The following is a 49648-nucleotide window of genomic DNA, read 5'->3' on the forward strand; positions in this document are numbered from 1 at the left end:
GCCTCACCCAGCGCCTGCGTCGCGTGATCGACGAAGGCATCGGCTACGGCCTCGCGCTCGAAGGTATCACCGCAGCCGAAGTAGCGCGCATGGCAGCAGCGCAAAACGCTGCCTGAATCCACTGACTTGTTAATTCCTCAATTCCTTTATTCCTCTCGACGGAGAACACTCATGTCACTTCAAGACAAACTCGACGCATTCCGGGCCGACTTCAAAGCAGGCAAGCCACCGTTCAACGCGCCCCCGGAAATTCATCCGGTGATGGAGCGCGCCACGGCAGCGCTGATTGCGAGCGGTCAGGCGGGCCGCGCGATCAAGGCGGGCGACCGCGCGCCGCATTTCAACCTGAAAGATCAGAACGGCAACGACGTGTCTTCCGCAGCGTTGCTGGTGAAGGGCCCGCTGGTCGTGACGTTCTATCGCGGCGTCTGGTGCCCGTATTGCAATATCGAGTTGCAGGCGATCAACGAAGTGCTGCCGGAGATTCAGGCCTACGGCGCGAACGTCGTGGCGATCTCGCCGCAGACGCCGGTCAATAGCCGCAAGTCCGTACGCACCAACGAACTCGGCTTCCCGGTGCTGAGCGACGTGAACGGTCAGACGGGCGCTGACTTTGGATTGCGCTTCGCGTTGCCCGACTATCTGGTCGAGTTGTACAAGAACCTGAAGAACGATTTGCCGGCGTTTAACAACGACCCAAGCTGGACTTTGCCGATGCCCGCGCGCTACGTCATCGGACAGGATGGCATCGTGCTGTATTCCGAAGTCAACCCGGACTACACGCGTCGTCCCGACCCGTCGGACATGTTCCCGGTTCTGGAAAAAGCGACGGCCAGCGCCTGAGCCTTATCGCTCAACGCTCAACGCGCCGCGCCGGAGAACCCGGCGCGGCTTTTCGATTTCTTCTGGTTCGTAAAGGACATTTGATGACACAGCGTACATTTCTCGTAACCGGCGCGACCCAGGGCATTGGCCTCGCGTTGACAGAACGGCTGATTGCCGACGGACACCATGTGGTGGGTCTCGCGCGCGAAGCACGCGATTTTCCGGGCGAACTGGTCCGCGTCGATCTGGCCGACCATGCCGCAACGGGTGCGGTGCTCGATGATCTGGTGCGTCGTCACGCGTTCGACGGCGTGGTGAACAATGTCGCGCTGGTCAGACCTCAGCGTCTGGGTGAAGTCGTGCTCAACGATCTCGACGACGTCCTCGCGCTGAATCTTCACCCTGCCGTGCAGACCGTTCAGGCGCTGCTTCCCGGTATGCGGGCGCGCGGCTGGGGACGCGTCGTGAACATCTCCAGCCTGACGATTCTCGGCATGACGCAGCGCACGGCCTATGCCGCGGCGAAAGCAGCGCTGGTGAGTTTTGCCCGTTCGTGGGCACTGGAACTGGCTGACACGGGCATTACGGTGAATGCCGTCGCGCCAGGTCCGACAGAGACCGTGCTGTTTCGGGCGAACAATCCGCCGGGGAGCGAGGGCGAGAAGCGGTATCTGGCCTCAGTGCCCATGGGTCGCTTCGGCAAGCCTCATGAAATTGCCGCGGCGATCGAATTTCTGCTTTCTGACGCGGCCGCTTTCATGACCGGTCAAACGCTGTACGTCGACGGCGGAGCATCAATCGGCAAGCTCGCTTTCTGAGGACGTGCCGCCCGGGCTACTGCCAGCGGAACCAAGTATCTCTTCCACGAACGCGACGAAGGCCCGCGCCTTCGCGCTCACCAGGCGCCCGGCCGGGAAGACTGCCCACAGGTCAATCGACGGCAACTCCCAGTCGGTCAGTACCGACCGAACCGTGCCGTCGGCGAGTTCCGGAGAAAACATCCATTCCGATGCGATCGCAAGGCCCAGGTCGCCGAGTACCGTCGTACGCATCCCTTCAGCAGCGCTCACGCTGACGCGCCCGGAGACGACCACGGCCACCTCCTTGCCGTGCTGGCTAAATGCCCACGACTCACCACCGCCGCGCAACGAATACACGATCACCTGATGCTGACTGAGGTCCGCAGGCGTCTTCGGCACGCCGGCTTCGGCGAGATACGCGGGCGTGCCGACAACCAGCCGGCGGCTTTGTGCAATGCGGCGTGCGGTCATGGCCGAATCGTCGAGCGATCCCATGCGCAACGCGACATCCACGCCTTTTTCAAGCAAGTCGATGGTGCGATCGTCCAGCACGATATCGATCTGCAGGTTAGGGTGCCGGTCGAGAAAGATCTTGAGCGCGGGGAGGATGTGCAGGCGCGCGAATGTCACCGCGGCACTGATGCGAAGCACGCCGGACAGCCCGGTAGACGCGTCGCGCGCGACATGCTCGGCAAGGTCGACTTCTTCGATTGCGCGCCGCGCGTGCTCGTAGAACCGCTGACCTGCATCGGTTGGCGTGAGGCCGCGTGTCGAGCGCAGCAGGAGTCGCACGCCAAGCCGCTCTTCGAGTTGTGCAATCGACTTCGAGACGGCCGGTTGCCCAAGTTTGAGTCGCTTTGCGGCTGCCGAGAACGAGCCCGCCTCCACTACGCTGACGTATGTTTCCATTGCTGCCATCCGGTCCATGCCGCTGCTTCTCCCTGAAGGACTGTGAAGTCCGTATCGTCGCTGAGATGTTTTCAGCCGGAAGTCTATCGCGTCACAACCCGGTCGGTGGAATTGCCGGTGTCGAGGCGAGAGGTCGAGAGTCATCAGGTCATTCCTCGCGGGAATAGTGCTTATCACTCCGGCCGGACTTCACCGGATGTCGAATGCCACGCAAAGTTCGTCTCACGTCAAGCCGACATCTCTGTTGAAGGATTACACGCCATGTATCACGTTTATGCATTCGCTACGCCCAATTCCGTTAAGGTGCCGATCGCACTCGAAGAACTCGGAATCGACTACACGCTGCATGCTGTCAACGTTCGAAAGGGCGAGCAGAAGAGCGATGCATTTCTCGCACTGAATGCCAACGGGAAGGTGCCGGTACTGACCACCGACGACCGCGATTTCACGCTGACCGAGTCTGCGGCCATCCTTGTCTATCTCGCCGAGAAGCACGGCAAGCTACTCTCGCAAGACCCGGTGCGCCGGGCGCGCACGTTTGAACAACTGTTCGTACATGCTTCAGGGTTGAGCCCGGCCTTCGGACAGGCGGGCTACTTTCTGAAATTCGCACCGGAGGTTATGCCGCACGCCATCGAGCGCTTTTCCGGCGAGGCGAACCGTCAATTGAAACTGCTCGACGCGATCCTTGCCGGGCAGCCGTTCGTCGCGGGCGACGAATATTCAATCGCGGATATCGCGCACTTCGGATGGATATGGAGACGCGCCTTTCCGAACCTGACGCTGGATGACACGCCCCATGTGCGACGCTGGTACGACGCGATGCTTGCGCGCCCGGCAACGGGAAGGGCCATCGAGAAACTCGAACTGCTTGCGAAAGAGAACGGTTGAGCGGATTTGAGCACGCTCGATCAAGCCTGTCCTTGGTGACGCAATCGTCAAGGTTGCGCCTGAGCCTTTCGACGGCCGGCTCCTTATCGTCGAGCCCAGCGAAAAACAGCAGCTTGCCCGCGGCGGCCGCAAACGCTGCCGCCTCAGTGCGCGCGTCAGCGGCCTTTCGCAGCGGCCCGCCGACGGAGCCGTTCCTCGCGCCGAAAGAGGGCGTGGGCCGGTCTGCTACGATCACTGCGCTACAATTGCGTGTGTAAGTATGCCTGGCGTATCGGCCATGGCATTTCACTGCTCAGCAGTCAGTTCGCCGACGCGAAGCCCAGTCAGGCAGCACGGCCTTTTCCGATCAACGACTGGCGCTTTCGGTCAGAAAGGAATATACGCGATGGTTAATCAGGTGATTTTCCGCGGAGCGCCGTCGCAGGTCTGCAACCTTCCCGCGCTCCTGAAGGGGGGCGTCGTCATGGCGCTGATTGGCTGTGTGCATCTCCTGGCGACGAACGCTTTCCCGTTTCAGTGGAATCTGCTGCTTGCACAAGCCGGCGCCGTTTTGATCGGAATCGGTTTGCCCTTCGTCAAGACAGCGTTCACCCGAATCGACATCGATACCACCCGAATTACCTGGACGCAGGGCATCCTGCATCGCCGTGCATCGACTCTCGATCTTTCCCGAATTCAATGCATCACCTTGATCCACCCATGGTGGCAACGCCTGTTCGGCACCGGCACGATCATCCTGACGACCACCGATGCCGTTCATCCCGTGAGGCGTTTGCCGGCGATCAGCAACGCGGATCAGCTGTGCCAGAGGCTCGACGAGGCGATGCATCAGGAACGCCGCATTCCCGCATAGATGAATGATCTGCACGCACCGGCTGCAGTCGGACCCACAACGGACCGTCGAGTCCGCCCGAAGTAGACGTTTGCGCCGCCGGCCAATCTCACGCCGCTATTTCCACTTCAATGCACTCGCTGCCAACTTTATCCAGGGCGTTGAGCAGCCCCGCGCGTAGTGCGTGCAACGCGTTGCTTTTGTCGTCAAGTTCTTTGAGCTTGGTCTGTAGACATGCAATCTTCTGCGCGGTATCAAAACTCGGGCTATCCCACACACCGATGACATCGCGAATTTCCGCCAGTGTGAAGCCCAGCGCCTTGGCATGGCCGACTAGACGAATCCGCTGCAACGAGAGTGCGGAATAGCGTTTGTAGGTATTCGTCGCGTGAGGTTGCGTTGGCTTGTCCAGCAGTCCCATTCTCTCGTAGTAGCGAACCGTGTCGCGAGAAACGCCTGCCTGCTTGCATAGTTCGCCAATGCGCATGCTGCCTCCATCCGAAGTCGTGAACCCACATTAGGACTTGACCGTTGCCTATAGTCAACGGTTTACAGTCCTATCCGTCTTCCACTCCCCCAGCAAGCCATGACTAGCCGCTATGATTTTCGCGGGAAGACCGCACTCATCACCGGCGCATCGTCCGGTATCGGACGCGCGTTCGCATTCGCCCTCGCCAGAGAAGGCGCCAAACTCCTGCTGGTGGCACGTTCACACGACACCCTGAGCGAACTCACAGCGGAATTACGACGCGACTATGCTTGCGACGCAGATTTTCTGACCGCCGACTTGAGTACTTCCGGTGCCGTAGACGCAATCGCCGCCTACCTCAATGCGTCAGGGAAGGTCGTCGATGTACTGGTCAACAACGCAGGTTTTGCGGCGTATGGGCGCTTCGAAGAAGTCCCGCTGTCGCGTCAACGCGATGAAGTTCTGGTGAACTGCATGGCACCGGTCGCGCTGACGCACCTCGTCTTGCCAGGGATGCTGAAGAAATCCGATGGTGTCATCCTCAACGTTGCATCGACGGCAGCGCTTCAGCCCGATCCCTACATGGCCGTCTACGGCGCGACGAAGGCGTTTCTGCTTTCGTTTTCCGAGGCCGTTTGGGCCGAGAACCGGCATCGAGGGGTCCGGGTAATCGCAGTGTGTCCGGGTGCGACGCAAACCGGGTTCTTTGATGTCGTCGGCGCTCAGGAGGCCGCTGTCGGGTCGCCGATGCCGATTGCGACAGTCATCCGGGATGCATTTTGGGCGTTGGATCGCAACAGGAGTCACCGGGTTGTGGGGATGAAAAACCGGCTCCTTGCCAATTTGCCGAGGCTATTGAGCCGTCAAGGCGCTGCGCGACTCGTCGAAAAAATCCTCAGGCCGCGGCAAGGTAAGGAGCTTGCGACAGGACATGCAATCGGCCAGGTTCCTCCCAGGTGAGCGACCGATAAAGCCGCGCTTTCGGCAAGTTGTTTTCTCAACGATTAATGCCGATTTCAGCGGCAGCGCCGAATGTCTCGAAGAGCGCGATGGTCGATTGAGTCTGGATAGGTACCGACCCGGCTTGGCATTCGATGCGAGTAGGCGTCCGCGAAAACATCCCATAAGACAGCGGCGCCGATTCCTTTCTTCTGGTGCTCCGGCAGAATGTAAAGGTGGTCGAGGAGCCCGTAGTTGTCCTCCGGCCGGATCAGGATAAAGCCTGCCTGAACACCATCGACCTCTATCAATCGACACAGCGCAGGGCCGAACGACGCGAGGAAGCGCTGCCAGCTGCTCACCGTCGATCTGTCCGGCGGGCCAGATGAATTCCGCCCAACATGCAGCGGACCGAGCCCCCGGCCATTTCAATCGTCGGAACGCGCAATGGCAGGAGACTGGCAGATCGTTTGCGACCGGAACCACGACGATTTCGCGTACGGTAGCCAGGCTGTCGCAAAGCAGGGGATGTCGTTTGGTTTGCATGAGTATGTGGTCTGTTTCAGGATTCGTCGCGGGCGCCGGACGCATGTCGGAGAACCGGAGACGAACGGCATTAAATTACACGCGTCGTATCGAACCTGGCTCACCGCAGCTATATCATTCTGCTCATATTTCGATGTGAGTTGTGAGTGAAATGCGATGCCGCAGCGCATGGATCCGGTCGAAAATTGCTGACGACTCAGCGGAGGCCGCTGTGTCCGTCGGGATGCGCAAATGGGGCATTCGAAACGGGCTAAGGTAGAGGGATGGACAAGAAGACGGGACTCGACAAGATCGATCAGAAGATACTCGAGATATTGCAAGTGGAAGGGCGCATTTCATATCAGAAGCTATCCGAGCAAGTGAACCTGACACCGCGTCCGTGTCAGGAGCGCGTGCGTCGGCTGGAAGCAATCGGGGTGATAGCCGGCGACAAGGCGGTGATCAAACCCCCGCAGGCGGAGCGGTCGATCATCGTACTGGCGCAGATCGCGTTGACGGACCATGCGCGCTCGCAAGCGCCGTTCGAAGCTGAAATGCGCAGCAATGAATCGGTGCTCGATTGCTGGTTGGTCAGTGGCACGTTTGATTTCCTGGTTCGGCTTGCTTGCCGCGATCTGGAAGAGTATCGGGAGCTCGCGAACGCGTGGTTGGTTAGCAACCGTTTCAAGATCGAGAAAATTGTGACGACGACCGAACTTCAGGTAATCAAACGTAGCGGGTGAGTGTGTTGCGGCTGTCGGTCCCGCTACGCTAATCCTGCTGTAACTGCTAGCGCGTCCGATTGCGACGGATCATCGCGGCGACGATATATCCGGCAATTCGCGGATTCTCCTTGATTCGCCGAGTGCTGTAGCCATACCAGTCATGACCGTAGGGCACATAGACCCTCACGTTAAATCCTTGCGCAAGCAAAGCGTCACGCAGCGGCTCGCACACACCCAGCAACATCTGGAACTCGAAGCGTGAGCTGTCGATTCGCTCGCTTTGCAGCCAATCGGAAAGCCGATCGATCAATTGGGCATCGTGCGTTGCAATGCCTGCGAACGACCCCGCCTGCAGTGAGCTCGAAACGTGCCGAATGAAGTGCGAATTGATCGCGGCCCGATCTCGTGATGCACCGTTGACGAGATGCTCGTTTGCCTCAGCATAAATTCCCTTGCAAATGCGCACGCGACTCTTGCGCGCCTGCGGTGAAACGATATCGTCGTTCGTGCGCGTCAAATATGCTTGCAATGCGATTCCGACTGGGTAGCCGTCGGCTTCGAGCTTCAGGAACGCGTCGAGCGTTTTCTGGGTGCAACGTGTGTCGCTCCCACCGGCGCGACACACGATGCGAAGTCGCCCATGCCCGTTGCGTTACGACCTGAGTGAAGGCCGGACGCTGATCGACATGGCAGGTCGTGCTTCCCGGCCTTGAACGGCAAGGCATCCGGGAATTGTTCCGACACGCAGCGGGTTGCGCGCATCTCAGGAACGCCTGTGTGCGGTGGCCGACATTTGCCTGATGGTTGTTGCACACCAGTCTCAGATGCTCACTATTCTTCAGGATGATCCCGTGACTTGCGGCCCAGGCCATAAGGGCTAGCCGGACCGGCCGCCAATACGCGGCGCTGCGACGAAACACACAGACGTCGGAATGGAGTGCGCGATGAATCGGACTGTCCGGGTCTTAGTGGGAGTATTCGTTGCGATGGCGTTCGGCGCCTGCGGTGGACCAAACGTCACCGAGGGGTCTTCCGGCGCGGTGAGCATCAGCCCTGAACCGACGGGGCCGCAGACGGAACTGTCGTCAGGCGTGACGAACCTCGGCGCTGAGTCGAAAGGATTGTCGACGCAGCAATCCGCTGAGCCGCAGTTGGCGCCGCCGCCACCGCCGGATTTCGACGCGCATCAGGCGCCGGAGGGCGCAGCACCCGTGCAGGAGGCCGCAACCTTTCAGGGGGCGGGCCAGACAGCCCGTCTCGTCACCAACGATTCCACTGGCATCTCGCCCGGCGCTGATCTGTTCGGCGGACAGTCGGACCTCGAGCTACTAAGTCCGGGTGCAGGTCCAGCCCCTCACGCTGTTGTCCCTCAACCCGAGCGTGCCAAGGGCAATGGCCGGTACGCGGTGATGCGGGTCTTTTTCGGCACGGACCGGAAAGTGGCAACGAAAAAGAACGGGTCGCCGGACGTTGAAAGCAGCGAGAGTGGTCCGATGTCGTTTGGCAGCGTCGATGTGAGCATTCCACGTAATCATGTCGTTGGCACGATCGAATCGCCGTCTGTGTTACGGATGGAGTTCCACCGCGATCCTGAGCGACATGTGTCGATATTGAAGGTCGCCGTCACGCCATACGACCAGTTCCGTGACGAGTTGCGCACCAAGGCGCTCAATGCAGCTACGCCGAGTGTGCTGCTGTTCATCCACGGCTACAACGTCAGCTTCGAGGACGCCGCGTTGCGGACTGCCCAGATGGCCTATGACCTCGACTTTGCCGGTGCGCCAGTGTTCTTTTCCTGGCCATCGCGCGGTACGCTCGCTGGCTATTTTGCCGATGAGCAGGCGATCGAGCGTGCCCAGCCAGACATCGAAAAATTTGTCGGGCAGGTCCTTGCAGCGTCGCCGGGTGCCTATCTGTATGTGATCGCCCACAGCATGGGCAACCGCGGTATGACGCGTGCGCTGATGAACTTTGCCCACAATCATCCCGATCAGGCGAGCCGGCTAAGGGAAATCGTGCTCGCGGCGCCGGACATCGACACGGACGTTTTCATGCACCAGATCGCCCCCGGTCTGGTTTCGATCGGCGCGCCGGTGACGCTGTACGCGTCGTCAAACGACCGGGCGCTCACTCTCTCGCGCCTTTTTCATGGGGGCGGGCCCCGTGCGGGGGACTCCGGTGAAAACCTGGTGCTGCTGAAAGGAATAGAGACGATCGATGTCACGAATGTCGACACGGATCTGACCGGCCATTCGTATGTGGGCGATCGCAGAACGATCCTATCGGACCTTTACTACATCATCCAGTCAGATGCCCGGGCAGCCAAACGCTTCGGCCTGAAAGACCAGACGCGCAACGGCAGTGTGTACTGGGTCTTTAACCGTTGATGCGAGAAAGGATCTTATCGATGGGGTCTACGGGCGTCGTGCTTCACGAATCCTGTCATTACCTGCATCCATGCAGGACGAGATGAAAGCTGGCGCGCAGTCGCCCGGCCGTGGAGGCCTGCCTGGCGCCGCAATACTGCCCGACGTGAAAAATCGAGCTTTTTAGTTCGAGACTGGAAGATACTTGCATCGTGTGTTCGCTTCTCAAGACAAGAGCGTGAGCCGCACGCTAATGGAGCTGCGCCTTGAACGATGCGCGACCTGGCTGCTTGACCCGCGATATGCGCACAAGTCGATTGAACAGGTTGCTGCCGCGTGTGGGTTCAAAAGCGCGTCGCATTTCAGCAGAATGTTTCGTGAGCGGCATGGGTTGTCACCGCGCGAATACAAAGTCCAAAGTAGCCATACGAGTGATGGAGAGAACGCGCGGCGATAGGTGAATCTGCTCGAGTGACATGGTGGCTATCGACGGCATCAAGTTCAACATGCGATGACGTAATTTTTCGTTAGATTTCAGACATGATTCGCCCCCGTTTGTTGTCCTCAATTCGCGCTTAAAAGCGCCGATAAATCAGACGAATGGGCATTGCATCTCGCGGTGCCGGACAGTTGAACCGGGGTGGCAGCATCATCATGAGACGTATCTTCGCCGCTATTTCAGCGGCAATTCTGGCCGCGGTGATCGCCCCGGCCTGCTATGCGCAATACACGACCGACTGGGTCGCCAATAGCTTCGGCACGAATACGACGCGCGTTGGCAGCGTAGCGCGTTCGATGTGGGTCGCGCCCGAAGGTGTGATCTACACGTCCTCGATGTGGGATGAGAACGAAGGCGGCATTGCGATCTACCAGAACGGCCAGAGTATCGGCTCGATCGGCGCACACGCCGATTTCCAGGGCGGCGCGATCACCGGCAATTCGACCTCGCTGTTCGCCGCGCTCCAGTTCAGTTCGACGCTTGGCAGCGGTGCCGTTGGCCGCTACAACCGCACGAGCCGCACCCGCGACCTGCTGATCCAGGTCAGCGCGACCACCACCGAACGCCTCGCCGACGTCGTCACCGGACTTGCGACGGCGGGCACGACGCTTTACGCGAGCGACTTTCCCGGCAACCGGGTACGTGTCTACACGACGGCAGGCGTCTGGCAGCGCGACATCAAGGTGTCGGGGCCAGGCGCGTTGACGGTCGATGGCGCGGGCAACCTGTGGGTCGCGCAAAAGAGCGCGGCTACCGTGCTCGAATTCTCGTCATCCGGTGCCCAGCTGAACGCTATCCGGCTTGCATCCACGGCCCGGCCTTCGGCGCTGTATTTCGACGCCTTGACGCAGCATCTGATGATCGGCGACCAGGGTCCCGATATGAACATCAAGCTGTACAGCATCGCGGGAGCGCCGCTGCTGGCGGGGACGTTCGGCGTGACGGGCGGTTATCTGAACACGACGACGGGCGTGAAAGGGCAGGTCGGCGACAAGCGCTTTACGCGCGTCGTCGGGATCGGCAAGGATTCAGCGGGCACGCTGTACGTGCTGAACAATCCGTGGGGCGGCAGCTGGGATCTGGGCCGCGACGGCGGCACCGACATCCACGCCTACGACAACACCGGGCGTTTGCGCTGGAAGCTTCAGTCGCTGAATTTCGAGGGGATTGCCGCGCCCGATCCCGCCACCGACGGCGTGTACATGTACAGCGGCAGCAACATTTACACCGGCAGCGCAGGCGGCACCTTCCTCGCGAACACCGTCGATCCGATCGCGTATCCGTCCGATCCGCGTATCAACATCGCGGACCACGAACGTAGCGAGCACTTCGGGCAGATCGTATCGGTAGGCGGCAAGCGGATTCTGGTCGCGACCGCGCAGAACCCGGACGAGTTCTACTTTTTCCACTTCAACACGGCCAACGGCTATATCGCGATTCCCGACACGTCGATTCCGGGCACGAGCTTCAACACTACCGCGCGGATTCGCGACGGCTTCTGTCTGGACAGCAAGGGTGACGTGTGGGCCGGACTCGACAAGACCAATGCGATCTGGCATTACCGGCTGAGCGGTTTCGACGCGAACGGCAAACCGTCCTGGAGCGCGGGCACCTCGACGACGATTCCCACTTCGATCGTGCCGTTGACGCGCATCCTGTATTTGCCCGAAAGCGACACGATGATTCTCGCGCAGGGGATTGTCGGCAGCACGGACTGGACGTCGATCGGGACGCGCATCGAGGTGTATCACGGCTGGGCCGCGGGCAACACGAAGACACCGAATCCGGTGATCCGGATTGTCAGCGCGAATCCGAAATCGATGACCGCGTCGGGCAATTACCTGTTCCTCGGCTACGTGCATACCGTGCCGAACATCGACGTATTCAACCTGACAACGGGCGCGCAGGAGACGACGTTGACCAACACCAGCCCGAACACGGTGTATATCGGCAACGACGTGGATTCGATGTACGGATTGCGCTCGTATCTGCGATCGACCGGCGAGTACGTGGTGACGAAGGACGACTACAACGGCTCGAATATCGTCGTGTACCGCTGGACGCCGAAATCGGCGACGGCCGCGACGAGCACCGTGTCGACACAGCAAAGTCTGATATCGCCGTTTGGCACGGTATCGAAGTAAGGATGTAGCTGACGGCGGTCCTGCTTAGGGAAAGAAATGGGCGGCACATGCCGCCCATTTCTTTACGTCAACGATCAGCTCCTTGAGCCAACGCATTTCGACAGTCATGGCAGCAACGCCATGACTGGTTTTTTGGAGGAGATATATTCTCTGAATCTCGTCCACGATCGCACAAGAGAGAACACGAGCCTTCACACGTACATCCTGTTCGTCGGCGCGAGCTTTGTTTTGTGCCTTGTGCCAGGCCCAGATATGCTGTTTCTGCTTGGACGGACGGTTGCCCAGGGACGGACGGCGGGCTTATGCGCCGCACTCGGAATCAATCTTGGGGCTTACGTGCACTTGCTTGCCGCGGTCACCGGTCTCTCCGCGCTCGTATTGACATCAGCGACAGCGTTCACCGCCGTGAAGCGGCTGGGCGCTGTATACCTGCTTTATTTAGGGCTTGGCGCATTGCGTTCAAAGGGAAGCATTGCTTTTCCCGTAGGCGACGCCCGGACGAAGGCTTTGCGGCTAATTTTCTGGCAAGGCTTCCTTAGTGATGTTTTGAACCCTAAAGTCGCGCTGTTTTACATTGCATTGCTTCCACAGTTCATGAGCGCGCATGACCCAAACCCGGTGAAGCATCTCGTCGCGTTGGGCATAACGGGCAATATGGTTGGCATTGCGACGAGCATCATCTATGTGTTTATCGCTGCTGGAATGACAAGCGCACTTCGCCGCAACCGGGCTATCTCTTCCTGGTTGAGCAAGGCGATGGGGGCTCTGTTTGTTGGACTGGGATTGAGGTTGGCAGCAGAGAAAATTTGATCCAGGTCTCCCTGCGCCAGCGCATGAACAGTTGCCGCGCGAAGGGCGCGACGGTGCTGGAAAAACCGTTCGAGACCGGCCGTGACTGCGGCGACTCCTTCGAATGTCGACAGTCTGGAATGAATTCCGACTGACTCTTCGTGACCGGGTGGCGACATCCTCAACGACCGTTACTTTCAGGCTATCTTCGGGGCACATCGAGCACGGTTACCGGCCTGCACTCAGTTCCTGCTGTCGCCGCGCTCGCGCTTCCTCCTCAAGACGTGTCTCTTCGAGTTCCTGCAGCACGCCGTCGAGGTCCACAGGTCGCGTGTCGACTTCGATGCGGCCGGTCAGTTCGGCATCGACATGCAGCCGTCCTGCTTCGAAGAGCGCCCAGATCTCCGCGCCATAACTCGTTGTGAGAATTTGCGGTGCAAACCGTCCGAAGTACGTGGCAAGGTTGTCGACGTCTCGCGCGAGCATCGATGCGGCTTCGTTGTTGCCGGCGGCGTCAACGGCCTGCGGCAGATCAATGATCACTGGCCCGTTCGCTGCCAGCAGGATGTTGTATTCCGAAAGGTCGCCGTGGATCACCCCTGCGCAGAGCATGCGGACAACCTGGTTCAGCAGCTGCGCGTGCAGTTCGAGGGCGCGGGCTTCGGTCAGATCGACATCGTTGAGCCGTGGTGCGACGTCACCCACTTCGTCGATCACCAACTCCATCAGCAACACGCCGTCTGTACAGATATAGGGTTGCGGCACGCGCACACCTGCGTTGGCGAGCCGGAACAGCGCGTCGACTTCAGCGTTCTGCCATGACTCTTCCTGCATCTGACGGCCGTAGCGCGTACCTTTTTCCATTGCCCGCGCTTGCCGGCTGTTCTTGACCTTGCGACCGTCCCGGTACGACGCGGCTTGCCGAAAACTACGCTGCTTCGCGTCTTTATATACCTTGGCGCAACGCACCGATTCGCCGCTGCGCACGACGTAGACTGTTGCCTCTTTGCCGCTCATCAGCTGGCCGATGACTTCATCGATAAGTCCTTCTTCGAGAAGCGGTGCGAGTCGTTTGGGTATTTTCATACGATGGTCGGCCGTGAATGGCCCGCAGAGGTATGCGCGACCGACAAACCGGTGAATCGAGCAGCCGGTGCTGGCGGCCGTAAGCTTGCTGCGTGGCAGATGAATGAAGTCATGCCGGATTATACGGGTGGCCGAGGACGAGCCGACGCAAATGTCCGGCGACTGCGTAGATGCATTGCGCCCCAGTTCCAGACCGCTCGCTGCCTGGCACGACGGGCAGCAGCCGATCCTGAACTGGCGTTCAACCTCGGTCTACTGCGACGACCGCTTTGGGAATGACAACTGCCCTTAAGGGGAGTCCACGTCGATAACCATATGGCGTACTCCGCAAGCCAGGTGGCGCCATCTGCATATTTTTAGCGACGTGAGTGGTCTAGACTGATTCCATGCTCACGAACACCCGATGAGCGTGCTGTCCATCTTCAATTTTGAAGCAGGGTATGGCGTTCAATCACTTCACCATCCATGCGATGGAGGGACAAAATATGAAACTCATCAGCTCGCACTACATCAACGGCGAATTTGTTGAATCGCACGGCAAGGAAACCTTTGACCTGATCAATCCCTCTACGCAAGAAGTGATCGGGCGCGTTACGCTCGGCGACGAGGAGGATACGCGGCGTGCCATCGCCGCTGCGAAGGAGGCTTTTAAGAGTTACTCGAAATCCGCTCCCGAGGAACGCGCTGAATATCTCCAGCGCCTGCACGATGCTCTTATAGCGCGTGCCGGTGAGCATGCCCAGGCGCTGGTTCAAGAGTACGGTGGGCCGTCGCAGATGGCACAGTTCCTGGTGCAGGTGGCGGCCGAAGCCATTTTGAGTGCAAAAAACGCCTTGAACGAAGTCGAATTCAAGAAGATGGTTGGCCGCACGGAAGTGTCATTGCAACCCGTTGGCATTGCCGGGCACATCACGCCCTGGAACGCGAACATCCTGTACTTCTTCAACAAGGCATCGGCTGCCCTGGCGGCTGGATGCACGGTCGTCACCAAGCCCAGTGAAATGAGTGCTTTGCAGACGCAATTGATCATGGAGTGTGTGCATGAGGCAAAAATTCCGGCCGGACTGATCAACATCGTCAATGGTCGTGGCGACGTGGTGGGTGCCGAGATCACCCGCAACCGCGATGTCGCCAAGATTTCCTTCACCGGCTCGACCGGCGTGGGCAAAACCATCGCCCGTGACGCAGCAGCGACGCTCAAGCGGGTGACCTTGGAGCTGGGTGGCAAATCTCCCCACATAATTTTGGAAGATGCCGAGCTCGAACAGGTGATCCCATTCGTTCTGTCCAGCGGCTTCATGAACAGCGGGCAAGCTTGCATCGCGGGAACTCGCGTGCTGGTGCCGGAAAGCCGTGCCGATGAAATTAAGGCGGCTTTGAAGCACGCGGTCGACCAGCATCTCAAGGTCGGACTTCCGCAAGATGCGGGCACGGCCATCGGGCCGATGGTGTCGAAGATCCAGTACGAACGCGTTCAAGGGTATATCAACAAGGGAATCGCCGAAGGCGCCGAAGTCGTGGCCGGCGGCCCGGGCCATCCCGCCGGGCTGGAGGGTGGCAATTTTGTGAAGCCGACCTTGTTCGCGAATGTGACCAACGACATGGCGGTAGCCCGCGAAGAAATCTTCGGCCCAGTGTTGTGCCTCATCACCTACAAGACCGTGCAGGAGGCGATCGCTATCGCCAACGACACGCCCTATGGGCTTGCCGGCTATGTGAGCGGCTCCGATTACGATCATGCCAAACGGATCGCTGATCAGATCGAGGCCGGTACGGTCTCGATTAACGCGTTCAACAACAATCCCGCAGCTCCATTTGGTGGTTTCAAGCAATCGGGACTCGGCCGGGAAAACGGCGTGTACGGCATCCAGTCGTACATGGAATACAAGTCGATTTCCTGAAGCCGTCAAGTAGGCCAGGCGAGACCATGAAAAATCGGGTGGCAGACAAGATCAGGCTTCCCGACGCATTCTGGGAAGGCATCAAACGCGCGGGACTGTCGCGGGCTGAGGTGGTGCGCGATGCGCGAATTCCGCTCGCCATCGTGCGCGATCAGGCGGCGCTGTCCACGGCGCAATTCTTTGCGCTTTGGCAAGTGCTGGTCGAGCTCAGCGGCGATCCCGCGATTGGTCTGCGCATCGCCACCGGACTGGAAGCCGCCGTGATGCCGCCTTCCTTCATGGCGGCCTACCACGCTCGCGACTTCCGCGATGCCTTACAGCGCGTGGCGCGCTTCAAACGCCTGTGCGCGCCCGAGGAGGTGCGCATCGAGGAGCAGGAGGATCGCGGTGAAGTCGTCGTTGCCTGGTTGCATGCTGAAGAGCAAGCGGCCCCGCCTGCGCTGGTGGACGCCACGCTGGCGTCGCTGATGGAGTTGGGTCGCCGGGGCACGGCCACACCCATGTCCGCGCTGGTTGTCGAGCTGGCACGCCCCGGAGTCGCCCGCGCCGGCTACGAGCAGTATTTCGGCTGTCATGTGCGTTTTGGTGCCGAGCGGGATTGCCTCACCTTCCGCCGTGCTGATCTCGACAGGGCTTTCGCGAGCTACAACGCCGAACTGCTCGACATCCTGATTCCCGAACTGGACCGGCGACTGGACCAGCATACCTCCAGCGCCTCCCTTGCCGAGCAGATCCGCTGGGTCTTGCGGCGGCGACTCACGGCCGGCCGCCCCGACATCCGCTCGGTCGCTATCGAACTGGCCATGAGCGAGCGTTCCTTGCAGCGCAAGCTGACCGACGAAGGGCTAACCTTTCAGAGCCTGCTCAGCGAAACGCGCCATCAATTAGCGCTGGAATATCTGGCTGATCCCACGCTGGCGCTCATCGAAGTGGCCTATATGCTCGGTTACGAAGATCAGAACTCCTTCTTCCGTGCCTTCCGCCAATGGGAAGAGCTGACCCCGGCAGTATGGCGGGCTGCGGCACTCGCGAAGGAAGCCACATGAAATTCCTGATCTTTGGCGCCAGCGGGATGGCTGGCCCGGGAGTGCTGCACGAATATCTAGCGACTTCCGATGTCGACCACTGCCGCCGAGGCTAAGGACATTATTCGCATGACTCGCGGATACCAACTTCTGATCTAATTGCCGCAATGATCAAAGCCAATGCTGATTGTCGGAGAAGCCGACAAAGCAACATTTCTCCTGGCCAACCGAATGGCGGTTTTATGAGCGGAGCCGACGTCTGATCGGCCGAGCGACGCGACGGGCGGATGACGCTTCCTGGCCGACTACCGCCCGATTCGACTGGCGGTGGTCGACCCAGTGTGTGGAAACGCGATTTCTGCCCATGAGCGGGTAATTGGCGTACAGGTCGATCGAGTTTGATGCGGCGAGCTTGCCCTAATCGAACATCGCGAGCACAACACAGCCCCTCGGGGCCTTAGCTTCCAGCCATTTTCATGGCCTTCATCGTCCCTGCAACGCCAGGTATGTTCATGACCCGCTTCAGGTTATAGGCCAACCGCTGAAGGCTCATTTCCGTACTCCGCTGGACCGGTAAACCCGCGGATTCATGTCATGCTCGACGGTCGTGAATCGAAGGATGGCTCGCTCACCAGCAGGGCATCGATACACATTACTTTTTGCCACGTAGACAAAGTCGGCCTTGCTGAACAGACCTTTCTTCCGCGACGCGGAAGTAAGGGAGTTGGGAACGTATGCGCTGATGTCGTTCAGATCGCATGCCCGTATCTCCGGGCCGCTGAAGTAACCTCGATCAGCAACAACCTTCAGCTTTGGCTTGCCCATCGCGTCCTTCGCAGATACCGCCATTCTGCTGAGTTGGCCGTGATCGTTTCCAGCGTTCGTTACTTCGTGCTCAACGATCAGATGATGCTTCGTGGCTACGGCGGCCTGAACGTTGTAGCCGACTATGCCGGAGCCTCTTCCGCTTGTTGCCATGGATCGTGCGTCGGGATCCGTCATCGACAGTATCGGAGTGGTTCGCCAGGCGTGTCAGAACACTTGATCGTCAAGGTTACATGGAAAGTAACCCAGAGAAAGTGGCGCCGACTACCCAGGGCGCCTGCATAGACGCTCAAGTTCATCTCACCGCTTTAGCTTGCAGGCATGCCTTCCAGAGCATTCATCGCGGCCTGTATGCCATCCAAGACCGTGTCCGCTACCCGTTCAGAGAACCCTGCGGGAAGTTCGGCCCTCACTTTCGCAATGACCTCTGGTGTACGGGCGATAAGCTCCTGCAAGAGCGGCTCTGCATCATCTCCATAGCCGACTTTCCGTGCCGTGCTGTTGAAGTGTCTGCGTTCGATTTTATTCACGTGATAGTGCTTGTTCTTTCCGAGTAGGGCCATGGCCAGCTTGATATCGTGGTCCGCCCACTGATTTGGGCCGGTGCCCATAACCGGGTAGCCAGACATCACGTCGTACATGGGCGTGAGTCTGAAGCGTCCAGCGCCGCCAGCGAGCAACTGGATGCTGAAGTTTTTCGCATGACCGTCTGTTGCCCGCATCGCCCAGAAAATGATTTGTGATGCCATGAGCGTGCGCATGTCTTCCTGCGCTTGTTGTGACTGCTTCAGCAGTGTGAAGATCGTCATAAGTCCCGGGCCACCTTCATTCTCGTATTTGAGGAGGGGCGAGGTGCCGGTTGCCTGGCAGAAGTCCTCCTGGACCAGCCGGAATAGCTGCGCGCCACTGTGGGAGATCGCTCGGTCAAAACGCTCAACAACCAGCACCCGTTGCGAGCCAAATGTCGCAATCGCTGCTTCGGCCGTGGGCAGTCCGTAAGCCTTGAGTAGTCGCAGACACAGCCATTCATTGTCGACCGACGTGCTGAAGTCGGCCTGACGTCCACCAACCATGCCGATCGGCAGCTTGAAGATGTGAGTCGTAGGCGTTGCGCCGCGTGGCTTCATCCATTGACCATCCCACCACAGAAACGCATCCTTCTCCTGGGCGCCAGCCAGCGAAATCCGGAAGTCGTCATCGGGGTCCGCTGTCGCAGCAAACCGTTCCGGGCTGATGACTTCGAGCAGGTGTCGCTCGATTGCGTCATCGTCAACGACAACGCCCTCGATCCTGTCGGTTCCCTCCGGGACCGCTCCGTCCGGCAAGAGTTGCAGGGCGCCGACGCAGTCACGTCCAATAGCGGCGAGAAGGTCGAATGCGTCGATGGAGCCTGTCTTGAATCGCGCCGCCACCCGCCTGCGAATCGCGTCGCTGTCGGGTAACAGACCCTCGAAATAGTGAGAGACGCTATCGCCCCTTAATGGCCGCTGGTGGAGATTGAATGGCAAAGACAGGGAGATAGGGCGGCCGCGGCTCGAATACTGCCAGTCGGCATCGTACTGAAGTTCACTGTCTCCGTTGACGTTGATGGTCCAGCGCCCGACGTATTCGCCGTTGGCCCACAGGGAGAGCGTCTGGGTATGAGAGCGGCGTGCCATCTCACCATTCCGGTTCGTTGTTTGAGTCGACTGTCTCCCGTTCCCCGAGGCGTAATTCAAGTCCGATGGCTGAGCACCAGCTCAACAGTTGCTGGAAGCTGAGTTCGCCGGCGTTCTTCTCAAGGTAAGAGATGCGGTTCTGGCTCAAGCCGACGCGCTGCGCCACCTGTGCCTGAGTGAGCTTGCGGTGCTTGCGCGAAGCCACGAGCAGTTGACCAAGCTGCGGAGCGGTCACGAGGAGCTGGGAAATTGACTTGGCTGGCATATAAATATCCGCTATTCGGCTATCTGTAGTCTAGCCGAATATCGGATAATGTCAATTTAGCCGATATTCAGATTTATCGAAATTAGCTGATATTCGGATATAACGAGATTATCCGGGACTCGGCTATCGTTCGGAGAGCGCCGTGATGCCTTGCGCGTAAGCCGGTCCCGCGATTGTCTGCCATTCCAGACGCTCGCTCAGTCGTGAAGTAGCCTATCCCTCTACGTCGATGAGCAGGTACGTGTTGTCGCGATCGAATCGGCATAGCCAGTCACCGATTGCGTCACCAGTTCTTGCCAGGTGTAAGCGCAACTCGCCGGGGCCGTCTCCAATCAGGCAATCGGTTGAACGCGTTGATCCCGACTTGCATCGCGGTGCCATGCAATGAGTGGTTGAGGCATGGTCGAAGCATTCCGGTCACGAAACGCCGTAGAGGCAACTGAGCCAGAGAAGCCAGGCATGCTGGCCGGTCTCGCTGATCAACAACTCGCGCATGCATTGCGCGAAATTCACGCCGACATTGCACGGCATTGGACTGTTGCCGCGATGGCGATGACGGCCGGAATGTCCCGCTCGGTCTGCGAGCGCATTCAGCACGGCGTTCAGTCGCGCCGTCGGAGGTTTACCAGCACGTTATGCAAATAGAAAAAAGTCGCACGGCGACGAGGGTTGAGAAATCGCGACTGCGGCGCGGAGCGATGATTAGTGTGGATCACTAGAGAGCGGACGAAGCTTGATGCGGTGACAGGTCAGGAGGCCCGTTTTGCGTGCTCGCTGAAAGCTGTGTAAAGGAACGGGTGTTGCTGTGTCTGAATCGATCTCTTTTTGCGGAGCAGACCATGAGCAGCCAAACCGTCGGCGACTTCATCATCGATCGGCTTTACGCCTGGGGCGTGCGTCGCATCTACGGATACCCCGGCGACGGCATCAACGGTGTATTCGGCGCAATGAATCGCGCGGAAGGCAAGATCGAATTCATCCAGGCCCGGCATGAAGAAATGGCTGCGTTCATGGCCTGTGCCCATGCAAAATTCACGGGTGAACTGGGCGTATGTATTGCCACGTCGGGGCCGGGCGCCTCGCATCTGATCACCGGTCTTTACGACGCGAGGATGGACCATATGCCGGTCCTCGCCATCGCGGGCCAGCAGGCACGTGCCGCACTGGGTGGACATTATCAGCAGGAACTCGATCTGGTGTCTATGTTCAAGGATGTCGCAGGAGCGTTCATCGAACAGGCAAGCGTGCCTGCGCAAGTGCGTCATCTGATCGACCGGGCGGTGCGTATCGCAGTCGCCGAGCGCAAGGTGACAGCCCTCGTCTTGCCGAACGACCTGCAGGATTTGCCGTATGAAGCACCGGGCCGCAAACATGGCACCTTGCATTCGGGAGTCGGCTATAGCAAGCCGCTTCTCGTGCCCTATGCGAATGACCTGCAACGCGCGGCTGAGGTACTGAACGCGGGCAAAAAAGTGGCGATCCTCGTCGGCGCGGGCGCATTGAGCGCCGCGGATGAAGTGATCGCCATCGCCGACAAGCTGGGCGCGGGCGCTGCAAAAGCACTGCTCGGCAAAGCCGTCTTGCCCGACGACTTGCCGTGGGTGACCGGTTCGATCGGGCTACTCGGCACCAGGCCTAGTTACGACCTGATGATGGAATGCGACACGTTGCTGATGATCGGATCGGGCTTTCCCTATTCGGAGTTTTTGCCGAAAGAGGGCGCTGCACGCGGCGTGCAGATCGACCTGAAGGCGGACATGCTGAGTCTGCGCTATCCGATGGAAGTGAACCTCGTCGGCGACAGTGCCGAAACGCTAAAGGCGCTCCTGCCATTGCTGCAAACGAAAGAGGATCGGAGCTGGCGCAAGAAGATCGAAGGGTGGACGGCCGGGTGGTGGACGACGCTCGAAAAGCGCGCGAAGGAAGAAGCGAAAGACAGCGCGAAGGTCGGCATCAATCCGCAACGCACGGTGTTCGAGTTGTCGTCTCGCGTGCCATCGAATGCGATCGTTACCAGCGATTCCGGATCGTGCGCGAACTGGTATGCGCGAGATCTGAAAGTGCAACGCGGGATGATGTGCTCGTTATCGGGCGGACTCGCATCGATGGGCGCAGCTGTGCCGTATGCCATTGCAGCGAAGTTTGCGCATCCGGAACGTCCCGTGATCGCGCTGGTCGGCGATGGCGCGATGCAGATGAACAACATGGCCGAACTGATCACGGTCGCAAAGTATTACGAGCGGTGGGCGGACAAACGCTGGATCTGCATGGTGCTGAACAACGGCGATCTGAATCAGGTCACATGGGAACAGCGCGTGATGGAAGGCGATCCAAAGTTCGCGGCTTCGCAGGACATCCCGAGCGTGCCCTATCACCGGTTCGCTGAGATGATTGGCCTGAAGGGTATTTACGTGGACGATGCAGAACAGATGGGCGCGGCGTGGGATCAAGCGTTGTCGTCAGATCGACCTGTCGTGATCGAGGTCAAAGCGAATCCCAACGTGCCGCCGTTGCCGCCGCATATCACGCTGGCGCAGGCCAAGGCGTTCGCTACGACGTTATTGAAAGGCGATCCGGACGAAGGGAACGTGATCGTCGAGACAGCGAAACAGGTGCTGGGCGCGGTTTTGCCGGGGCATAAGGACTGAGCGCTGCTTCGATTGAGGCATGAGCGTGCATCGCCGTGATACCGGGATCAGGGGCGGCTGGATGAACTTTCATGCCGTTTTCAAGATTCACGGGCCGCAAAAATACGATGAATCTCCTATTTCCCTAGAGGAGAAGCATCGAAGCAGGCGAGCAGTGCGGCCGGTCCCGGATACACGGCAGCACAACCCGCTACCCGTAGGCTTTCTTCCGTAAAACCACCGCACAGCACGCCGATAGTGCGAATCCCCGTTTTTTTAGCGGCTTCAGCATCGAAAGGCGTGTCACCGATTGCGACAGCGTCGGTGGCATCGATGGCGAGCCTGGTCAAAGCCGCCTTGAATATGTCGGGCGCCGGTTTCGACTGGGTCACGTCGTCCGATGACGTTCTTCGATCGATCAGCCGGGTGATGCCCGCAATCTCCAGATAGATTTTGAGTTCGTCCTGCTTTGCCGACGACGCTACCGCGATCCGGAGGCCAGCGTCCCGCGCCCGGAGAAGCAGGTCGGGCACACACGAAAACGGCCGAACCATCGGAAGGTATCGGGATTTGAAGCGTTCGCCGCGCCATGCTTCGAGTGCATCGCCGTGAGCGTGTCTATCGGCTTCGGAGAGAAACACCGGCAATAACTGGTCTCCACCTTTTCCGATCTGGCCACGCGCCTGTTCGAATGAAACGTCGTGGCCGAACTCGCTAAATGCCTCTTGCCAGGCTCGCGCATGCAGATCGACTGAATCGACGAGCGTCCCGTCGATATCAAAAATGGCAGCCTGAGTCATGGTGTCGGTTTCCAATCACGTGCAAGCATGGGCAGCTCGCGTTTTCAAACGTCCCGTTCAATCCAGTTGCTCGTGTTTCAACGCCAGTTGCACGGCGGGGCGAGTGCGCATGCGTTGGTCGAACGCCGTCAGGCGTGCTGGAATCTCCAGGCGAACCTTGCCAGCCCATAAAAGCATCGTGAACAGATAGGCATCCGCAACGCTCGCTTCGCTGCCAAACAGATAGTCGCCCTTTGCCAGGGTCGAGATGAGTTCAAATCGCTTGCGGATTTTCTCGCGTGCCGCCTCGGCTTCGGCGTCGCACGAGGGTTTGAACACGCGGCCGAACTGCTTATGAATTTCTGTTGAAATGAATGTGAGCATCTCGGTGAGGCGCGCCGTACCGAGATCTCCGGTCACCCCGAGTGCGGGTCGCTGATCTGCGATCCACGAGAGAATGGCGACGTTTTCAGTGAGGATTTCACCGTTGTCGAATTCCAGCGTGGGGACGTAGCTCTTCGGGTTGATCTCGTCGAATGATTGACCTGTTTCGGTTTTTTTCGTCTTGAGGTCGACGCGAACGCGATCGAACCCGATCTCGGCCTCATGCAGCGCAATATGGTCGGCGAGGCTGCAAGCGCCGGGCGAGTAGTAAAGCTTCATGGTTCACGTCTCCGTTGACTGCAAAGGCGAGTGGTCGCCTAGTGCCAGAAAAGAGCGATCAGAATGATGATTGGAATGGGCACACCGAGCATATAGAGAAGAATCGAGCGCATGACGCCTCCTTACAAGGTGGGTTGGTGAATGATCAGCACGTCGCGAGCCCTGCCGCCGTGCGTCGCCAGCAGGCTTGCCGAGAAGGCACCCATCAGCAGCGAGACAAATAGCCAGAGCGACGCTGAGATGGTCGCTCTTCGCGCCTTCTCTGCTCCGTCTTTGGCTGCGGCATCGAGCGCGGCGCGTTTCTGTTGCAGACGGGTATAGGTCGTCGTGACGCGCGCCTGCGCGTCCGGGGTTGCGAGGCCGGTGCGTTGCGCGACCAGGCGGCCTAGATATTCGGTGTCTTCGGGAGACAGGGGCCCACCGGCTCCGACGCTGTTCAGGAAGATGCGGGTGGTTTCAACACGCACGGCCTCGCCACCCGTCATCGCGGCAGGGGGCGGCGTCACACCTGCGGGAATTCTGTATAGGGAATCTACAAAATAGCCAACAGGCCACGCGTTAAACGCGGCTGCTGCATCGCCTCGCTCGACGATTGGCGCATTCACGTCTAGCGGACCATCGTGACTTCCGGCGCCGATAGCCGCGCCCGGGCGAATGGCGGCGGTGGCCGCCAACGTGACGAACATCGCGGTGAAGAGCGTTGCGACCGCCCAACTGAGAAAGCCGTGCGCCGTGTCGCGGAAGTGCACTTCGTCGAGATCAACGGTTGTCCAGCGGTGCCGGAGTCTGCCTGCCAGATAGCCGCCTAGTCCGGATGTCAGAACCGAAGTGACACAAATCCAGATGACGGCTGCGAATCCGAATGCTTTCGCATTGGTACCGGCTGACTTCCAGGGAGAAATTGCCGTGAGGCCCAACCCCGTTCCCAGTGTCAACAAAATCAGCGCGAACGCTGCTGCGCCAAGCCCGCCTGCAAGAATCGCGGTCCAGGAGACAGAAGAGGATGGCATCGCTGCGATCGCGGTGTCCTCTGGCGAGCGTGCGTAACCCGAAGAAGCGGGGGAGTGTTCCATGTAGCCTCCATGACCAGTTTTTTTCGGTGCACTGTTGTGTGGCGGACCGCAGTCCGTCAAAGAATGCGCTTCGTCGACAATGGCAATCGCAGTCAGCAGTTTCTATGCCGCCGAAACAGTGTTTCCAGTCAACGGTCCGTGCGCAAACGGACCACTTCCCGAAGGCGCGATCGTGCGAGCTCTCAATCGGGTCCGATCGTAAAAAACAGCGTCAACGTTCTTTTGCGTCGACGGCCACAATTTCGTATCCGGCGTCAGCGTGCGTGCTTGCCGCTTTTTCGGCGTCTTCGTAGGAGAAGAAAGTTTTGGCTTCTTTGATTTCCGGCGCGAGGCCAATGTCGCCGTCCTCCCCGGTGCAGAGATATTGCTCTCCGGTTTTCACAACATAGGCGGTAGTCATATCAGTCTCCAAGACCTGCGGGTATGCGCGTTTAGTCGAGCGATGCAGACGGGCTACACGGGTTCGTTAAGACCCTTGCTCTGTGGTGTCCATCATCACGCCTCCGGTCAACTCGTTGGGAAGCGTGATGCAAGGCGGATGCCTGGTCGCGAATTCGTGCAAGTCCCGTGAAGCACCGCTCACCTGACGATAATGCGCGGCCCGAATCCGATCCAGCACACGAGTAAGACTTTCCACTGTCGATACTTCCGTCTAACCCGATAGCGCACGCCGTTCTTACCGAGTCCGTTTATTGCTGGATGCGTGGCATCGGGCATACGCCCTGTGCACACGGAGAACGTCGAACATGAGCAAGGAACCGCGCATCGAGAAATACGACCATCCGGCCGGCGGCTGGGGCTCAGTCAAAGCGGTCGGCTCGGCCTTGATGAAGGAGCATGCGTTGCTAAACGGTGCACGCATTCTGATGCATCAGAACAAGCCCGAAGGCTTTGCTTGCGTGAGTTGCTCATGGGCGAAACCGGCTGATCCGCATCTTTTCGAATTCTGCGAAAACGGCGCAAAAGCGACCGCTTGGGAAATCACGGCCAAGCGTGTGACGCGCGAATTCTTCGAACAACACACGCTGTCGGAACTTGACACATGGACCGACTACGATCTCGAATCGCAGGGGCGCCTTACCGAGCCCATGCGTTACGATGCCACCGCCGATCGCTATGTACCCATTGCGTGGCAGCAGGCATTCGACGAGATCGGTGCAATGCTGCGCAGCTTTGATCCGAAGCGCGTGGTGTTTTACGCGTCGGGGCGTGCGTCGCTCGAAACCTCTTACATGTACCAGCTTTTCGCGCGCCTCTACGGCACCAACAATCTGCCCGACAGTTCGAATATGTGTCACGAAAGCACATCCGTGGCATTGCCCGAGACGATCGGCGCGCCGGTCGGCACTGTCACACTCGAAGACTTCGAGCACACCGACTGCTTCATGTTTTTCGGGCACAACACGGGTACAAACGCGCCCCGGATGCTGCATCCATTACAGGAGGCCCGCAAGCGCAACGCGGAGATCATCACCTTTAACCCGCTGAAAGAACGCGGGCTGGTGACGTTCGCGAATCCGCAAGCGCCGACCGAAATGCTGTCGAACGCCCAGACACCGATCAGCACGCAGTATCACCAGGTCAAGATCGGTGGCGATATAGCGGCCGTCGCGGGAATCTGCAAGGCGCTGATCGAAGCCGACGACCGCGCGCAGCGCGAAGGCCTGCCACGCGTGCTCGATGTCGAATTCATCGCCGAACACACTCACGGTTTCGACGCGTTTGTGGACGCGATGCGCGCGCTGTCGTGGCAGGATATCGAACTGCAGAGCGCGCTCACGCGTAGCGCGCTGCAGGCGGCAGCGGCAACCTACGCGCGCTCCAAAGCGGCGATGATCCTCTACGGCATGGGTATCACGCAGCACCGCGAAGGCGTGCTCGCCGTGCAGATGCTCACCAATCTGATGCTGTTGCGCGGCAATATCGGCAAGCCGGGCGCGGGCATCTGTCCGATTCGCGGACATTCGAACGTGCAGGGACAACGCACGGTCGGCATTACCGAAAAACCCGCGCTTGCGCCGCTCGACAAGCTCGCCACGCTGTATCGCTTTGAGCCGCCGCGCGACGAAGGCCTGTCTACCGTGGACGCATGCGCGGGCGTGCGCGACGGCTCCGTCGATGCGTTCATCGGTCTGGGGGGCAACTTCGCGCGCGCGACGCCCGACCCGCACGCGCTCGAAGCCGGCTGGCGACGTCTGCCGCTCAACGTGCAGATCGGCACGCACCTGAACCGCAGTCACGTTTTGCACGGACGTGCCGCTTATTTACTGCCGTGTCTCGGCCGAATCGAGGTCGACCAACAGGCGAGCGGGCCTCAATCGGTGACGGTGGAAGACAGCACCGCGTGCATTCACGGATCGCGTGGATTCGCGGAGCCAGCGAGCCGCGACCTGCTTTCGGAGCCAGCCATCGTCGCGGGTATCGCGAAAGCCACGCTAGCGGCGAACTTCGTGCCGTGGGACGAGTGGGTGTCGAATTACGCCCTCGTGCGCGACGCGATCGAGGCCACCTATCCCGACCAGTTCGCGCAATTCAACCAGAGGATGTCGCAACCCGGTGGGTTTCGACGTCCTCTTCCGGCCGCCAGGCGCGAATGGAAAACCAGCACCGGCAAGGCGAATTTCATTGTGCCGCAGGGACTGGGCGAAGACCCCGACATGCGCTTCGACGGCGAACGGACCCTGCGGCTGATGACAACGCGCGGCGACAGTCAATTCAACACCACGGTCTACTCGCTGGACGATCGTTTTCGTGGCGTCTACAACACGAGAGATGTGTTGTTGATGAACCGCGACGACATGACCCGCCTCGGCTTCGAAGAGAATGACGAAGTGGTTGTGTCGACTGTCGCTCATGACGAGGTAGAGCGTGCGTTGAGCGGGCTGCGGGTTCATGCTCATGACATTCCGGCTGGCTGCGTGATGGGCTATTTCCCCGAGTGCAACGTGCTGATTCCGCTCGCGCATCACGCAAAGCGCAGCAAGGTGCCGGCAGGAAAAGCGATTCCCGTTCACTTGCGGGCGTTAAGCCATGGGTCTGCCTAAGGGCGGCGTTTACCGCGGTCGGACGACGATATGACGTGAACGGGCATTCGCGCTCACGCAAGGGTTGGGGATGAAATCGCGAATGTGCCGACGTGTATACCTATGAAACAATAGGTCCAATATGTAATTCTGGTGGCTTATGAACGTACGAGATCGAAACAACGTCCATATCGGCGGTAGCGGCGGAACCACCGTGCTGTTCGCACACGGGTTCGGTTGCGATCAGAACATGTGGCGACTGTTCGCGCCGAGCTTTGAACATCGGTACCGCACCGTCCTGTTCGATCTCGTGGGTAGCGGAAGGTCTGACTTGTCGGCTTACAACCGGGCCCGGTACAGCACGCTCGAAGGCTATGCAGATGATGTGCTCGACATCGTTGACGGGTTGGAAGCCGGTCCGGTCATTTTCGTAGGTCATTCGGTGAGCGCTATGATCGGGATGCTTGCCGCAATCAAGGCGCCGGAGCGTTTTGCCGCGAACGTGATGATTGGGCCGTCACCGTCCTTTATCAATGATGGCAGCTATATCGGTGGATTCGAGCGCGCGGATATTGAAGATCTTCTTGAAACGCTTGAAAGCAACTATCTTGGCTGGTCGAGCACCATGGCACCGGCGATCATGGGCGCACCTGATCAGCCAGCGCTTGCGGACGAGCTGACAAATAGTTTTTGTCGCACTGATCCAGAGATCGCCAGGCATTTTGCGCGCGTGACTTTCCTTTCCGACCACCGGGCCGATCTGTGTCGCGTGAGGACCCCAACGCTGATCGTCCAGTCACACGACGATCTGCTCGCGCCCGTGTCGGTCGGGAATTACATGCGCGACGCGATCGCGGGCAGTACGCTCAGTATCGTCGACAACGTGGGGCATTGCCCGCACCTGAGCGCACCGGGTGACAGCAAGGCCGCAACTGACGCATTTCTCAAAGGCTTGGGTCTGTGATGGATAGCGGTGGTCACGCGCGTGTACCGGTCGAGGACGCATACGAACAAAAAATCGCCCCAACCAACACGGTTGCCCCGCACAAATCAATACAGTTTGGCTGAACAGTATTTTGCTGTATCGGGAAACCTTGCCGCGTCGTCGCTACAGTCGGTGGGTCTTCAAGGAGCCCGCGATGAGCAACGAATCGAACAACCAATCGAACAGCAGCACGCCCGACCTCTCGAACTTCTGGATGCCGTTCACGGCAAACCGGCAATACAAAGCCGCACCGCGCCTGTTCAAGGCCGCGAAGGGCATGTACTACACCAGCAGCGACGACCGCCAGGTGCTCGACGCCACCGCGGGCCTGTGGTGCGTGAACGCCGGTCACGGCCGCACCGAAATCGTCGAAGCCGTGTCGAAGCAACTCGCGACGATGGACTTCGCGCCGACCTTCCAGATGGGCCATCCGCTCGCGTTCGAAGCAGCGTCGAAAGTCGCCGAACTGATGCCGACCGGTCTGGATCGCATCTTCTTCACGAACTCCGGTTCGGAATCGGTCGATACCGCGCTGAAAATCGCGCTCGCGTATCACCGGGCGCGCGGCGAAGGCCAGCGCACCCACTTCATCGGTCGTGAACGCGGTTATCACGGCGTCGGTTTCGGCGGCATTTCGGTGGGCGGGATCGGCGGCAATCGCAAGACGTTCTCGGGCAATCTGCTGCCGCACGTCGATCATCTGCCGCACACGTACAACCACGCTGAAACGGCGTTCACGCGCGGTCAGCCGAACTGGGGCGCGCATCTCGCCGACGACCTCGAACGGATCGTCGCGCTGCACGATCCGTCGACCATCGCCGCGGTGATCGTCGAGCCGCTGGCAGGGTCGACCGGTGTGCTGGTGCCGCCGAAGGGCTATCTGCAAAAGCTGCGCGAAATCTGCACGAAGCACGGCATCCTGCTCGTGTTCGACGAAGTCATCACCGGTTTCGGCCGTCTCGGCAAGGCCACCGCCAGCGAATACTTCGGCGTCACGCCCGACCTGCTGACGATGGCCAAGGCAATCAATAACGCTTCCGTGCCGATGGGCGCGGTTGCTGCCGGCCGTCACGTCCACGACGCAGTGGTCAACGCCGCCCCGGAAAACGCAATCGAGTTCTTCCACGGCTATACGTATTCCGCGCATCCGGCTGCGGCTGCCGCCGCGATTGCGACGCTCGATCTGTACAAGCGCGACAACCTGTTCGAGCGCGCGAACGGCCTCGCCGCGACCTTCGAAAATGCAGTGCACGAGCTGCGCACGTCGCATCACGTGAAAGACATCCGCAATCTCGGTCTGGTCGCGGGGATCGAACTGGAATCGCGTCCGGGTGCGCCGGGCGCGCGTGCGTACGAAGCGTTCGTCAAATGCTTCGAGCGCGGTCTGCTGGTTCGCTACACGGGCGACATCCTCGCGTTCTCGCCGCCGCTGATCATCGACGAAGCCCAGATCGACCAGATTTTCTCGACCGTGCGCGACGTGCTGAAGGATGTTGCCTGATCCCGCGTCCGTCCGTTTCAGGCCCGCCGCGCGATGCGCCGGGCCGTTTCTATCCGAGGTAAAGCAATGAATGCAGTGAACGAACAAGGCAAGCTGGCGGTGCAGCAGCTCGGCCATTTTATCGGCGGTGCGGCCGCCGAGCCGACCAGCGGTCTGTTCAAGGACGTCTTCAATCCGGCCACCGGCAAGGTGACGGGTTCGGTGGCGCTCGCGTCCGTCGCGGAAGTGGACAACGCGGTCAGGGCGGCGAAAGCGGCGTTTCCCGCGTGGAGCGAAACCGCGCCGTTGAAGCGCGCGCGCGTGCTGTTCAAGTTCAAGGAATTGCTGAACAGGCATCATGACGAACTCGCGATGCTGATTACGCGCGAGCACGGCAAGGTGTTCTCCGATGCGCAGGGCGAAGTGGTGCGCGGCATCGAAATCGTCGAATTTGCGTGCGGCATTCCGAACCTGCTGAAAACCGATTTCACCGACCAGATCGGTGGCAGCATCGACAACTGGAACCTGCGTCAGCCATTGGGCGTGGTCGCCGGTATCACGCCGTTCAACTTCCCGGTGATGGTGCCGATGTGGATGTTCCCGGTCGCGCTCGCGTGCGGCAATACCTTCGTGCTGAAGCCGTCGGAGCGCGATCCGTCGGCGTCGCTGCGCCTCGCGGAACTGCTGAAGGAAGCGGGCTTGCCCGACGGCGTGTTTAACGTCGTGAACGGCGACAAGGTGGCGGTCGATGCGCTGATCGAACATCCGGATGTCGCGGCGCTGTCGTTCGTCGGCTCGACGCCGATCGCCGAATACATCTATCAGCAGGCGTCGCAGCATGGCAAACGCGTGCAGGCGCTCGGCGGCGCGAAAAACCATCTGGTCGTGATGCCGGATGCCGACCTCGATCAGGCCGTCGATGCATTGATCGGCGCGGCCTACGGTTCGGCAGGCGAACGCTGCATGGCGATTTCGGTGGCGGTCGCGGTCGGTAACGTCGCGGATCGACTGATCGAAAAGCTGGTGCCGCGCGTGAAGTCGCTGATTATCGGCAACGGCGAAAACGCGGACGCGGAAATGGGTCCGCTGGTTACGGCCGAACACAAGGCGAAGGTCGCCGGATATATCGCGTCGGGCGAGGCGGAAGGCGCGACGCTGATCGTCGATGGCCGCGCGCATCCGGTGGTCGGCGAAGACGGATTCTTTATCGGCGGCACGCTGTTCGACAACGTCGGCACGGAGATGAAGATCTACAAGGAAGAGATTTTCGGACCGGTGCTGGCGGTGGTGCGTGTGCCCGATTTCGCGAGTGCGGTGGAACTGATCAACAAGCACGAATTCGGCAACGGCGTCGCGTTGTTCACGTCCGATGGCGGTGTGGCCCGCGCGTTCAGCCGCCAGATTCAGGTGGGCATGGTGGGCATCAACGTGCCGATTCCGGTGCCGATGGCGTGGCATTCGTTCGGCGGCTGGAAGCGTTCGCTGTTCGGCGATCATCACGCATACGGCGAAGAGGGCGTGCGCTTCTACACGCGCTACAAGAGCATCATGCAGCGCTGGCCGGACAGCATCGCGAAGGGTGCTGAATTCACGATGCCGGTCGCGAAGTAAGAGTCTGGGTCTCGCCGCAGGGTGACGTCGCAATGACGCCATCCTGCGGCGTGCCGTGTTTGAAACGCCAGCGGCTTAAATCAGTGATGATTTAATTCCGAATTACATCCGATTATTTCCGAATGGCAACGCCTGTCATTCCCGGTAAATAGTCGGATTATTTCGGGGTGGAAGCGTTGCCATGCTGGCATCGCCGCAACCCCGCCGTTGTAGTTATCCAACGCAACGCACAATTTTCGGCTTTATTCCCCGCACGATCCCGGACTACGTTCGCCAGCCCACATTGGGCATATTTCGAAATGGGCAGAATCGATTCCAGATCAGCACAGAGCGCGGCTGCCAGCGGGTTTGCCGGGCTTTGACTGTCGCCGGACCGGATTTTCGATGTTCAGTTTCGTGACTGTCGCGCACGGGGGATTGGCGCGTCTGGATGAGCAAACGTTTGTTAGCTCCGCGTAATCGTTCAAAAGAAATCAGCAGACGGCAGATTCATTCTATCGCAAAGAAACCAGCAGGCGCGCATGGACGCAAACCGTCCTGACGGCCGGGGCATTCTCGTGCGCGTGATTGGCTTGCATGGATAGCCGGATATGAAACCTGAACCTGTTGTGCATACCGATCGCATTTCAAACATCGAATGGGAAATTGGCCAGATCGAAACATCGGCCTGTTTATCGATTGAATCGGGCACTGCGGTGGATGCGGCAGCCAGAAACGCATTTGCCGCCGGATTTGATTGGTTGTCTAAATTTATTATGGAGCCGCATCCCGATCTGGGACGGCGTGGACCGGTTTGCCCTTTTGCACGGCCGTCGCATAGCGAAGGGTCGATGGTATTTTGTGTATGGGATGTCGGGAATCTGGGTTTCGATCTTTATATCGACATATTAAAAGCGATCCCCGATTTATATCAGCGTCTGCTGCAGACTAAAAAAGGGCAGGCGAGAATATTCTCGGTTTGTATCTTTTTAACTGGACTCGATGAATCGCAATATTCTCATTACATCGACGAAGCGCATTCGCAGGTGAAGCCGGACTTTATGGACGCCGGGCTGATGCTGGGCGAATTCCATCCGTTGAGCACGGCGGGCGGCGCGCATTCGGACAGTTTCAGGCCGATGCGCAGCAGTGTGCCGATGTTCGTGATCCGCTCAATTTCCCATCACGACATTCTGTTTATCGACCGCGCCGGCAGTTCGCCGGAAAAAAGCATTCGCGAGCTGTCGAATTATCTGTTCACGATCGGTGCAACGCTCACCGACGACGAAGTCGCGCGGATCGAAAATCGCATCGACGCGCTGAAAGAGCAGGTCGAACGGCAATCGCGGGCTGAGGCGCGGACCGAAGCGCGCGTCGGGTTGCGCGCGTAGCCGGCGGGCTGCCTCAGGTCGGCACGGATCGAAGCGGTCGTGCCGGTTCGCTACAATGCGGGTTCACTTTGAACTTGGGGGAACCCTGTGAAATCCGTTGCTGTCATGCTGGCTACTCTCGCTGTCGCGTCTTCGGCATTTGCCGCGCCGGCTACCACCGAAAAGCTGCCGTCGGGTGTGGTCGTCGAGCACCTTACGCAAGGCACGGGTCCGAAGCCCACCGCCGCCGACGTCGTGCGCGTCAACTATCGCGGCACGCTGGCGAACGGCACCGAATTCGACGCATCGTCGAAACACGGCGGCCCGGCTGAATTCCCGCTTGGTCGCGTGATTCCGTGCTGGACGCAAGGCGTCGCGACGATGAAGGTCGGCGAGAAGGCCAAGCTGAGCTGCCCGGCTGCGACCGCCTATGGCGATCGCGGCGTCGGCACGATTCCGCCGAACAGCAATCTGACGTTCGAAGTCGAATTGCTGGCCATCGTCAAGTAAGACGCGAAGCGCGCAATCCGCTGATAAAAAGCGCGTCGGCCATCATGGCCGACGCGTTTTTTTATTGTGCCGCGCGTTCTGTTCGGGCGGCCCGCTCCGCCAAAGACGCACGCACCCGCTCGACCACGCCATCCCATTCGCCGGGCGCAGCTTGCCTGAACAGCGTCGCGTCGGGATACCACGGACTGTCGTCGCGTTCGAGCAACCATCGCCAGCAGGTGTCGAAGCGGTTCAGGATCCAGACCGGTTTCGCCATCGCGCCCGCCAGATGCGCGGTCGAGGTATCGACGGAAATCACCAGATCGAGATTGGCGACCAGCGCGGCCGTATCCGCGAAATCGTGCAGATCCGCGGTGAAATCGACGATGCGCCGCGCCGGGTCCAGCGTGTCGTTGACGGCGGCGAGCTGTTGCGCGGCCGCGCCTTTCTGCACGCTGTAAAACGTCACGTCGGGCAGATCGAACAAAGATGCCAGCGTTGCCAGCGACATCGAGCGGCGCGCATCGTTCTTACGCAACTCGGTCACGTGCGGACGATTTCCGCCTGCCCACACGAGACCCACTTTCAGCCCGCGCGGCGCGGTCTGCGTACACCGCTCGGCCCATTGCCGCGTCATCGCCGGGTCGGCAAACAGATACGGCGTGGCAGCGGGAATCGTACTGAGCGTGGTGTGAAATGCCAACGGCAGACTCAGCAACGGACAGTGGCAATCGAACGGTGGCAACGGCAGTCCACGCGCGACGAGTTGCGTCACGCCCGCGAGGCCGTCGAGCAGCCGGATCAGTTCGGGCGGCACTTCGAGGATCACCGTCGCGCCGAGCCGCGCGACGTCGGCGGCATAGCGGCAAAACTGCAGCGTGTCGCCGAGACCTTGCTCCGCGTGCAGCAGGATCGTCTTGCCGTCGAGCGGCGTGTCGCCCAGCCATAGCGCCTGCGTGAAACCGCGCTGCTCCGGCTTCACGCGTTGCCGCTCCCAGCGCCATTCGAACTCGCGCCAACCTTCGTCGAACGCGCCCGTGGACAGCAGGCAGATCGAGCGATTCCAGTGCGCTTCCGGTGAATCGCGCTGCAACTGAAGCGCGCGATCGTAGCTGGCGAGCGCATCGGCGTGGCGGTTCAGATCGATCAGCGTCGGCCCGAGATTGGTCCACGCATCGGCGAAGCCGGGCGCGAGATCGAGCGCGCGCCGATAGCTCTGCTGCGCGTCGTCCGCACGATTCAGGTCGCTCAGCGCATTGCCGCGATTGCTCCACGCTTCGGCATACGACGGTTGCCGCGCGATCGCTTCGTCGCAACTGGCGAGCGCGTCGGCGGCGCGGCCCAGATCGCGTAATGCGCACGCGCGGTTGTTCCAGGCTTGCGCGAAATCCGGTTGCACTGTCAGCGCGCGCTCGAAGCTGCTCAACGCCTGATCCGCGTGACCGAGACCGGCGAGCGCATTGCCGCGATTATTCAGCGCGTCGGCGAAATCCGGTCGTAGCGCGAGCGCGCGATTCGCGGCGGCGAGTGCGTCGTCGTAACGCTGCGACGCGTTTAGCGCGAACGCGAGATTCGAGTGAATGGCCGGCTGTTTTGCGTCGATGGCGATCGCGCGTTTGAGCAGCGCGATGCCTTCGTCGAGGCGTCCGGATTGCAGCGTCAGCGCGCCGAGCAACTGGATCGCGTCGAAGTGTTTGGGGCGTGCGGCCAGAATCTCGCGGTACAGGGTTTCGGCGACGTCGGGCGCGCCGTTTTGCTGCAAAGACACCGCCTGTTGCAGCATGGCATCGATCTGGCGAGGCTGAAGCGCGGTCTTGCTCATGGTTCGGTATCGGAAGATGGCTGCCCGCAGGCGTTCGACAGACGATTATCCAGCAAAACGACGCGATGCCCGATGCGCGGCGGCGCGATGCGATTGTCCCGAAACGTGTAAGCTGGCCTGCATCCGACGCATAGCCCGTGAAGGAGTTTCGTATGTCAACACCCGATGACGTCGTCTTTCTGTTCGATGTCGATAACACCTTGCTCGACAACGATCATGTCATCAGCGATCTGCGCAGCCATCTGACCGAAGCCTTCGGCGCGGCGTGCAGCGATCGCTACTGGCAACTGTTCGAAGCACTGCGCAGCGAGCTGGGTTACGCCGATTATCTCGGCGCGCTACAGCGCTATCGCGGCGAAAACGAAAGCGATACGCGGCTGCTGCAAATGTCGGCGTTTTTGATCAACTATCCGTTTCCGGAGCGGGTGTATCCGGGCGCGTTCGACGCGATCGGCTACGCGCGCGAAGCCGGACCAACCGTGATCGTGTCCGATGGCGACGTGGTGTTCCAGCCGCGCAAGATCGAGCGGGCGGGATTGTGGAAGGCATTCGACGGCCGCGTGATGATCTTTATCCACAAGGAGCGGATGCTTCGCGCGATCGAAGCGGCGTATCCGGCGCGCCATTACGTGATGATCGACGACAAGCTGCGCATTCTGACCGCGATGAAAGAGCAGTGGGGCGACCGTCTGACCACCGTATTCGTGCGGCAAGGCCATTACGCGCACGACACCGAAGCGATTGCCGATTTCCCGGCCGCGGATCTGACGATCGAGACCATCGCCGAATTGAAAGACGTGCCGATGGCGGCGTTGCTGGGTTGACCGCGATGCAAACGAAAACCGGCGCATGACGCGCCGGTTTTTTTCGCCGTGCTGTGACGCTTAGCCGGCTGCGTTATCGATCCACGCGCAAACATCGCCGGTATTCAGGCGACGCGCGCCGAGCACGAAGCTCGCATCGGCCGGCGACGGCGCATCGACGCCGGTAGGGCCGAAGTTGAACGCGAACGTGACATTGCCGCGACGTCGCGTGCGTAGTCCTTCGGGCAATGCTTGCACGCGCAAACCGGCGTCGAGCGCGGCCTGTTCGAGCAGAGCCCGATGCAACGGATGCGCGAGCCACGCACCCACGTAACGCAGCGTGCCCTGGCGAATCACCGCAGGCCAGCCGTCGTCGAACTGCGCATCGACCTGCGCGTCGCCATTCGCGCGCAGATGCTCGCGCCAATGGATCGCGATACCGTCGACACCATTGATCGACGTGGACGGCTGCAGGCTCGCCCGCAACGATTCCACTTCGAGCACTTGCAGCGGCAACACGGTTTGCAGCGCGCCCGGCGCGAGATTCGACGGGATCGCGAATTCGCGGGTTTTCGAACCGGTGCGCGGACCGAACACCCATTGCGCGTGGCTCCGCTCGATCTGCTGCACCAGCGCGTGATCGACCACCGCGAGGCTCGGCACGACCACCAGCCGGTACGCGGACAAATCCGCTTTCGACGACACGATATCCACGTCGAGGCCCAATTCGCGCAGCGCCTCGTAGTAGTCGAACGCGAGCGTCTGATAGTCGAAGCTCTTGCCGTGCCGCTGGATTTCGAACATCCACTGCGTTTCGTAATCGAACACCACCGCGACGCTTGCCGGCGACGCCGCAGGCAGCGTCGATAGGGCATCGGACGCGGCGATTTCAGCTGCGGCGCGGCGCACTTCCATGCCGCCCGGCGACAATTCGTTGTTCGGCAGATTCAGCCCGGAATGCATCTGTTCCTGCGCGTACGGGCATTGTCGCCAGCGGAAATAGGACACCAGTTCCGCACCGTGCGCGAACGCCTCGTACGCCCACAAACGCACCATGCCGGGCGCGGGAACCGGATTCCACGGCGCCCAGTTGACCGGGCCGGCCTGCTGTTCCATCACCCAGAAACGGCCGCGTCCGACGCCGCGATACCGGTCGTGATCGAAAGCCGAAACGTCCGGATGCGCAGTGCGTGCATAGCGCGCTTTCTGTTCTTCGGGCAACGCGATCGATTCCGTGCGCGCGATCGGGTAGCTGTCCCACGCGGCGACGTCGATCGCGTTGTCGGCGGAAAAGTCGTAGTGATCGAAGGTGGTGAAAAAGCCCATGAAGTTGTGCAGCATGTCCGCGTCGGGCGCATGACGGCGCAGTACGTCGATCTGCTCGCGGTGGAAGCTCGCCACTTCGTCGGACATAAAGCGGCGGAAGTCCAGCAGATGGATCGGATTCGCGTCGGTCGGCGTCAGGTTCGGCAATTCGATCGCGTCGAACGATGCGTATTCCATGCTCCAGAACACGTTGCCCCACGCTTCGTTCAACTGCCCGATGGTTTCGTAGCGCTTCGCGAGCCAGCCGTGGAAACGCTGCAACGCGGCCTTCGAATAACTCGGTACGGTTTCGTGGCAACCGAGTTCGTTATCGGTTTGCCATGCGATCACCGACGGATGGCGTCCGTAGCGTGCGGCCATCACGTCGACGATACGCAGGCATTCGCGGCGATACGTGTCGCTCGCGATGTCGTAATGACGACGCGAGCCGAAGTTCCACGTGGTGCCGTCGGCACGCACCGGCAACACGTCCGGATGCGCGTCGATCAACCACTTCGGCGGCGATGCGGTCGGCGTGCCGAGCACGATTTTCAGACCCGCCGACGCCAGCGTTTCAACGGCTTCGTCGAGCCAGTTCCATACGTATTCGCCGGCGCGCGGTTCCATCCGGCTCCACGCGAATTCCGCGATCCGCACATGCGTGATACCGAGTTCGACCATGCGTTTTGCATCGTCGGCCCACATCGTGCGCGGCCATTGTTCGGGGTAGTAGCAGACACCAAGTTGCATAGAAAGTCTCGCGAAAAAGGGGTGAAAGCAGGGCGAGCGGTCAGCCCTTGCTCGCGCCGAACGTCAGTCCGGCGACAAAATGTTTTTGCATCGCGAAGAACATCAGCACCGACGGCAACGCGGCCAGTACCGATCCCGCCGCAACGAGATTCCACGCGGTCGTCCATTGACCCTTCAATGCCGCGACACCGACGGTGATCGGCGCGGCATCGTCGCCTTGCGTCAGGCACAGCGCCCAGAAGTAGTCGTTCCACACGAACGTGAACACCAGAATGCCGAGCGCGGCAAGCGCGGGACGGATCAGCGGCAGCACGATCCGCGCGTAGATGGTCCATTCGCTCGCGCCTTCGACGCGCGCCGCTTCGATCAGCTCGAACGGCAACTGCTTGATGAAGTTGCGCAGGAACAGCGTGCAAAAGCCGGTCTGAAACGACACATGGAAAATCACCATTGCCCAGACGGTGTTGAACAGTCCGAACTTCAGCGCCATGTCGCGGACCGGAATCATCAGGATCTGGATCGGCACGAAGTTGCCCGCGACGAACGCGAACAGCACGGCGGTGTTGCCGGGAAAGCGATACGTCGCCAGCGCGAAGCCCGCCATCGAAGCAAGCAGGATCGCGCCGAGCACCGACGGCACCGTGATCAGCACGCTATTGGCGAAGTAGTGGAGCATCGGCGTCTGCGTGAGCGCCGCGCCGTAGTTTTCGATCAGCGCGAAATGCTTCGGCCACGTCCAGTAATCGCCGCGCGACAGTTCGTCCGACGAGCGGATCGAGGTGACGAGCACGGCGAGCATCGGCAGCAGCCAGATCACCAGCGCGAGCGGCAGCGACGCTTTGTACAGCATGCGTGGAAGGGGTTTCCAGCGTTCGACGGGAAGCGGATACATGATGCGTGACTCCGTGATTTCAGCGTTCTTCGCGCAGCATGCGGCGCAGATGGAACACGATGTAGACGAGCATGATCGCGAACAGCACCACGGCAATCGACGCCGAATAGCCTTCGCGGTAGTACTTGATCGCCTGGTCGTACATGTAATAGGCCAGCACGGTCGAGCTGTCGAAAGGACCGCCGCCGCTCATCACCGCAATCAGGTCGAAACTGCGCAACGCGCCGATGATCGTCAGCACGACCGCCATGAAGGTGGCCGGACGAAGCTGCGGCAGGATCACGTGCCACAACAGCTTCAGACCTTTCGCGCCTTCCATGCGCGCGGCTTCGACCACTTCCGGATTGATCGCGGTGAGGCCGGTCAGATACAGCACCATGCAGAACGGCGTCTGCGGCCATAACGCGGCGAAGATGATGCCGAGCGTCACCGTGTGCGGATCGCCGAGCACCGGAATGCCGTGTCCGACGAAGACCTTCAGCAAGCCGAAGGTCGGGTCGTAAAACCAGCTGAAGACCAGCCCGACCACCACGCCCGACAACACGAACGGCGCGAAGAACAGCGACTTCACGAGTCGCATGCCGCGCATTTTCTGGTTCAGGTACAGCGCGAAAATCAGTCCGAGCGGCGGTGCGAGCAGGAAGAACGCGAGCCACAGCAGATTGTTCTTGAGCGCGGTGTAGAAGGTGTCGGTGTGGAACAGTTCGATGTAGTTATCGAAGCCGACAAAGCTCTTCGGCGTCATGCCGTCCCAGTTATAAAAACTGAGCGAGATGCTGCTGATAATCGGGTAGAGCACGCACAACGTGAACAGCGCGCAGCCCGGTAACAGAAAGAAAAATGCCGCACGATTCTGCCGGCGACGGGTCGTCCAGACGCGACGCTGCCGCGCCGCAGGCAGGCGGCTCGCAATGGGATGAGACATGATCGGGCCTCGCTAGGGTCGAAGGCGGGGCGCGCCGGTTGCGCGCGGTAAAGCAGCACAACCACGACAACCGGCGCGACAGGATTACTGCTTGTAGATGCGCTTGCGGGTCGTTTCCAGGCGCGCGAGGATGCTGTCCAGTTGCGACGGATCGCTATAGAACTGCTGCATCGCCTTCATGCCTTCGTCGGCCATTTCCTTGGTCATGTCGCGGTCGTAGAACTGCGCGATGCCGCCCTTCGTGTTCGCCAGAATCGTGAAGCCCACTTTCGAAATCGGATCTTCAGGTTCGGCGGACTGGCTGTTCGACGGCAACTGGCCCCAGCCGTGTGCGAGATCGGCATTGATCTCCGGCTTTTCCATGAACGCGAGCAGACGATGCGCGTCGGCCTTGTTCTTGGCCTTCGCCGGAATCAGCAGCACGTTGACCGGACCGTCTTCCGCCATCGCGACGTTCGGATCGATCACCGGGAAGCGGAAAAAGCTGGTGTCCGCCTTCGATGCAGCCGGAATGCTGGCCGAGAAGAACGTGCCCATCAGCATCATCGCGGCCTTGCCGTTGACGAGGAACGGCGCGATCGAATCGAGGTCGTACGACAGCGCGTTATCGATAAAGTATTTGTCGTCGATCAGCGTCTTCCACGCCGTGTAGACCTTCTTCACGCGGGCGTCGGTGTACGGAATCTGACCGGACATCAACTGCTGGTGAAACGCGTTGCCGTTGATCCGCAGGTCGAGATAATCGAACCACGCGGCGAGCGTCCAGCTGTCGCGCGCGGCGACGGCAATCGGCGCGACGCCGCTTGCTTTCAGCTTTTTGCACGCGTCGAGGAATTCATTCCAGGTCTTCGGTTCCGACTTGATGCCGGCCTTGTCGAACAGATCCTTGCGATAGAAAAAGCCATACGCGTCGTAGCCGAGCGGCGCCGCGTACTGCTTGCCCTTGAACGTCGACGCCTCTTTCACCGACGCATATTGTTGCGACCAGCCGTTCTTGCTCCAGTCGGGGGTCAGGTCGTCGAGCAGGCCGCGCTGCGCGTAATACGCCATGCGCTCGCCGTCGTGCCACGACACGACGTCAGGCGGATCGGTGGCGAGCCAGCCGCCCATCTGCACCTTGTACGCTTCCTCGGTGACGTAGGTCACTTTCAGATCGACGTCGGGATTGGCTTTCTTGAACTTGTCGAATGCGTCTTGCCACGTCGAGCGCTGGTTGCCGCGCGCGGACACGTTGACGTTGAGCGTCGCCGCGTCGACTGCGGCGCTCGACATCACGGCCGTCACGACGGCGACTGCCGCCGAGATGCGAGCCAATCGGCGAAACCGGTTTGCGATCATGCTTGTCTCCTTGACTACTTTCTGACTGCTGTTAGCCGCCGGCGTGCTGCCGACGGTCGTAAAGCCGGCTCTATGGCCGGGTTCCCTGCTTCGCTCGATCAGGCGGCGGCGAGCGTCGTTTCGCGGATCGTGCGCGGTACCGCGAGGCCGTCGGCGTCGAATACGTGGCACGCGTCGGCGGGAATGTGGAGTACAACGCGTTCGCCCGCGCGCATCGACGCGTCGCCCGGCGCTTTCGCGACCAGCGTGCCGCTCGTGTGGTCGGCGTGAATATAGCTGTGTTCGCCGAGGCGTTCAGTCAACGCGGTCGCGCATTGAATCGACTGGTCGTCGCCGCTCAGACGAAGATGCTCGGGCCGCACGCCGAGCGTGACCGGCTGGCCGCGTTGCAGACGCTGGCCATCGACATGCGCGACGATGCTTTCGCCGCTTTTCGCGAGCGTCAGCGTCACGCTGCCCAGTTCGATCGACGCGACCGTCGCGTCGATGAAATTCATCCGCGGCGAACCGATAAAGCCGGCCACGAAGCGCGATTTGGGATGGTGATAGAGATCGAGCGGGGCGCCGATCTGCGCGATGCTGCCGAAGCGCTCGGCGTCGGCGCCGGCGTGCAGCAGCACGATCTTGTCGGCGAGCGTCATTGCTTCGACCTGATCGTGCGTCACGTAGACCACGCTGGCGTCGGAGAAACGCTGATGCAGCCGCGCGATTTCGATCCGCGTCTGGCCGCGCAATGCAGCGTCGAGGTTCGATAGCGGTTCGTCGAACAGAAACACGCCGGGCTCGCGGACGATCGCGCGTCCGATCGCGACGCGCTGCCGTTGTCCGCCCGACAACGCTTTCGGATGACGGTCGAGCAGCGTGTCGAGTTGCAGGATACGCGCGGCTTCGTGCACCTTCTTCTGGATTTCGTCCTTCGGCGTTTTGGCAAGCTTCAGACCGAACGCCATGTTGTCGAACACCGTCATGTGCGGGAACAGCGCGTAGCTCTGGAACACCATCGCGACGCCGCGCGCGGCGGACGGCACATCGTTCATCGGACGGCCGTCGATGCGCAATTCGCCTTCGGTCAGATCTTCGAGACCGGCGATGATCCGCAACAACGTGGACTTGCCGCAGCCCGACGGGCCAAGGAAAACGCAAAATTCGTGTCGCCCGATCTCCAGGCTCAACCGGCGAATCACCGGTGCGTGATCGCCATACGCCTTCTGCACATTCGTGAGACTGATCGCAGCCATGCCGCCTCCAGATTTAAGCGCTTAAATTTTTGGTAAGAAAAAAGACAGCCCTTGTACAACGGGCATTTAAGCGCTTAAATTCGGGAATGTTGAAGAAAGGCATGATGAGCGTCTCCGGAGTATTTTCGAGAAAGTTAGCAATTCCGGATCGCCTATGCAAGATATGAATCGCCGTCCCTGAATATGGGAATACAAGATGGTCACACTGGCTGAAGTTGCCAAACATGCAAAAGTCACCGCCGCGACGGTGTCGAACGTGCTGCGCAATCGCGACAAGGTGCGGCCCGAAACCGTCGAACGCGTGCTGAAAGCGATCACCGAACTGGGCTACCGGCCGAACCTCAATGCGCGTGCATTGGCCGAAGGCCGTTCGTCGACGCTGGCGTTGATGTTGTCGAATATTTCGAACCCGTTCTATCCGGAGTTCGTCGCGGCGGCCGAGCGCGCGGCGCGGCGTACCGGGCACTTCCTGATGGTCTGCAATACCGACGACGACGCCGAGATCGGGCGCGCGTATCTGAACCAGATTGCGGGCACGCTCGCCGACGGCGTGTTGGTGATGAACACCGATATCGCGATCAACGAGTTGTGCGCGTCGGCGCTGCATCGTGCGCCGATTCTGCTGGCGATGTGGGAACACCCGGAAGCGCCGCCCGCGTTGCCGTGCGTTGCCGTCGATTTCGCGCATGCGGGCGCGCTGGCCGCGAAGCATCTGCTCGAACTCGGGCACCGGAAAATCGGCATGTTGATCGGCGACGGGTGCGGCGGTTTGCAGGATGCGCGCTCGAACGGTTTTCGCGCGGTGATGCACGACGCGGGCGTCGAAACCGACGCGGCCGCGGTGCTGCAAATCCGCGATTCGATCGATGCCGGTTATGCGGCGTGCATGCAGTTGATGGCGAACGCGCCGCACCTGAGCGCGATCTTCGCGACCAACGATCTACTGGCGATCGGCGCGGCGCAGGCGTTGATGACGATGGGTCGGGTCGTGCCCGACGACGTGTCGGTGATCGGCATCACGGACATTCAGCTGGCGCATCAGGTGCATCCGGCATTGACCACCGTTGCAATCAACACGACCGCGATTGCGGATCTGTCGGTGGCGCGGTTGATCCAGTTGATCCAGCAACCGGCGCAACCGCCGTCGATGGTGATCGCGCCATTGCCGGAACTGGTGGTGCGTGCTTCGACGCGGCAATGGCGGCCCTGACGCCGCGTCGTTGCGGACCGGGTTGCGGGCGGATCTGCTGCCGGATCTGCTGCCGGATCATTTCCCGCCGACGTGGATGATCGCTTCCGCGAATTGCTCGACGTAGACCGGCGACGCGTCGCTCACGGCCCAGTAGATCATCCCGTCGTGCTGCCATTCGACCAGCGCGTAACCTTCGGCCGAGCGCGTGACCGTCGGTGCATTCGGCGCGGCCGGCGGGTTCGACGCACCGCGCGCGGCCGGGAACACATACAGGTCGATCGGATGCTTCAGATAGCGGTAGATCAGCACCGCCACCGCACGATGATCGACATAGTCGAGCCGTCCGCCGACCAGCGGAAAACCTTGCGCGGCCGGATCGACGACGGGCGGCGCGTAATCGATGCGGCCGTTGAACCACGGCTTCACCGTGTGTTGATCGGTGGACACGACATCGATCGCACGATCCGACATCAACGCGCGCACGTGACTCGCGACGATCTCCTGTGCGACGTCGCTACCGTCGCCGCCGCCGCGATGCTGAAGTACCGGCAGCGCGAGCAGAACGAGGCTTGCCAGCAGCGCGCCGAACGCCATGCCGACCACGCCGCCGCCGATCCACGGCAGGCGGAATCCGCCACCGCCACGCGGGCCGCGCAATGCGTCGCGCCAGCCGCCACGCGGTTCGGTCCGCGCCGTGTCGTCGCGTAATCCGGCCCGCACCTGTTCGCGCAAATAAGCGGGCGCGCGCTCGTACAGGGCGCCGTCGTGCAGCGTCTGTTCCAGCGAGGAAGTGCGCCTAGTTTCCATGACGGGATTTCTCCGGGTCGGTGGGCGGCGCCTTGACGAGGCGCACGCCGGTTCCATGCGGGCCGTTGTTTTGCGCTGCGCGCACAGCGGTGGCGAGTAGCGCCCGCGCCCGCGACAGCCGCGACATCACGGTGCCGATCGGAATCCCGACGACGGCCGCGACCTCGCGATAACTCATGTCCTCCAGTTCGCGCAACACCAGCACTTCGCGATACTCGACCGCGAGCGTGCGCAGCGCGTCGCGCACCAGTTCGATTTCGTCGTGACGCACCGCGAGCGTTTCCGGATTGCTCTCCGGCGCATCGCTCCACGCCGCGTCGATATCGCCGTGGACGGCTTCGTCGAACGACGTGTTCTGACCGTGTTGCGCGCGCCGGTTCCACTCGGTGAACCACGTGTTGCGCACGATCGCGAGCAGCCACGCGCGCGGCGTGTCGCCCGAGTAGCCGTCGAAATAGCGCAGCGCGCGCAAATACGCTTCCTGCACCAGATCGTCGGCATCGGCGCGCGTGCCGCTCAACCAGCGCGCGAGGTTATACGCCGAGTCCAGATACGGCAGCATCAATTCCTCGAAACGCGCGGACGCTTGTCGTCCCATCGGCGGTTCTCCTGGGTGCGAATCCCGGGCGCGAATCGTCGCGTCCGGCTGCTGGTTCAGATACCGGCGACGCGGCGTTTTTATTCCCGCTTTCACCCTTTGCGCCCAACAAATATAGGCCGAATAAAGCGGTGTCGGCGCGGGTTTTAAGGGCAAGGGCGGTCGCGTTCCGAACGCGTGCGGCCGGCCCTTCGATCCCTATGGATTCCCCGAACCCGCTGATCCGACCCGGAGCGCATCATGACCGATTTTTCCGAACCCGCCGACACGCCGAAGCTCGTTGATTCATCCACGCCCGACAACGCCGCCGCGTCGTCGCTCGACGACCACGGCGCCCGCCGGCGCACGGTACTCAGCTGCATGGCGTGGGCCGGCGCAGGCGTGGTCTGGACGCTGTCCGGCGGCATTCCCGGCTCGAAGCTGATCAATGGCATCGGCGCTGCGCAGGCCGCTGAAAACGACCGTCACGCGTTCTCGTTCGTGCAGATCAGCGATAGCCATATCGGTTTCAGCAAAGACCCGAATCTCGATCCCGCCAGCACGCTCGAAGCGGCGATTTCGAAAATCCAGGCGATGCCGTCGAAACCCGCGTTCATGATCCACACCGGCGATATCAGTCATCTGTCGAAACCCGACGAATTCGATGCCGCTTCGCAAATCGTCAACACCGCGCGGCTCGACGTGCATTACGTGCCGGGCGAACACGACGTGCTGGTCGAAGGCGGGCAGTCGTATTTCGAGCGCTTCGGCGGACGTGGCAAAAGCAAGTGGTACAGCTTCGATCAGGGCGGCGTGCATTTCGTGGGACTGGTCAACGTGCTCGATCTGCATGGCGGCGGACTCGGCTTTCTCGGCGACGAGCAGCTTGGGTGGTTGCAGCAGGATCTGAAACCGCTGTCGTCGAGTACGCCGCTGGTGGTGTTCGCGCATATCCCGCTGTGGTCGCTGTATCCGCAATGGGGTTGGGGCACCGACGACAGTGCGCGCGCGCTGTCGATGATGAAGCGCTTCGGTTCGGTGACGGTGCTGAACGGACATGTGCATCAGGTCGCGCAGAAAGTGGAAGGCGAGATGCATTTCTACAGCGCGCTTTCGACCGCGTTTCCGCAGCCCGCGCCGGGCGCGGCCGCCGGCCCCGGTCCGATGAAAGTTCCTGCGGATACGTTGCGCTCGATGCTGGGTTTGCGCTCCGTGAGTTACGTGCCGGGACAAGGCGAACTGGCGATCGTCGATACCCGGCTGGCGTCGTGATCGCGTCGGCTCACGCCTATCCGGACCCACAAAACAGGAGCTTCCGATGAACATGTCCCGTCTGTTTCAACACGCGCTGATGCGCACCGTCTGCCCGGCATTGATCGCGTGCGCGACGGTGGCGACGGCACCGATCGCGCAGGCACAATCGGTGCCGAATACGGTGGTGATCGACAATTTCACGTTCAATCCGCCGGTGCTGCACGTCAGCGCCGGCTCGACCGTGACCTGGCAGAATCACGACGACATGCCGCATATGATCGTCAGCAGCGCGACGCCGCGCGCGTTTTCGTCGCCGCCCGTCGATTCCGGCGAGCACTACACGACGACCTTCGCAAAACCCGGCACCTACGCTTATTTCTGCTCGATGCATCCCCGGATGACCGGCACCGTCATCGTCAAATAGTCATTTTTTTCAAAGTGATTTCAACGTGATTTCGGTAGGGTTTCAATCTGGAATGTCGCTTGACGCGTGTTCAATCATGAAGGTAACCTTAACAGGTAGCCTTCATAATTGACCGATCCGCAATGACCGCATCGCAGCATGACGATCTGAACGACACCGCCGATCCCGACGTCGCACGGGCGCTGGTCACGGCGGGCGAATTGCGCGTCGTACTCGGCCAATTGAAGCGCCGTTTGCGCGACGAAGCGCATCTCGGCGACCTGACCTGGACGCAGATGCGCGTGATCCTGCGTCTCGAACGCGACGGCCCGGCCACTGTCACCACGCTTGCGCGCGGCGAAGGCATGCGGCCGCAATCGATGGGCGAAACGGTGTCGGTGCTGAAGACGGCCGGGTTCGTCGCCGGTTCGCCCGACCCGAACGACGGACGGCAAACCGTGCTGTCGCTGACGCCGTCGTGCGTGAAAACCATCAAGGCGGGCCGTGCCGCGCGCGAAGACTGGCTCTTCAGCGCAATCCGCACCAAGCTTGCGCCTGCGGAGCAGAAGAAACTCGCCCAAACTGTCGAGCTGCTGAAACGGCTCGTCGATTCCTGACCGTGACGGTGCCTGAACGCCACCGGCGTCCGGTCATCGTCTCCCCACTCTCAGGCGCGGCGCTCCGTGGCGGCCGCCCGGTTCAAACCGGGCCGGGCGCAACGGCAGGCCGCGCCACTTCAACCGCTCAAGGAGCACACCATGCCCATCACCACACTCGACGCTAAAACCGCATTGATCGTCATCGATCTGCAAAACGGCATCCTCGCGTATCCGACCGCGCATCCGGTGGCCGACGTCGTCAAGCACAGCGCCGCGCTGGCGCAGGCATTCCGCGCGAAAAACCTGCCGGTCGTGCTGGTCAACGTGACGGCCGGCGCGCCGGGTCGCAGCGATCAGTCGACGACCGGCGGCGGCCGTTTCCCGGAAGGCTTTGCGGAGATCACGGCGGACATGAACCAGCAAGCGTCCGATCACGTCGTCACGAAAGAAACCTGGGGCGCGTTCACCCGCACCGACCTCGACGCGTATCTGAAGCAGCACGGTGTCACGCAAGTCGTGGTGACGGGCGTTGCAACCAGCATCGGCGTCGAATCGACGGCGCGCCAGGCGCATGAACTCGGCTACAACGTGACGCTCGCCGTCGATGCAATGACCGATATGAACGCCGACGCACACGCGAACAGCGTCACGCGGATCTTCCCGCGCCTCGGCGAAACCGGCACGACGCAGCAGATCATCGACCAGCTCGGTCAAGCGCGTTCGTGATCGCGCGCGCGGCCCGCGTGGCCGGTATCGTCGTGATTGCGCGGATCGACGCGGAGGCGCGTCGATGAAAGGCACGTTCCGTTCGCTGCGCAACTTCAACTACCGGATCTGGGCGGGCGGCGCGCTGGTGTCGAATGTCGGCACGTGGATGCAGCGCACCGCGCAGGACTGGATCGTTCTCACGTCGCTGACCGATCACAATGCGACCGCCGTGGGTATCGTGATGGCCTTGCAGTTCGGGCCGCAAATGCTGCTGTTGCCGCTGACCGGTTTCGCCGCCGATCACCTCGACCGCCGCAAACTGCTGCTCGCCACCCAATCGACGATGGGCGCGCTCGCGCTCGGTCTCGGCGTGCTGACGTTGGGCGGCTGGGTGCAGTTGTGGCACGTCTATACGTTCGCCGGTCTGCTCGGCTGCGCGGCGGCATTCGATTCCCCCGCGCGACAAACCTTCGTGTCCGAACTGGTCGGCGAGGCGGATCTGTCCAATGCGGTCGCGCTCAATTCGACCTCGTTCAACGCCGCGCGGATGATCGGTCCGGCGGTCGCGGGCGGCCTGATTTCGGCGGTCGGCACGGGTTGGGTATTCGTGATCAACGCGGCGTCGTATGTCGCGGTAATCGTCTCGCTGCGCCTGCTTCGCACGGACGAACTGCATCTGAAACTGCGGGCGCGGCCGGCGCGCGGCAGTCTGCTCGAAGGCTTCCGCTATGTGTGGAAGCGGCCCGATCTGAAAGCGGTCCTGCTGATGCTGTTTCTGATCGGCACCTTCGGCCTCAATTTTCCAATCTATATCTCGACGATGTCGGTCAGCGTGTTTCACGCCGGCGCGGGTCAGTACGGCTTGCTGTCGTCGATCATGGCGATCGGCTCGGTGACGGGCGCGCTGCTCGCGGCGGGGCGCGCCAGACCGCGGATGTCGCTGCTGCTGGCGGGCGCGGCGACGTTCGGGATCGGCTGCGGCGCGGCGGCGCTGATGCCCGGCTATCTGTCGTTCGGCGCGATGCTGGTGATCATCGGGATATCGGCGCAGACCTTCACGACCTCGACCAACAGCATCGTTCAACTGTCGACGGAACCGGCCATGCGCGGCCGCGTGGTGGCGATCCTGCTGGCCATCGCGCTCGGCGGCACGCCGCTCGGCGCACCGGTGGTGGGCTGGATCGCGGACCGGTTCGGGCCGCGCTGGGCGCTGGGTGTCGGCGCGGCGTCGGGCGTGGCGGCGGCACTGGTCGGCATCCACTATCTGCGCACCTACCGCAATCTGCGCGTGTGGATCGAAGATCGTCGCGTGCGGATCAGCGTCGATCGTCCGGACGAAAAAAACGCGGCCGAAGCCGCGTGAAGCGTGGATACCCGCTGTCTACACGGATAAGGTAAAGCCATCCCGACCATACTTCACAATCCGCAGTCCATTAATCGCGGAAAGTGAAATTGATTATTTAATATTGCGCATCTATTCCTA

General features: G+C 60.8%; 45 protein-coding genes and 4 pseudogenes (1 of these 49 cut by a window edge). 27 read left to right on the forward strand and 22 right to left on the reverse strand.

Annotation, left to right across the window (positions count from 1 at the left end):
• The 3 genes from PW947_RS10900 to PW947_RS10910 form a co-directional block, all read left to right on the forward strand.
• Positions 1-116, forward strand: partial view of an enoyl-CoA hydratase/isomerase family protein gene (locus tag PW947_RS10900; protein WP_299631536.1) — the 3' portion only. It extends 661 nt beyond the left edge of the window; the window shows 116 of its 777 coding nt (coding positions 662-777); the start codon falls outside the window, past its left edge; it ends in the stop codon at positions 114-116.
• 55 nt (positions 117-171) lie between these two features.
• Entirely contained in the window at positions 172-843 is a 672-nt protein-coding gene (locus tag PW947_RS10905; RefSeq protein ID WP_299631537.1) for a peroxiredoxin-like family protein, read from the forward strand.
• 83 nt (positions 844-926) lie between these two features.
• Positions 927-1643, forward strand: a complete 717-nt coding sequence (locus PW947_RS10910; RefSeq protein ID WP_299631538.1) for an SDR family oxidoreductase — start codon at positions 927-929, stop codon at positions 1641-1643.
• Here PW947_RS10910 and PW947_RS10915 read toward each other — a convergent pair.
• Positions 1620-2552 carry a LysR family transcriptional regulator gene (locus tag PW947_RS10915; RefSeq protein ID WP_299631539.1) on the reverse strand — a complete coding sequence of 311 codons (933 nt, stop codon included), beginning with the start codon at positions 2550-2552 and terminating at the stop codon, positions 1620-1622. The genes PW947_RS10910 and PW947_RS10915 overlap by 24 nt on opposite strands.
• Positions 2553-2795: 243 nt before the next feature.
• On the opposite strand from PW947_RS10915, the gene PW947_RS10920 reads away from it, so the two are divergent.
• Positions 2796-3425, forward strand: a complete 630-nt coding sequence (locus PW947_RS10920; protein WP_299631541.1) for a glutathione S-transferase family protein — start codon at positions 2796-2798, stop codon at positions 3423-3425.
• Between the two features lie 385 nt (positions 3426-3810).
• Positions 3811-4278, forward strand: coding sequence for a PH domain-containing protein (locus PW947_RS10925; RefSeq protein ID WP_299631542.1), 468 nt, complete (start codon positions 3811-3813; stop codon positions 4276-4278).
• An 88-nt stretch (positions 4279-4366) separates the two neighbouring features.
• Here PW947_RS10925 and PW947_RS10930 read toward each other — a convergent pair whose 3' ends face one another.
• On the reverse strand, positions 4367-4744 hold the full coding sequence (locus PW947_RS10930) for a MerR family transcriptional regulator (protein WP_299631543.1): 378 nt from the start codon (positions 4742-4744) through the stop codon (positions 4367-4369).
• 99 nt (positions 4745-4843) lie between these two features.
• Here PW947_RS10930 and PW947_RS10935 point away from each other — a divergent pair, with 99 nt between their 5' ends.
• Complete coding sequence (locus tag PW947_RS10935; RefSeq protein WP_299631545.1) at positions 4844-5686, forward strand: SDR family oxidoreductase; 843 nt, start codon at positions 4844-4846, stop codon at positions 5684-5686.
• 113 nt (positions 5687-5799) lie between these two features.
• Here the strand turns inward: PW947_RS10935 and PW947_RS10940 are convergent.
• A pseudogene (locus tag PW947_RS10940) lies at positions 5800-6015 on the reverse strand (GNAT family N-acetyltransferase); the annotation flags it as partial.
• Positions 6016-6023: 8 nt separating this feature from the next.
• A pseudogene (locus tag PW947_RS10945) lies at positions 6024-6155 on the reverse strand (arginine deiminase-related protein); the annotation flags it as partial.
• 319 nt (positions 6156-6474) lie between these two features.
• On the opposite strand from PW947_RS10945, the gene PW947_RS10950 reads away from it, so the two are divergent.
• The gene (locus PW947_RS10950; protein ID WP_299631547.1) at positions 6475-6933 is read left to right on the forward strand and encodes an Lrp/AsnC family transcriptional regulator; all 459 of its coding nucleotides are present in this window, start codon (positions 6475-6477) and stop codon (positions 6931-6933) included.
• Between the two features lie 46 nt (positions 6934-6979).
• On the opposite strand, the gene PW947_RS10955 is transcribed toward PW947_RS10950, so the two are convergent.
• Entirely contained in the window at positions 6980-7540 is a 561-nt protein-coding gene (locus PW947_RS10955; RefSeq protein ID WP_299631548.1) for a proline dehydrogenase family protein, read from the reverse strand.
• Positions 7541-7859: 319 nt separating this feature from the next.
• On the opposite strand from PW947_RS10955, the gene PW947_RS10960 reads away from it, so the two are divergent.
• Complete coding sequence (locus tag PW947_RS10960; protein WP_299631550.1) at positions 7860-9302, forward strand: alpha/beta hydrolase; 1443 nt, start codon at positions 7860-7862, stop codon at positions 9300-9302.
• Between the two features lie 67 nt (positions 9303-9369).
• Here the strand turns inward: PW947_RS10960 and PW947_RS10965 are convergent.
• Positions 9370-9492: pseudogene (locus PW947_RS10965) on the reverse strand (AraC family transcriptional regulator); the annotation flags it as partial.
• Between the two features lie 42 nt (positions 9493-9534).
• Between PW947_RS10965 and PW947_RS31215 the strand changes: the two are divergent.
• The 3 genes from PW947_RS31215 to PW947_RS10975 all read left to right on the forward strand — a co-directional run bounded on the left by PW947_RS31215 (position 9535) and on the right by PW947_RS10975 (position 12734).
• Entirely contained in the window at positions 9535-9738 is a 204-nt protein-coding gene (locus PW947_RS31215) for a helix-turn-helix domain-containing protein (RefSeq protein ID WP_366146113.1), read from the forward strand.
• A gap of 197 nt (positions 9739-9935) precedes the next feature.
• Positions 9936-11924: an SMP-30/gluconolaconase/LRE-like region family protein gene (locus PW947_RS10970; protein ID WP_299631552.1), complete on the forward strand. Its 1989-nt coding sequence runs from the start codon at positions 9936-9938 to the stop codon at positions 11922-11924.
• A gap of 36 nt (positions 11925-11960) precedes the next feature.
• The gene (locus PW947_RS10975; protein WP_299631553.1) at positions 11961-12734 is read left to right on the forward strand and encodes a LysE family translocator; all 774 of its coding nucleotides are present in this window, start codon (positions 11961-11963) and stop codon (positions 12732-12734) included.
• A 207-nt stretch (positions 12735-12941) separates the two neighbouring features.
• On the opposite strand, the gene PW947_RS10980 is transcribed toward PW947_RS10975, so the two are convergent.
• Positions 12942-13799, reverse strand: coding sequence for a PA4780 family RIO1-like protein kinase (locus tag PW947_RS10980; protein WP_299631554.1), 858 nt, complete (start codon positions 13797-13799; stop codon positions 12942-12944).
• A gap of 440 nt (positions 13800-14239) precedes the next feature.
• On the opposite strand from PW947_RS10980, the gene PW947_RS10985 reads away from it, so the two are divergent.
• Both PW947_RS10985 and PW947_RS10990 read left to right on the forward strand, forming a co-directional pair.
• A complete protein-coding gene (locus PW947_RS10985) occupies positions 14240-15700 on the forward strand; it encodes an aldehyde dehydrogenase family protein (RefSeq protein WP_366146109.1) in 1461 nt (486 codons plus the stop codon).
• Between the two features lie 26 nt (positions 15701-15726).
• The gene (locus tag PW947_RS10990; protein WP_299631555.1) at positions 15727-16746 is read left to right on the forward strand and encodes an AraC family transcriptional regulator; all 1020 of its coding nucleotides are present in this window, start codon (positions 15727-15729) and stop codon (positions 16744-16746) included.
• A gap of 436 nt (positions 16747-17182) precedes the next feature.
• Here PW947_RS10990 and PW947_RS10995 read toward each other — a convergent pair.
• The 3 genes and pseudogenes from PW947_RS10995 to PW947_RS11005 all read right to left on the reverse strand — a co-directional run.
• A pseudogene (locus PW947_RS10995) lies at positions 17183-17733 on the reverse strand (transposase); the annotation flags it as partial.
• A gap of 125 nt (positions 17734-17858) precedes the next feature.
• Positions 17859-19208 carry a type II toxin-antitoxin system HipA family toxin gene (locus PW947_RS11000; RefSeq protein ID WP_299631556.1) on the reverse strand — a complete coding sequence of 450 codons (1350 nt, stop codon included), beginning with the start codon at positions 19206-19208 and terminating at the stop codon, positions 17859-17861.
• A gap of 1 nt (position 19209) precedes the next feature.
• Positions 19210-19473, reverse strand: coding sequence for a helix-turn-helix domain-containing protein (locus PW947_RS11005; protein WP_299631557.1), 264 nt, complete (start codon positions 19471-19473; stop codon positions 19210-19212).
• An 839-nt stretch (positions 19474-20312) separates the two neighbouring features.
• Here PW947_RS11005 and PW947_RS11010 point away from each other — a divergent pair.
• On the forward strand, positions 20313-22121 hold the full coding sequence (locus PW947_RS11010) for a thiamine pyrophosphate-requiring protein (RefSeq protein ID WP_299631558.1): 1809 nt from the start codon (positions 20313-20315) through the stop codon (positions 22119-22121).
• Positions 22122-22237: 116 nt separating this feature from the next.
• Here the strand turns inward: PW947_RS11010 and PW947_RS11015 are convergent, their stop codons facing one another.
• From PW947_RS11015 to PW947_RS11030, 4 genes are all read right to left on the reverse strand, one after another.
• Positions 22238-22900, reverse strand: coding sequence for an HAD family hydrolase (locus tag PW947_RS11015; protein WP_299631559.1), 663 nt, complete (start codon positions 22898-22900; stop codon positions 22238-22240).
• Between the two features lie 57 nt (positions 22901-22957).
• Complete coding sequence (locus PW947_RS11020; protein WP_299631560.1) at positions 22958-23542, reverse strand: glutathione binding-like protein; 585 nt, start codon at positions 23540-23542, stop codon at positions 22958-22960.
• Positions 23543-23664: 122 nt separating this feature from the next.
• Positions 23665-24615: a hypothetical protein gene (locus PW947_RS11025; RefSeq protein ID WP_299631561.1), complete on the reverse strand. Its 951-nt coding sequence runs from the start codon at positions 24613-24615 to the stop codon at positions 23665-23667.
• A gap of 211 nt (positions 24616-24826) precedes the next feature.
• Positions 24827-25015: a hypothetical protein gene (locus tag PW947_RS11030; protein ID WP_299631564.1), complete on the reverse strand. Its 189-nt coding sequence runs from the start codon at positions 25013-25015 to the stop codon at positions 24827-24829.
• A 346-nt stretch (positions 25016-25361) separates the two neighbouring features.
• Here PW947_RS11030 and PW947_RS11035 point away from each other — a divergent pair, with 346 nt between their 5' ends.
• The 6 genes from PW947_RS11035 to PW947_RS11060 all read left to right on the forward strand — a co-directional run bounded on the left by PW947_RS11035 (position 25362) and on the right by PW947_RS11060 (position 33573).
• Positions 25362-27659 carry an FdhF/YdeP family oxidoreductase gene (locus PW947_RS11035; RefSeq protein WP_299631566.1) on the forward strand — a complete coding sequence of 766 codons (2298 nt, stop codon included), beginning with the start codon at positions 25362-25364 and terminating at the stop codon, positions 27657-27659.
• Positions 27660-27798: 139 nt separating this feature from the next.
• On the forward strand, positions 27799-28602 hold the full coding sequence (locus PW947_RS11040; RefSeq protein ID WP_299631568.1) for an alpha/beta hydrolase: 804 nt from the start codon (positions 27799-27801) through the stop codon (positions 28600-28602).
• 175 nt (positions 28603-28777) lie between these two features.
• Positions 28778-30124 (forward strand): aspartate aminotransferase family protein, encoded by a 1347-nt coding sequence (locus tag PW947_RS11045; RefSeq protein WP_299631569.1) that lies wholly within the window; start codon positions 28778-28780, stop codon positions 30122-30124.
• 66 nt (positions 30125-30190) lie between these two features.
• On the forward strand, positions 30191-31714 hold the full coding sequence (locus PW947_RS11050; protein WP_299631570.1) for a CoA-acylating methylmalonate-semialdehyde dehydrogenase: 1524 nt from the start codon (positions 30191-30193) through the stop codon (positions 31712-31714).
• 590 nt (positions 31715-32304) lie between these two features.
• Positions 32305-33084, forward strand: coding sequence for a DUF6875 domain-containing protein (locus PW947_RS11055; protein WP_299631572.1), 780 nt, complete (start codon positions 32305-32307; stop codon positions 33082-33084).
• A gap of 87 nt (positions 33085-33171) precedes the next feature.
• A complete protein-coding gene (locus PW947_RS11060) occupies positions 33172-33573 on the forward strand; it encodes an FKBP-type peptidyl-prolyl cis-trans isomerase (RefSeq protein WP_299631573.1) in 402 nt (133 codons plus the stop codon).
• A gap of 61 nt (positions 33574-33634) precedes the next feature.
• On the opposite strand, the gene PW947_RS11065 is transcribed toward PW947_RS11060, so the two are convergent.
• Positions 33635-35374, reverse strand: a complete 1740-nt coding sequence (locus PW947_RS11065; RefSeq protein ID WP_299631574.1) for a tetratricopeptide repeat protein — start codon at positions 35372-35374, stop codon at positions 33635-33637.
• A gap of 152 nt (positions 35375-35526) precedes the next feature.
• Between PW947_RS11065 and PW947_RS11070 the strand changes: the two genes are divergently transcribed.
• Complete coding sequence (locus tag PW947_RS11070) at positions 35527-36198, forward strand: HAD family hydrolase (protein ID WP_299631576.1); 672 nt, start codon at positions 35527-35529, stop codon at positions 36196-36198.
• Positions 36199-36258: 60 nt separating this feature from the next.
• Here the strand turns inward: PW947_RS11070 and PW947_RS11075 are convergent, their stop codons facing one another.
• From PW947_RS11075 to ugpC, 5 genes are all read right to left on the reverse strand, one after another.
• Positions 36259-38232, reverse strand: coding sequence for a beta-galactosidase (locus PW947_RS11075; protein WP_299631578.1), 1974 nt, complete (start codon positions 38230-38232; stop codon positions 36259-36261).
• 40 nt (positions 38233-38272) lie between these two features.
• Complete coding sequence (locus PW947_RS11080; RefSeq protein ID WP_299631580.1) at positions 38273-39124, reverse strand: carbohydrate ABC transporter permease; 852 nt, start codon at positions 39122-39124, stop codon at positions 38273-38275.
• A gap of 19 nt (positions 39125-39143) precedes the next feature.
• Entirely contained in the window at positions 39144-40049 is a 906-nt protein-coding gene (locus PW947_RS11085; RefSeq protein WP_299631582.1) for a sugar ABC transporter permease, read from the reverse strand.
• 84 nt (positions 40050-40133) lie between these two features.
• Complete coding sequence (locus tag PW947_RS11090; RefSeq protein WP_299631584.1) at positions 40134-41387, reverse strand: extracellular solute-binding protein; 1254 nt, start codon at positions 41385-41387, stop codon at positions 40134-40136.
• Positions 41388-41485: 98 nt separating this feature from the next.
• Positions 41486-42625 (reverse strand): sn-glycerol-3-phosphate ABC transporter ATP-binding protein UgpC, encoded by a 1140-nt coding sequence (gene ugpC / locus PW947_RS11095; protein WP_299631586.1) that lies wholly within the window; start codon positions 42623-42625, stop codon positions 41486-41488.
• Positions 42626-42821: 196 nt separating this feature from the next.
• On the opposite strand from ugpC, the gene PW947_RS11100 reads away from it, so the two are divergent.
• Complete coding sequence (locus tag PW947_RS11100) at positions 42822-43835, forward strand: LacI family DNA-binding transcriptional regulator (protein WP_299631588.1); 1014 nt, start codon at positions 42822-42824, stop codon at positions 43833-43835.
• 57 nt (positions 43836-43892) lie between these two features.
• On the opposite strand, the gene PW947_RS11105 is transcribed toward PW947_RS11100, so the two are convergent.
• The gene (locus PW947_RS11105) at positions 43893-44624 is read right to left on the reverse strand and encodes an anti-sigma factor (protein ID WP_299631590.1); all 732 of its coding nucleotides are present in this window, start codon (positions 44622-44624) and stop codon (positions 43893-43895) included.
• Positions 44614-45222, reverse strand: a complete 609-nt coding sequence (locus PW947_RS11110) for an RNA polymerase sigma factor (RefSeq protein WP_299631591.1) — start codon at positions 45220-45222, stop codon at positions 44614-44616. Before PW947_RS11110 ends, PW947_RS11105 begins: the two co-directional genes overlap by 11 nt.
• A gap of 360 nt (positions 45223-45582) precedes the next feature.
• Between PW947_RS11110 and PW947_RS11115 the strand changes: the two genes are divergently transcribed.
• The 5 genes from PW947_RS11115 to PW947_RS11135 all read left to right on the forward strand — a co-directional run bounded on the left by PW947_RS11115 (position 45583) and on the right by PW947_RS11135 (position 49528).
• Positions 45583-46473 (forward strand): metallophosphoesterase, encoded by an 891-nt coding sequence (locus tag PW947_RS11115; RefSeq protein WP_299631616.1) that lies wholly within the window; start codon positions 45583-45585, stop codon positions 46471-46473.
• A gap of 46 nt (positions 46474-46519) precedes the next feature.
• Positions 46520-46879 (forward strand): plastocyanin/azurin family copper-binding protein, encoded by a 360-nt coding sequence (locus tag PW947_RS11120; RefSeq protein ID WP_299631593.1) that lies wholly within the window; start codon positions 46520-46522, stop codon positions 46877-46879.
• Between the two features lie 122 nt (positions 46880-47001).
• Positions 47002-47475 carry a MarR family transcriptional regulator gene (locus PW947_RS11125; protein WP_299631594.1) on the forward strand — a complete coding sequence of 158 codons (474 nt, stop codon included), beginning with the start codon at positions 47002-47004 and terminating at the stop codon, positions 47473-47475.
• Positions 47476-47616: 141 nt separating this feature from the next.
• The gene (locus PW947_RS11130) at positions 47617-48183 is read left to right on the forward strand and encodes an isochorismatase family protein (RefSeq protein ID WP_299631595.1); all 567 of its coding nucleotides are present in this window, start codon (positions 47617-47619) and stop codon (positions 48181-48183) included.
• 64 nt (positions 48184-48247) lie between these two features.
• Entirely contained in the window at positions 48248-49528 is a 1281-nt protein-coding gene (locus PW947_RS11135; protein WP_299631596.1) for an MFS transporter, read from the forward strand.
• The last annotated feature ends 120 nt before the right edge of the window (positions 49529-49648 follow it).

The organism is Paraburkholderia sp., from assembly GCF_028283785.1.
In the GTDB taxonomy this organism is placed as follows: Bacteria; Pseudomonadota; Gammaproteobacteria; order Burkholderiales; family Burkholderiaceae; genus Paraburkholderia.

Bases quoted from the DNA above. Each gene is read 5' to 3' on its own strand.
- PW947_RS10950 (WP_299631547.1), top strand. From the start codon at position 6,475: ATGGACAAGAAGACGGGACTCGACAAGATCGATCAGAAGATACTCGAG.
- PW947_RS10920 (WP_299631541.1), top strand. From the start codon at position 2,796: ATGTATCACGTTTATGCATTCGCTACGCCCAATTCCGTTAAGGTGCCG.
- PW947_RS10960 (WP_299631550.1), top strand. From the start codon at position 7,860: ATGAATCGGACTGTCCGGGTCTTAGTGGGAGTATTCGTTGCGATGGCG.
- PW947_RS11010 (WP_299631558.1), top strand. From the start codon at position 20,313: ATGAGCAGCCAAACCGTCGGCGACTTCATCATCGATCGGCTTTACGCC.
- PW947_RS11005 (WP_299631557.1), bottom strand. From the start codon at position 19,473: ATGCCAGCCAAGTCAATTTCCCAGCTCCTCGTGACCGCTCCGCAGCTT.
- PW947_RS10990 (WP_299631555.1), top strand. From the start codon at position 15,727: ATGAAAAATCGGGTGGCAGACAAGATCAGGCTTCCCGACGCATTCTGG.
- PW947_RS11080 (WP_299631580.1), bottom strand. From the start codon at position 39,124: ATGTATCCGCTTCCCGTCGAACGCTGGAAACCCCTTCCACGCATGCTG.
- PW947_RS11120 (WP_299631593.1), top strand. From the start codon at position 46,520: ATGAACATGTCCCGTCTGTTTCAACACGCGCTGATGCGCACCGTCTGC.
- PW947_RS10980 (WP_299631554.1), bottom strand. From the start codon at position 13,799: ATGAAAATACCCAAACGACTCGCACCGCTTCTCGAAGAAGGACTTATC.
- PW947_RS10930 (WP_299631543.1), bottom strand. From the start codon at position 4,744: ATGCGCATTGGCGAACTATGCAAGCAGGCAGGCGTTTCTCGCGACACG.
- PW947_RS10935 (WP_299631545.1), top strand. From the start codon at position 4,844: ATGACTAGCCGCTATGATTTTCGCGGGAAGACCGCACTCATCACCGGC.
- PW947_RS11100 (WP_299631588.1), top strand. From the start codon at position 42,822: ATGGTCACACTGGCTGAAGTTGCCAAACATGCAAAAGTCACCGCCGCG.
- PW947_RS11110 (WP_299631591.1), bottom strand. From the start codon at position 45,222: ATGGGACGACAAGCGTCCGCGCGTTTCGAGGAATTGATGCTGCCGTAT.
- PW947_RS11105 (WP_299631590.1), bottom strand. From the start codon at position 44,624: ATGGAAACTAGGCGCACTTCCTCGCTGGAACAGACGCTGCACGACGGC.
- PW947_RS11130 (WP_299631595.1), top strand. From the start codon at position 47,617: ATGCCCATCACCACACTCGACGCTAAAACCGCATTGATCGTCATCGAT.
- PW947_RS11020 (WP_299631560.1), bottom strand. From the start codon at position 23,542: ATGAAGCTTTACTACTCGCCCGGCGCTTGCAGCCTCGCCGACCATATT.
- PW947_RS11065 (WP_299631574.1), bottom strand. From the start codon at position 35,374: ATGAGCAAGACCGCGCTTCAGCCTCGCCAGATCGATGCCATGCTGCAA.
- PW947_RS31215 (WP_366146113.1), top strand. From the start codon at position 9,535: ATGGAGCTGCGCCTTGAACGATGCGCGACCTGGCTGCTTGACCCGCGA.
- PW947_RS11075 (WP_299631578.1), bottom strand. From the start codon at position 38,232: ATGCAACTTGGTGTCTGCTACTACCCCGAACAATGGCCGCGCACGATG.
- PW947_RS11115 (WP_299631616.1), top strand. From the start codon at position 45,583: ATGGCGTGGGCCGGCGCAGGCGTGGTCTGGACGCTGTCCGGCGGCATT.
- PW947_RS10905 (WP_299631537.1), top strand. From the start codon at position 172: ATGTCACTTCAAGACAAACTCGACGCATTCCGGGCCGACTTCAAAGCA.
- ugpC (WP_299631586.1), bottom strand. From the start codon at position 42,625: ATGGCTGCGATCAGTCTCACGAATGTGCAGAAGGCGTATGGCGATCAC.
- PW947_RS11055 (WP_299631572.1), top strand. From the start codon at position 32,305: ATGAAACCTGAACCTGTTGTGCATACCGATCGCATTTCAAACATCGAA.
- PW947_RS10970 (WP_299631552.1), top strand. From the start codon at position 9,936: ATGAGACGTATCTTCGCCGCTATTTCAGCGGCAATTCTGGCCGCGGTG.
- PW947_RS10925 (WP_299631542.1), top strand. From the start codon at position 3,811: ATGGTTAATCAGGTGATTTTCCGCGGAGCGCCGTCGCAGGTCTGCAAC.
- PW947_RS11090 (WP_299631584.1), bottom strand. From the start codon at position 41,387: ATGATCGCAAACCGGTTTCGCCGATTGGCTCGCATCTCGGCGGCAGTC.
- PW947_RS11025 (WP_299631561.1), bottom strand. From the start codon at position 24,615: ATGGAACACTCCCCCGCTTCTTCGGGTTACGCACGCTCGCCAGAGGAC.
- PW947_RS11125 (WP_299631594.1), top strand. From the start codon at position 47,002: ATGACCGCATCGCAGCATGACGATCTGAACGACACCGCCGATCCCGAC.
- PW947_RS10975 (WP_299631553.1), top strand. From the start codon at position 11,961: ATGGGCGGCACATGCCGCCCATTTCTTTACGTCAACGATCAGCTCCTT.
- PW947_RS10910 (WP_299631538.1), top strand. From the start codon at position 927: ATGACACAGCGTACATTTCTCGTAACCGGCGCGACCCAGGGCATTGGC.
- PW947_RS11135 (WP_299631596.1), top strand. From the start codon at position 48,248: ATGAAAGGCACGTTCCGTTCGCTGCGCAACTTCAACTACCGGATCTGG.
- PW947_RS11035 (WP_299631566.1), top strand. From the start codon at position 25,362: ATGAGCAAGGAACCGCGCATCGAGAAATACGACCATCCGGCCGGCGGC.
- PW947_RS11070 (WP_299631576.1), top strand. From the start codon at position 35,527: ATGTCAACACCCGATGACGTCGTCTTTCTGTTCGATGTCGATAACACC.
- PW947_RS10985 (WP_366146109.1), top strand. From the start codon at position 14,240: ATGGCGTTCAATCACTTCACCATCCATGCGATGGAGGGACAAAATATG.
- PW947_RS11000 (WP_299631556.1), bottom strand. From the start codon at position 19,208: ATGGCACGCCGCTCTCATACCCAGACGCTCTCCCTGTGGGCCAACGGC.
- PW947_RS10915 (WP_299631539.1), bottom strand. From the start codon at position 2,552: ATGGACCGGATGGCAGCAATGGAAACATACGTCAGCGTAGTGGAGGCG.
- PW947_RS11085 (WP_299631582.1), bottom strand. From the start codon at position 40,049: ATGTCTCATCCCATTGCGAGCCGCCTGCCTGCGGCGCGGCAGCGTCGC.
- PW947_RS11030 (WP_299631564.1), bottom strand. From the start codon at position 25,015: ATGACTACCGCCTATGTTGTGAAAACCGGAGAGCAATATCTCTGCACC.
- PW947_RS11040 (WP_299631568.1), top strand. From the start codon at position 27,799: ATGAACGTACGAGATCGAAACAACGTCCATATCGGCGGTAGCGGCGGA.
- PW947_RS11050 (WP_299631570.1), top strand. From the start codon at position 30,191: ATGAATGCAGTGAACGAACAAGGCAAGCTGGCGGTGCAGCAGCTCGGC.
- PW947_RS11015 (WP_299631559.1), bottom strand. From the start codon at position 22,900: ATGACTCAGGCTGCCATTTTTGATATCGACGGGACGCTCGTCGATTCA.
- PW947_RS11045 (WP_299631569.1), top strand. From the start codon at position 28,778: ATGAGCAACGAATCGAACAACCAATCGAACAGCAGCACGCCCGACCTC.